This is a genomic window from Comamonas sp. lk (assembly GCF_900564145.1).
GTDB lineage: Bacteria > Pseudomonadota > Gammaproteobacteria > Burkholderiales > Burkholderiaceae_C > Comamonas.
This window is the reverse complement of sequence record NZ_UOOB01000002.1, coordinates 166,696-222,730: the sequence shown is the minus strand read 5'-3', so window position 1 is coordinate 222,730 and position 56,035 is coordinate 166,696. Positions and strand designations below refer to the sequence as shown.

Annotated in this window: 53 protein-coding genes and 1 tRNA gene (2 of these 54 running past the window's edge); 21 read left to right on the top strand and 33 right to left on the bottom strand. The window is 61.0% G+C overall.

The features are described 5' to 3' along the window. The 5 genes from EAO39_RS19850 to EAO39_RS19830 form a co-directional block, all read left to right on the top strand. Positions 1-413 carry the 3' portion of a response regulator gene (locus EAO39_RS19850; protein WP_120971426.1) on the top strand. 247 nt of this gene lie to the left of the window's left edge, so the window shows 413 of its 660 coding nt (coding positions 248-660); its start codon lies beyond the left edge, outside the window; its stop codon occupies positions 411-413. Next, complete coding sequence (locus EAO39_RS19845) at positions 410-1,795, top strand: ATP-binding protein (RefSeq protein ID WP_240467140.1); 1,386 nt, start codon at positions 410-412, stop codon at positions 1,793-1,795. The genes EAO39_RS19850 and EAO39_RS19845 overlap by 4 nt, the downstream gene beginning before the upstream one ends. A 177-nt stretch (positions 1,796-1,972) precedes the next feature. Continuing rightward, positions 1,973-2,986 (top strand): sensor domain-containing diguanylate cyclase, encoded by a 1,014-nt coding sequence (locus EAO39_RS19840; protein ID WP_120971425.1) that lies wholly within the window; start codon positions 1,973-1,975, stop codon positions 2,984-2,986. Positions 2,987-3,296: 310 nt separating this feature from the next. Continuing rightward, the gene (locus tag EAO39_RS19835) at positions 3,297-4,904 is read left to right on the top strand and encodes an EAL domain-containing protein (protein WP_120971424.1); all 1,608 of its coding nucleotides are present in this window, start codon (positions 3,297-3,299) and stop codon (positions 4,902-4,904) included. 220 nt (positions 4,905-5,124) lie between these two features. Continuing rightward, positions 5,125-6,594: a sensor domain-containing diguanylate cyclase gene (locus tag EAO39_RS19830; RefSeq protein ID WP_120971882.1), complete on the top strand. Its 1,470-nt coding sequence runs from the start codon at positions 5,125-5,127 to the stop codon at positions 6,592-6,594. Positions 6,595-6,817: 223 nt separating this feature from the next. Here the strand turns inward: EAO39_RS19830 and EAO39_RS19825 are convergent, their stop codons facing one another. The 11 genes from EAO39_RS19825 to EAO39_RS19775 all read right to left on the bottom strand — a co-directional run bounded on the left by EAO39_RS19825 (position 6,818) and on the right by EAO39_RS19775 (position 17,679). Next, the gene (locus EAO39_RS19825; RefSeq protein ID WP_120971423.1) at positions 6,818-7,570 is read right to left on the bottom strand and encodes an SDR family oxidoreductase; all 753 of its coding nucleotides are present in this window, start codon (positions 7,568-7,570) and stop codon (positions 6,818-6,820) included. 15 nt (positions 7,571-7,585) lie between these two features. After that, the gene (locus tag EAO39_RS19820; RefSeq protein WP_240467139.1) at positions 7,586-8,989 is read right to left on the bottom strand and encodes an aldehyde dehydrogenase family protein; all 1,404 of its coding nucleotides are present in this window, start codon (positions 8,987-8,989) and stop codon (positions 7,586-7,588) included. A 137-nt stretch (positions 8,990-9,126) separates the two neighbouring features. Further along, complete coding sequence (locus tag EAO39_RS19815; RefSeq protein WP_120971421.1) at positions 9,127-10,218, bottom strand: 2OG-Fe(II) oxygenase family protein; 1,092 nt, start codon at positions 10,216-10,218, stop codon at positions 9,127-9,129. Between the two features lie 80 nt (positions 10,219-10,298). Beyond that, positions 10,299-11,552, bottom strand: coding sequence for an ABC transporter substrate-binding protein (locus EAO39_RS19810; protein ID WP_120971420.1), 1,254 nt, complete (start codon positions 11,550-11,552; stop codon positions 10,299-10,301). Between the two features lie 36 nt (positions 11,553-11,588). Continuing rightward, on the bottom strand, positions 11,589-11,894 hold the full coding sequence (locus EAO39_RS19805) for a hypothetical protein (protein ID WP_120971419.1): 306 nt from the start codon (positions 11,892-11,894) through the stop codon (positions 11,589-11,591). After that, positions 11,895-12,860 carry a tripartite tricarboxylate transporter substrate binding protein gene (locus EAO39_RS19800; protein ID WP_120971418.1) on the bottom strand — a complete coding sequence of 322 codons (966 nt, stop codon included), beginning with the start codon at positions 12,858-12,860 and terminating at the stop codon, positions 11,895-11,897. Then, entirely contained in the window at positions 12,854-13,792 is a 939-nt protein-coding gene (locus tag EAO39_RS19795) for a GTP-binding protein (protein WP_240467138.1), read from the bottom strand. Before EAO39_RS19795 ends, EAO39_RS19800 begins: the two co-directional genes overlap by 7 nt. Continuing rightward, positions 13,786-14,916 (bottom strand): CoA transferase, encoded by a 1,131-nt coding sequence (locus EAO39_RS19790; protein WP_120971417.1) that lies wholly within the window; start codon positions 14,914-14,916, stop codon positions 13,786-13,788. Before EAO39_RS19790 ends, EAO39_RS19795 begins: the two co-directional genes overlap by 7 nt. Beyond that, on the bottom strand, positions 14,913-15,329 hold the full coding sequence (locus EAO39_RS19785; protein ID WP_205589444.1) for a cobalamin B12-binding domain-containing protein: 417 nt from the start codon (positions 15,327-15,329) through the stop codon (positions 14,913-14,915). Before EAO39_RS19785 ends, EAO39_RS19790 begins: the two co-directional genes overlap by 4 nt. Continuing rightward, positions 15,326-16,948 carry a methylmalonyl-CoA mutase family protein gene (locus EAO39_RS19780; protein WP_120971415.1) on the bottom strand — a complete coding sequence of 541 codons (1,623 nt, stop codon included), beginning with the start codon at positions 16,946-16,948 and terminating at the stop codon, positions 15,326-15,328. The genes EAO39_RS19785 and EAO39_RS19780 overlap by 4 nt, the downstream gene beginning before the upstream one ends. Next, a complete protein-coding gene (locus EAO39_RS19775; RefSeq protein ID WP_240467171.1) occupies positions 16,945-17,679 on the bottom strand; it encodes an enoyl-CoA hydratase/isomerase family protein in 735 nt (244 codons plus the stop codon). Before EAO39_RS19775 ends, EAO39_RS19780 begins: the two co-directional genes overlap by 4 nt. On the opposite strand from EAO39_RS19775, the gene EAO39_RS22775 reads away from it, so the two are divergent. Both EAO39_RS22775 and EAO39_RS19770 read left to right on the top strand, forming a co-directional pair. After that, positions 17,626-17,835, top strand: coding sequence for a hypothetical protein (locus tag EAO39_RS22775; RefSeq protein ID WP_162989655.1), 210 nt, complete (start codon positions 17,626-17,628; stop codon positions 17,833-17,835). The two genes, EAO39_RS19775 and EAO39_RS22775, sit on opposite strands and share 54 nt — an antisense overlap. Further along, on the top strand, positions 17,828-18,658 hold the full coding sequence (locus EAO39_RS19770) for an IclR family transcriptional regulator (protein ID WP_240467137.1): 831 nt from the start codon (positions 17,828-17,830) through the stop codon (positions 18,656-18,658). Before EAO39_RS22775 ends, EAO39_RS19770 begins: the two co-directional genes overlap by 8 nt. 744 nt (positions 18,659-19,402) lie before the next feature. Here the strand turns inward: EAO39_RS19770 and EAO39_RS19760 are convergent. The 7 genes from EAO39_RS19760 to EAO39_RS19730 all read right to left on the bottom strand — a co-directional run bounded on the left by EAO39_RS19760 (position 19,403) and on the right by EAO39_RS19730 (position 28,812). Continuing rightward, positions 19,403-19,477 (bottom strand) — tRNA-Arg (locus tag EAO39_RS19760). A 155-nt stretch (positions 19,478-19,632) separates the two neighbouring features. Further along, entirely contained in the window at positions 19,633-23,964 is a 4,332-nt protein-coding gene (locus EAO39_RS19755) for a translocation/assembly module TamB domain-containing protein (RefSeq protein ID WP_120971412.1), read from the bottom strand. 2 nt (positions 23,965-23,966) lie between these two features. Further along, positions 23,967-25,754 (bottom strand): BamA/TamA family outer membrane protein, encoded by a 1,788-nt coding sequence (locus EAO39_RS19750; RefSeq protein ID WP_240467170.1) that lies wholly within the window; start codon positions 25,752-25,754, stop codon positions 23,967-23,969. Between the two features lie 124 nt (positions 25,755-25,878). After that, complete coding sequence (locus EAO39_RS19745; protein ID WP_120971411.1) at positions 25,879-27,063, bottom strand: VWA domain-containing protein; 1,185 nt, start codon at positions 27,061-27,063, stop codon at positions 25,879-25,881. Positions 27,064-27,081: 18 nt separating this feature from the next. Continuing rightward, positions 27,082-27,684: a GNAT family protein gene (locus tag EAO39_RS19740; RefSeq protein WP_120971410.1), complete on the bottom strand. Its 603-nt coding sequence runs from the start codon at positions 27,682-27,684 to the stop codon at positions 27,082-27,084. An 11-nt stretch (positions 27,685-27,695) separates the two neighbouring features. Beyond that, a complete protein-coding gene (locus EAO39_RS19735) occupies positions 27,696-27,929 on the bottom strand; it encodes a hypothetical protein (RefSeq protein WP_120971409.1) in 234 nt (77 codons plus the stop codon). A 28-nt stretch (positions 27,930-27,957) separates the two neighbouring features. Continuing rightward, positions 27,958-28,812 carry a MoxR family ATPase gene (locus tag EAO39_RS19730; RefSeq protein ID WP_120971408.1) on the bottom strand — a complete coding sequence of 285 codons (855 nt, stop codon included), beginning with the start codon at positions 28,810-28,812 and terminating at the stop codon, positions 27,958-27,960. 117 nt (positions 28,813-28,929) lie between these two features. Here EAO39_RS19730 and EAO39_RS19725 point away from each other — a divergent pair, with 117 nt between their 5' ends. Next, positions 28,930-29,592 (top strand): c-type cytochrome, encoded by a 663-nt coding sequence (locus EAO39_RS19725; RefSeq protein ID WP_120971407.1) that lies wholly within the window; start codon positions 28,930-28,932, stop codon positions 29,590-29,592. Between the two features lie 179 nt (positions 29,593-29,771). Here the strand turns inward: EAO39_RS19725 and EAO39_RS19715 are convergent, their stop codons facing one another. Beyond that, complete coding sequence (locus EAO39_RS19715) at positions 29,772-30,224, bottom strand: DUF1841 family protein (protein ID WP_120971878.1); 453 nt, start codon at positions 30,222-30,224, stop codon at positions 29,772-29,774. A gap of 16 nt (positions 30,225-30,240) precedes the next feature. Then, positions 30,241-32,118 carry a glutathione-regulated potassium-efflux system protein KefC gene (kefC, locus tag EAO39_RS19710; RefSeq protein WP_120971405.1) on the bottom strand — a complete coding sequence of 626 codons (1,878 nt, stop codon included), beginning with the start codon at positions 32,116-32,118 and terminating at the stop codon, positions 30,241-30,243. 220 nt (positions 32,119-32,338) lie between these two features. Here kefC and EAO39_RS19705 point away from each other — a divergent pair, with 220 nt between their 5' ends. Then, positions 32,339-32,968 (top strand): LysE family transporter, encoded by a 630-nt coding sequence (locus EAO39_RS19705; protein WP_120971404.1) that lies wholly within the window; start codon positions 32,339-32,341, stop codon positions 32,966-32,968. On the opposite strand, the gene EAO39_RS23090 is transcribed toward EAO39_RS19705, so the two are convergent. Then, positions 32,962-33,084 (bottom strand): hypothetical protein, encoded by a 123-nt coding sequence (locus tag EAO39_RS23090; RefSeq protein WP_276209336.1) that lies wholly within the window; start codon positions 33,082-33,084, stop codon positions 32,962-32,964. The genes EAO39_RS19705 and EAO39_RS23090 overlap by 7 nt on opposite strands. Positions 33,085-33,106: 22 nt before the next feature. On the opposite strand from EAO39_RS23090, the gene EAO39_RS19700 reads away from it, so the two are divergent. Then, positions 33,107-33,571 carry a MaoC family dehydratase gene (locus EAO39_RS19700; RefSeq protein ID WP_120971877.1) on the top strand — a complete coding sequence of 155 codons (465 nt, stop codon included), beginning with the start codon at positions 33,107-33,109 and terminating at the stop codon, positions 33,569-33,571. Positions 33,572-33,687: 116 nt separating this feature from the next. Here EAO39_RS19700 and EAO39_RS19695 read toward each other — a convergent pair whose 3' ends face one another. From EAO39_RS19695 to EAO39_RS19685, 3 genes are all read right to left on the bottom strand, one after another. After that, a complete protein-coding gene (locus EAO39_RS19695; protein ID WP_120971403.1) occupies positions 33,688-33,999 on the bottom strand; it encodes a DUF4148 domain-containing protein in 312 nt (103 codons plus the stop codon). A 152-nt stretch (positions 34,000-34,151) separates the two neighbouring features. After that, the gene (gene trmL / locus EAO39_RS19690) at positions 34,152-34,646 is read right to left on the bottom strand and encodes a tRNA (uridine(34)/cytosine(34)/5-carboxymethylaminomethyluridine(34)-2'-O)-methyltransferase TrmL (protein WP_120971402.1); all 495 of its coding nucleotides are present in this window, start codon (positions 34,644-34,646) and stop codon (positions 34,152-34,154) included. Between the two features lie 106 nt (positions 34,647-34,752). Continuing rightward, positions 34,753-35,493: a ComF family protein gene (locus EAO39_RS19685; RefSeq protein ID WP_240467136.1), complete on the bottom strand. Its 741-nt coding sequence runs from the start codon at positions 35,491-35,493 to the stop codon at positions 34,753-34,755. Positions 35,494-35,575: 82 nt separating this feature from the next. Between EAO39_RS19685 and EAO39_RS19680 the strand changes: the two genes are divergently transcribed. The 7 genes from EAO39_RS19680 to EAO39_RS19655 all read left to right on the top strand — a co-directional run bounded on the left by EAO39_RS19680 (position 35,576) and on the right by EAO39_RS19655 (position 41,954). Next, a complete protein-coding gene (locus EAO39_RS19680) occupies positions 35,576-36,484 on the top strand; it encodes a methyltransferase domain-containing protein (RefSeq protein ID WP_120971400.1) in 909 nt (302 codons plus the stop codon). Between the two features lie 591 nt (positions 36,485-37,075). Continuing rightward, on the top strand, positions 37,076-38,335 hold the full coding sequence (gene coxB, locus EAO39_RS19675; RefSeq protein WP_240467135.1) for a cytochrome c oxidase subunit II: 1,260 nt from the start codon (positions 37,076-37,078) through the stop codon (positions 38,333-38,335). A 35-nt stretch (positions 38,336-38,370) separates the two neighbouring features. After that, a complete protein-coding gene (ctaD, locus tag EAO39_RS19670; RefSeq protein ID WP_120971399.1) occupies positions 38,371-40,014 on the top strand; it encodes a cytochrome c oxidase subunit I in 1,644 nt (547 codons plus the stop codon). 17 nt (positions 40,015-40,031) lie between these two features. Next, positions 40,032-40,142, top strand: a complete 111-nt coding sequence (locus EAO39_RS23050; protein ID WP_240467134.1) for a cytochrome oxidase small assembly protein — start codon at positions 40,032-40,034, stop codon at positions 40,140-40,142. 33 nt (positions 40,143-40,175) lie between these two features. Then, complete coding sequence (locus EAO39_RS19665; protein WP_120971398.1) at positions 40,176-40,808, top strand: cytochrome c oxidase assembly protein; 633 nt, start codon at positions 40,176-40,178, stop codon at positions 40,806-40,808. Beyond that, on the top strand, positions 40,805-41,005 hold the full coding sequence (locus EAO39_RS19660) for a DUF2970 domain-containing protein (RefSeq protein WP_120971397.1): 201 nt from the start codon (positions 40,805-40,807) through the stop codon (positions 41,003-41,005). Before EAO39_RS19665 ends, EAO39_RS19660 begins: the two co-directional genes overlap by 4 nt. A gap of 67 nt (positions 41,006-41,072) precedes the next feature. After that, positions 41,073-41,954 (top strand): cytochrome c oxidase subunit 3, encoded by an 882-nt coding sequence (locus EAO39_RS19655; RefSeq protein ID WP_120971396.1) that lies wholly within the window; start codon positions 41,073-41,075, stop codon positions 41,952-41,954. Positions 41,955-42,062: 108 nt separating this feature from the next. Here EAO39_RS19655 and EAO39_RS19650 read toward each other — a convergent pair whose 3' ends face one another. Continuing rightward, positions 42,063-42,305 (bottom strand): twin transmembrane helix small protein, encoded by a 243-nt coding sequence (locus EAO39_RS19650; protein ID WP_120971395.1) that lies wholly within the window; start codon positions 42,303-42,305, stop codon positions 42,063-42,065. A 15-nt stretch (positions 42,306-42,320) separates the two neighbouring features. Here EAO39_RS19650 and EAO39_RS19645 point away from each other — a divergent pair, with 15 nt between their 5' ends. The 4 genes from EAO39_RS19645 (at position 42,321) to EAO39_RS19630 (ending at position 45,538) form a co-directional block, all read left to right on the top strand. Then, positions 42,321-43,205, top strand: coding sequence for an SURF1 family protein (locus EAO39_RS19645; protein WP_205589443.1), 885 nt, complete (start codon positions 42,321-42,323; stop codon positions 43,203-43,205). Between the two features lie 37 nt (positions 43,206-43,242). Beyond that, on the top strand, positions 43,243-43,893 hold the full coding sequence (locus EAO39_RS19640) for a hypothetical protein (protein WP_120971876.1): 651 nt from the start codon (positions 43,243-43,245) through the stop codon (positions 43,891-43,893). A 100-nt stretch (positions 43,894-43,993) separates the two neighbouring features. Beyond that, complete coding sequence (cyoE, locus tag EAO39_RS19635) at positions 43,994-44,926, top strand: heme o synthase (protein ID WP_120971394.1); 933 nt, start codon at positions 43,994-43,996, stop codon at positions 44,924-44,926. Positions 44,927-44,932: 6 nt separating this feature from the next. Next, the gene (locus tag EAO39_RS19630) at positions 44,933-45,538 is read left to right on the top strand and encodes an SCO family protein (protein ID WP_120971393.1); all 606 of its coding nucleotides are present in this window, start codon (positions 44,933-44,935) and stop codon (positions 45,536-45,538) included. Between the two features lie 8 nt (positions 45,539-45,546). On the opposite strand, the gene EAO39_RS19625 is transcribed toward EAO39_RS19630, so the two are convergent. The 8 genes from EAO39_RS19625 to EAO39_RS19590 all read right to left on the bottom strand — a co-directional run. Then, a complete protein-coding gene (locus EAO39_RS19625; RefSeq protein WP_120971392.1) occupies positions 45,547-46,494 on the bottom strand; it encodes a hypothetical protein in 948 nt (315 codons plus the stop codon). A gap of 12 nt (positions 46,495-46,506) precedes the next feature. Beyond that, on the bottom strand, positions 46,507-48,441 hold the full coding sequence (locus EAO39_RS19620; RefSeq protein WP_120971391.1) for a beta-ketoacyl-ACP synthase III: 1,935 nt from the start codon (positions 48,439-48,441) through the stop codon (positions 46,507-46,509). A 17-nt stretch (positions 48,442-48,458) separates the two neighbouring features. Beyond that, positions 48,459-49,391 carry a fatty acid desaturase gene (locus EAO39_RS19615; RefSeq protein ID WP_120971390.1) on the bottom strand — a complete coding sequence of 311 codons (933 nt, stop codon included), beginning with the start codon at positions 49,389-49,391 and terminating at the stop codon, positions 48,459-48,461. Next, entirely contained in the window at positions 49,392-50,135 is a 744-nt protein-coding gene (locus tag EAO39_RS19610) for a sterol desaturase family protein (protein WP_120971389.1), read from the bottom strand. It lies immediately after the preceding gene. A gap of 170 nt (positions 50,136-50,305) precedes the next feature. Continuing rightward, a complete protein-coding gene (locus EAO39_RS19605) occupies positions 50,306-51,292 on the bottom strand; it encodes a tripartite tricarboxylate transporter substrate binding protein (RefSeq protein WP_120971388.1) in 987 nt (328 codons plus the stop codon). Between the two features lie 146 nt (positions 51,293-51,438). Further along, entirely contained in the window at positions 51,439-52,383 is a 945-nt protein-coding gene (gene rpoH / locus EAO39_RS19600; protein ID WP_120971387.1) for an RNA polymerase sigma factor RpoH, read from the bottom strand. Positions 52,384-52,690: 307 nt separating this feature from the next. Beyond that, positions 52,691-55,177: a TonB-dependent receptor gene (locus EAO39_RS19595; RefSeq protein WP_240467133.1), complete on the bottom strand. Its 2,487-nt coding sequence runs from the start codon at positions 55,175-55,177 to the stop codon at positions 52,691-52,693. Positions 55,178-55,280: 103 nt separating this feature from the next. Further along, positions 55,281-56,035 carry the 3' portion of a FecR domain-containing protein gene (locus tag EAO39_RS19590; protein ID WP_120971386.1) on the bottom strand. 259 nt of this gene lie beyond the right edge of the window, so only the last 755 of its 1,014 coding nucleotides appear in the window; the start codon falls outside the window, past its right edge; the stop codon is at positions 55,281-55,283.

The following is a 56,035-nucleotide window of genomic DNA, read 5'->3' as shown; positions in this document are numbered from 1 at the left end:
CTGTCAAGGACAGAGTGGCCGGGCTGGATGCCGGGGCCGACGATTACATCATCAAGCCCTATGACATGGACGAGCTGCTGGCCCGCATCCGCGCCTTGACGCGCCGCGCGGTCGGGCGCATGGAGGCGGTGTATGAGCATGCGGGCGTCATGCTCAACCCCCGCACGCGCGAGGCCACGGTGCAAGGCCAGCCGGTGCTGCTGTCAGGGCGTGAATGGGCGGTGCTTGAGGCCTTGCTGCAGCGCCCGGGCAGCACGCTGTCGCGCCAGCAACTGGAGGACAAGCTTTATGGCTGGGGAGATGAAGTCAGCAGCAATGCCATCGAGGTCTACATCCACGGGCTGCGCAAAAAGCTGGGGGCCGCTCTGGTGCTCAATGTGCGTGGCGTGGGCTATATGGTTCCCAAGCCATGACTGAGCATTGCTCCAACAAGGGCCCCATGTCCTGGCGGCGCTGGCTTCCAGGTTCTCTGGGCGCATGGCTGCTGCTGTTCATAGGTGCAGCCATTGTGTTCACCACCGTGCTGCAAGGCATTTTTGCCTACCGCAATGCCCTGGTGCAGACCGATTCCCTGTTTGACTACCAGATGCAGCAAACCGCATTTGCGCTGCGCGCAGGCCTGCCTGTGGATGCGCAGGGCAGAACGCAGGGCACGCCTCTGGAAGACGAGAACAAGGACTTCATCGTCCAGGTCTGGACCAACGAAGGTCTGCGCATTTTTGAATCCGCCCTGGGGGCTGCTCTGCCGCAAATGGCGGTGCTGGGCTTTGCCGACGTGCCGGCTCAGGGAACGACTTACCGCGTGTTTTCGCTGCAAACCCGCTCCCAGGTGATTCAGATTGCCCAGGACATGCGCGTGCGCCAGACGCTGGCGCGCGATGCGGCGCTGCAAAGCCTGTGGCCCGTGGCCTTGCTTGCCCCCTTGCTGGCGCTGGTCGTGTGGTGGGTGATCCGCAAATCGCTGGCCCCTGTGCAGCGCGTGCGAGCCGAGCTGGCCGGGCGCCAGCCGCAGGCCCTGGCCCCCGTGGCTGTGCAGGGCTTGCCCGATGAAATTCAGCCCCTGGTGCTGGAGTTCAATCACCTGTTGCAGCGTGTGAGCCAGGCTTTTGAGGCCCAGCAGCATTTTGTGGCCGATGCCGCGCATGAGCTGCGCTCGCCGTTGGCCGCCTTGCAGCTGCAATTACAGGCGCTGCGTCGTGCCACCAGCGAGGCCGAACGCGAGGCCGCGCAAGTCCAGCTGGCCGCCGGTATCGAACGGGCCAAGCGCCTGGTGGAGCAATTGCTGGCTCTGGCCCGGCAGGAAGCCGCACCAGCGGCCACTGCAGCTGTGGTGGATTTGCGCCAGCTGGCGGAGCAGGCCTTGGCCGATTGCGCAGCGGCCGCACAGGCTGCCGGATTGGACATGGGCTTGAGCGAAGACCCGCAGTTGCAGGCTGCGTTCTTCATACCCGGTGATGCGCAGGCCCTGGCCATGCTGATGCGCAATTTGCTGGATAACGCCCTCAAATACGTGCCCGCAGGCGGTCGTGTGGATGTGGGCTGGCGCCAGGATGGGCGAGGGCGGGCCTTGGTGGTGGAGGATTCTGGCCCTGGCATTGCCCCTGAAGAGCGAGAGCGCGTGGTGCAGCGTTTTGTACGCGGTGAGGGTGCGGGCGGCAAAGCCGGCGGCAGCGGGTTGGGCCTGTCCATTGTTCAGACCATTGCCGAGAGGGCAGGTGCGCAACTGGTGCTGGACCAATCACCGGCTCTGGGCGGCTTGCGGGTACAGATCATCTGGCCCGCGCTTGCCGCTTAGGTGCTGGCGGGGTAAATCAAATTCACGCTGCAGGCCTTGGCTTGCCATCCGGAAACGATGGCAAGAGTGTTTGAGTCATGGCGCATGAAACCTGAACTGAGCTTGACAGGTTTGTGATTAGAAGAGAATTGAGCTATTCAATTGATCTGTATTGACGCGGCGTTGGAGTAATAAAAAATGCAATCCATGGTGCATAGGCTTTCCCAGTCGGTGAGTTCGGCCCAGTCCCTGAGCGGTATGACCCGCCCCTTGCTGGAGATACTGGTGGAGCTGACGGATCTGGAGTCCGCCTATCTCACCACCGTCGACGAGGTGCGCGGTGTGCAGAACGTGATCTATTCGCTCAACACCGGCGAACTCAATCTGCCTGAAGGACTGGAAGTGCCCTGGGGAGACACCTTGTGCAAGCGTGCGCTGGATGAGGGGCGCATGTACACCGGCAATGTGGCCGAGTGCTGGGGGGATTCGGGTGCGGCGCGCGAGCTGGGTATTCAGACCTATGTCAGCACGCCCGTGCGTTTTGCCAGCGGCTCGCTTTACGGCACCTTGTGTGCGGCCAGCCGCCGCTCGGCCCAGTTGCCGCAAGATGCGGAAAGCGCTTTGCGCCTGTTCGCCAAGATCATTGCCGGTTTTGCCGAGCGCGAGCAACTGGTGCAATCGCTGCAACAGGCCAACCGGGAGCTGTCGTCACTGGTGCTGCTGGACGCCCTGACCGGACTGCCCAATCGCCGCTGTCTGACCGAAGAACTCCATCGTGTCATCAGCCACTGCCGCCGCAGCCGCGAATGGGTGCTGGTGGGTTTTCTGGATCTGGATCGTTTCAAGCAGATCAACGACCAGCATGGCCATGAGGCTGGAGATGCCTTGCTGTGTTCACTGGGCGAGCAGTTGGCAGCTGCGGTGCGCAGCAGCGACATGCTGGCCCGCTTTGGCGGCGATGAGTTTGTCATCGTGGGCTCGGGCCCGCAGCTCGGCGACGATGGTGACGCCATTGCCACGGACTTGCAGCAGCGCCTGGCGGCGGCTTCGACCATCACGGTCTTGCTGTCCGGCGGGCGCAAGCTGGTCTACGAAGGTGCCAGCGTGGCCGTGATCAGCCTCTCGCCCGATGAAACCGATGTGGACGATGCCTTGCAGAAGGCCGATGCCGCCATGTACCGCGTCAAGGCTGCTCGCCAGAAACTGCATTGACGCCTTGCTGCTTTATCCACCAAGGCCGCAGTATGAGAATTTTGCGGCCTTGTGCCTTTCAGTTATGAAAGTGTTGCTATTGTTTTTGAAGTTTGTGCGCACTTCTTTGAAAATCCAGGCCTATGTGAAATATTGACAACGGGCCGCATCCAGTTGTTGAGCAAGAAATCTCGCTGGCAAGATAACGGGAGAGAGAAAAGTTCTCGCCAACTCGTTAATTAACAAAAGCAGATCCCAGTGATACAAGAGCGGAAGCAGGTCGTCCTGCAATGTAGAAAATCATGCCGTCTGCGCGCGCAAGGAGATTCGCATGCTCAAGCGTCGAACCCAAATAGTGGCCATGACTTGCGTTGGCGCATGGCTGGCCTTTTCCCTTCCGGTCGTAGCGTCGCTTTACCTGGCTTGGGAGCAAGGCCATAAAGAGGCCAATGCTTTTCTGGCTCAGACCACTAGCCGTGTTTTGCAGCGTTCGGCCGCTCTTCGCTTTCAGGCCAATGCGGCGGTTGATCAACTGCTTGCTCAAGATGATGAAGTGGCTTGCTCGGCGGCCGACCTGATGCGCATGGATGCCGTGGCGGCGACAGAGAGCTATCTGCAGGCCGTCGGCAGAATTCGTGACAACGTGCTGGAGTGCTCGACACTGGGCGCTCGTGAAGCGCTAGATATCGGCCTGCCTGACAGAAGCTACTCTGAACCGGGAACACCGCGCCATTGGGATAACGTCAAATTGCTTCCGGAGCCTGCCCCCCGGTTTTCTGTTGATGCGCGTGCAGGCTATGCCGTCATCTACCTGCCTGATATCGTGACCGACGTCTTGGTGCCTTCGGGGGTGGTTTTCGGTCAGTTTGCGTTGATGACCCGAAAGCTCATGCGCTTCATGGGCAAGGTGGATCCTGAATGGATACATAAATTTGAGAAGGACGAGACATTTTTCAAAGACGATCAAGGGAATTTGGTGAGCATCAAGCCCTCGGATCTCGGCTCAACGGCCGCATTTGCGGCCATGCCGCCTGATCTTGTGAAGTCCTATGTCTACGGGGCTGTTGTACGCACTATTCCGGAGGGCGTGATCATCGGTGCTCTGCTGGCTCTGGTCGTGCTGTTGCGCGCGCGATATCAACTCTCCTTTAAAGCGCGTCTGCGCGAGGCTTTGCGGCGCAAGGAGTTTCATATGGTCTATCAGCCTGTGATGGATTTGCGCACCAATCGCTGCGTGGGCGCCGAGGCCTTGATCCGCTGGAGCCCTCCGGATGAGCCGCCTGTGAGTCCAGCGGTTTTTATTCCCGAAGCCGAAAGCCATGGCTTGATCAAGCAGGTCACGGCTCAGGTCATGGAAATGGTCGCGCGCGATTCCGTGGCGCTGATCACGGCCTATCCAGATACCCATATTGCTATCAATTTTTCAGCCGAAGATCTGCACTCGCCGCAGATGGAAGGTCAGCTGACGACTCTGCTGCAGCATGCAGGTGCGCAATCGCACAACATTTTGATAGAAGCGACGGAGCGTGGCCTGATGCAGCCAGACAAAGCCAAGGGAAGGCTGGTTTCCGTGCGCGCACAGGGCTTTAAAGTCGCCATCGACGACTTTGGCACCGGCAGCTCCAGCCTTTCGTACTTGGCCACTTATGACCTGGACTTGCTGAAGATCGACAAGATGTTCGTAGACTCCTTTGAGCAGAACTCTTCGACCTCCAAGGTAGCTTTGCACATCATTGAGATTGCGCGGACCTTGGCGCTTGAGATGATTGCCGAAGGTGTGGAAACCGAGCGCCAGCGCGATACCCTGCGCGCCGCCGGCGTTCAATATGCCCAGGGCTGGCTTTTTGCAAGGCCCATGCCCATGGGAGATCTCATGGGCTTCATGCGCGCCAGCAACGATATCGCTGCGGTAGCCCCGGTAGCTCCGGAAACCATCTGATTGCGGCCTCGCCTCCGGTGGGCAAGTCTAGGCACTTGCCTTCGGAGTTTTGGGCTTCGATATCTTCATATTTCAATGAGTGGGACGCTTGTGGGGGTGTTGCCTTGCTCTTACGCCGGACTATGCATTAGCAGCTTGCTGGGCCTTAGACCCTGCGCTCTCGCAAGGCTGAGCCTGCATTTGGCGACAGCGGTAATAATTGCGAGTGGAGGTGTTGTTTGTGACAAATTCACTCGCGGACGGTCTGGACTTTGAGGATATGTTCAACCTTGCCCCTGTATCACTCTGGATGGAGGATTACAGCGGGCTCAAGCAATTGTTCGATCAGTGGCGAGCGCAGGGGGTCGAAGATCTGCTCGCTTTCTTGAAGGAAGATCCGGAACGGCTGCGGCGCTGCAGCCAATCCTACAAGGTGCTGCAGGTCAACCAGTACACCCTGGATCTCTTCAAAGCCGCAGACCAGGAGAGTTTGAAAAGTCGTCTGCATGAGGTCTTTCGCGGCGACATGCTCGAGAGCATCGTGAACGAGTTGCTGGCGCTTTGGCAGGGGCAACTGAGTTTCGAGACCCGCTCGGTCAACTATGACCTGGATGGCCGCAGGCTGGATGTTCAGGTGCGCGCCCGTGTGCTGCCAGGTTATGAGGACAGCTGGAGCCGGGTGCTGGTTTCGCTGGAGGATGTGACTGCCGAAGTGCAGGGCACGGCGCAGTTGCAGCAGAGCGAACAATATGCCCGAGACCTGTTCGAGTACTCACCGGTATCGCTGTGGGTAGAAGACTTCAGTGTGGTCAAGCGACTGATGGACGAAGTGCGTGCACGCGGCATCACTGATTTCCGAACCTTTCTCAAGGTTCATCCGGAGTTCGTGACGCGCTGCATGCAGGAGATCCAGGTGATCGACGTCAATCGTCAGACGCTGAAAATGTTCGGGGCAGAGAACAAGGCGCAATTGCTGCGCAGCCTGTCCCGCATCTTTCGGGGAGAAATGTATGACTCGTTTGCCGAGCAACTGATCGACCTCTGGGATGGCAAGCTGGTGCAGCAACGGGAAGTCGTGAACTACGGACTGGCAGGCGATGTGCTTCACATTCACCTGGAGTTTTCCATCATGACCAGTCATGCGGAAAACTGGGGCCTGGTGCTGCTGTCCCTGGTGGACATCACCGCACGTAAAAAAGCGGAAGCCTATCTGGAGTATCTGGGTAAGCATGATGTGCTGACCCAGCTGCGCAATCGCGCCTTCTATACCGAAGAGTTGAATCGACTGTCCCGCAAAGGCCCGTGGCCCTTGTCCTTGATCGCCATAGACATGAACGGCCTCAAGACCGTCAATGACGAACGCGGGCATGCGGCGGGCGATGCCATGCTGCGACGCATGGGCGAGGTGCTTGCGAAAGCGGTGGATGCTCCGGCCTGTGTTTGCCGTATTGGCGGAGATGAGTTCATGGTGTTGCTGCCCGGCACGGATGAGCGGGGAGCCATCGCCTTGCAGGAGCGCATCCTGTCATTGCTGGAGTTGAACAATCAGTTCTATCCCGGGCACACCATTCATGTGTCCATGGGGCATGCCTGTGGTCATGAGGGCTCGCTCGTAGAGGCGATTGTGCAGCGGGCGGATCAAGCTATGTACGCCGAGAAAGCCCGCGCTTACCAGAGCAAGGAGCGCAATCGCCGTTCGAGCACAGAGTGAACTGCGAAAGGGAAAAAGGCAGCAAAGCTTGGCGCTTCGCAGCCTTTATTTCCTGCGTCGATTACTTTGTGCTGGCTGGGGTGGCTCTGCTGCGCAATCTGCAGCAGATTTGATGGCAAGACCATACGCAAGTGCGACTACAGCACGGCGGCCTTGGCACAGAGGCATCTGGTTAAATTGGCTCGACCGATGTCTACGCCAAAATGCCCAGTCCCTGAAGAAATTAAATGGATCTGCCTCCGTCAACCGGCAGCTCAATACCCGTGAGGAATGCAGATTGCGGGCTTGCCAGATACAGCGCCGCATTTGCAACATCCATGGGGTCGCACATGCGCCCCATAGGGATGGTGGAGACAAAACGTGAGCGGTTTTCTTCGCTGTCGGCCACACCCATGAAGTCCTGCAGCAAGCCTGTTGGCGACATGACGGGTGCAATCAGATTCACGCGAATGCCCAAAGGGGCGAGCTCCACGGCCATCGACTTGGTCATTACTTTGACCGCTCCCTTGGAGCTGTTGTACCAAGTCAGTCCCGGGCGAGGGCGGATGCTGCCGACCGAACCGATGTTGATGATCACGCCGTCTTTGCGCTTTTGCATCAGCGGTACCACGGCGCGGGTCATGTGGTAGATGGATTTCACATTGACGTTGAAGACGCGGTCGAACGTGGCTTCGTCCACTTCCAGCATGGGCTGGTTGCGGTGTGTGGTGCCGGCGTTGTTGACCACCACATCCGGCGTACCGAAGTGGCTTACACACTGCTCCACCATGGCCTGTACCTGCTCGCCTTTGCTCACATCGCAAGCCACAGCTAAGGCGTTGGCGCCCAGCTCTTTGGCCACAAGCTGCGCCGCTTCCAGGCGCAGATCGGCCAGTATCACCTTGGCCCCGGCTTGTACAAAGGCTTTGGCGGTTGCGGCACCGAAGCCGCTGCCTGCGCCCGTGACGATGGCCACTTTATTGGTCAATGCACTCATGTTGTTGTCTCCGGATCATTCGTAATGTTGAACAATGGTCTTGGTGGTACTCATCTCCTCGAGTGCCATCAGGCCTTTTTCCCTGCCGTATCCGCTTTTCTTCACGCCGCCAAATGGCAGCTCCACCCCACCGCCAGCGCCATAGCAGTTGATGAACACCTGCCCGCTGGCAATGCGCTGGGCCATGCGCGACTGGCGGCTGCCGTTCTCGGTCCAGATGCCGGCGACGAGACCAAACTCTGTGGCGTTCGCCAGGCGCACGGCATCTTCCTCGTCGGTGAATGGCATCACGGCCAGCACCGGGCCGAAAATTTCCTGGCAAGCCAGACGGCTGTTGCGGGGCACCGCACCGAACAAGACCGGGGGGACAAAGAAGCCATCATTCGACAGACCATCTGCCAGGCGACCCTGGGCCAGCAGCGGAATGCCTTGCTGCACAGCTTCGTCGATAAAGGCCTGCACGCGCATTTGCTGCTTGGCGCTGATCAGCGGGCCGCAGTCCAGATCCATTTCCGGTGTGCCCACACGCATAGCGGAAAAGTGTTCGGCCACGGTCTTGACGAACGCGTCATACACTCCTTGCTGCACCAGCAGGCGGCTGCCAGCCGAGCAGGTCTGTCCGGCGTTTTGCACGATAGCGCGCACGATGGCCGGAACAGCTTTGGCCAGATTCGCATCATCAAAAACGATTTGAGGTGACTTTCCTCCCAGCTCCAGCACGCAAGGCACGTGGTGGCGGGCCGTGGCTTGCTGTACCAGCACGCCGGCTTCAGGCGAACCGGTGAAGGTCACAAAATTGACGCCTGGGTGTGCGGTGAGCGCGGCGCCGGCCTCAGCACCGTAGCCGGTGACGATGTTCAGTGCTCCGGCAGGAAGCCCCGCTTCCATGGCCAGCTCCGCCAGTTTGAGTGCAGTAAGGCAGGCGTCCTCTGAGGGCTTTACCACCGCAGCATTGCCCATGGCCAGCGCGGGAGCCAGTGTGCGTCCCATCATCTGCGCCGGATAGTTCCAGGGAATGATGTGGCCGGTCACGCCATGCGGCACGCGTACCACGCTCACGTTATAGCCATTCAGATAAGGGATGGTCTGGCCATGCACCTTGTCGGCCGCGCCCCCGTAAAACTCAAAGTAGCGTGCCACGGCCGCCGCATCGGCTCGGGCTACGGCCATGGGCTTGCCGGTATCGCGGGCCTCCAGTTGTGCCAGCTCCTCGCCATTGGCCACGATGATCTGTGCCAGACGCTGCAAAATGCGCCCACGCTCGGTGGCGGTGGTGCGCCCCCAGGCACCCTCCATGGCTGCTTGTGCAGCCGCGACTGCACGGTTCACGTCTTCGGCTCGGCCGCGTGCAATGGTGGCAAACGGACGCGCCGTACAAGGATCGACCACATTGATGGTTCCGCCTTCCAGCGCGTCCACCCAATTTCCGTTGATGAGTAGCTGCCTCTTCACATTGGCCCCTGGTAATTTGAAAAACGGCTGTCCCGTCCTTGCCCGCAACGCACAGTACCTGCGAAGCTGGTACGCCCGGTCGGGCAAAGACGGCGGCCAGGTGATTAGCCTTGCGCCATTGCGCGCTCGGGCTCCACTTCCTTCATGAAGTTGGTGTCGTTGTAGTGGTAGAGGTCGTCCAGATAAGGGACAAAGAAGTCGTAGAACGTGCGTGAATCGTACTTTGCCTTCTCACCGGGCTGCACACACTCGGCAATGGGAGCCACGCTGGCGTTGTCATCGGGGTAGAAGAAGAAAGTCATGGCATAGCGCTTGTGCGGCGGGTTGATGACGCGGTGCGGCGTAGCGATGAAATGGTCGTTCGATAAGCGGTTGAGCACTTGGCCGGTGTTGACTATCAGTGCGTCCTTCACGTACTTCACGCTCAGCCATTCTTTGTTTGGCGTCATCACCTGCAGGCCTGGAACGGGTGTCATGGGCAGCAGCGTCAGAAAGCTGCCGTCCGAGTGAGGTGCCAGCGCAAACTGTCCTTCTTCCATCTTTTCTTCGGGATGGTAGTAGGCACAACGCTGGTAGTACTCGGGGGTCTGGAACATGCTGTCGAAGTAATCGGCACGAAGATTCAGTGCACGGGCATATATCGGCAGAAGTTCCTTGCCCAGTCTTTCCATCGAGGTCTGGTATTGGTAGAGCGTGCTTTTGAATGTTGGCAGGCTGTCGGGCCACTGATTCAGACCGCGGTGGCGCACATTGGCCTTGACCTTTGGGTCATTGGCATCGCGTTCGCGCATGAACAACCAGGCAGAGTTGGTGTCCTTCTTCGTGTTGAGCGCGATCTTTTCCTTGATGGCAGTCGACTGCAGGATCGAAGACTTCGGCGGCAGGTAGCCCTGATGGTGATAGCCCACTCGGTGTTTGATTTTTTCATCGCCCGATATTTCAAACAGCTGAGCTGTCTGGTGGAACGATTCATCAATCAGCGTCTGGGGAATGCCGTGGTTGATGATGGCGAAAAAGCCCAGATTCTCCTGAATGTGGCGCACATCGGCGCCCAACTGTTCCAGCGCACCAGGCACGCCTGCCAGATAAGGGCCGACGTCCAGAATGGGAAGCTCCTTGGCTTCCACGATGGCTTTGCGCACGGCTTCGGAAGGAGCCGTTGTGTTCTTCAAAAAATTAGGGGTAGTGGTTGTCATCGCTATGTCTCCTGATCTTAGTAATTGCTTGGAAAGGGATGCACTGACTTGTGGGGTGTAGGGAATGGCTTTGCTTTGGCTTACCCTCCCACCCAGCTTTTGCATTTGGACTCCGCTTTGGAGGCAAACGCCTGACCGCCCGGAATGACTTGCAGCTCCTTGTAATAGTCCCAAGGCTTCTTGGATTCGGCCGGGCTCTTGACTGCCATCAACCGCAAGTCGTGGACCATTCGGCCATCCTCACGGATGAAACCATCCGCCGTGTACATATCGTCGATTTTTTGTTTTTTTAGCTGTGCCATCACTTGCTCGGATTGATCGGTTCCGGCCGCTTTGACCGCAAGCAGATACTGCAATGCGGCGGAGTAGCTGGCAGCCTGCATGCTGGTGGGCATCTTCTTCATCTTGCCCTGAAAGCGCTGAGACCAAGCCCGCGTTTTGTCATTGCTATCCCAGTACCAGGCTTCGGTCAGGTTGATACCCTGGGTGAGCTTCAGACCGAGCGAGTGCACATCGGTCAGAAACAGCATCAAGCCGGCAATCTTCATGGACTGGGACACGCCAAACTCATGGGCTGCCTTGATGGCGTTGATGGTGTCGCCGCCGCCATTGGCCAGGCCCAGCACCTGGGCGCCCGAGGCTTTGGCCTGCAGCAGGAAGGACGAAAAATCCGAGGCCGAGAGTGGATGGCGCACGCTGCCCATGACTTTGCCGCCATTGGCTTTGACGACCTGGGCAGTCTGGCGCTCCAGAGAATCACCAAAGGCGTAGTCCACCGTAAGAAAGTACCAGCTCTTGCCGCCTTGCTTGCTCATGGCCGAAGCTGTGCCGCGCGCCAGAGCCACGGTGTCGTACAGATAGTGAATGATGTAGGGAGAGCATTCTTCGTTGGTCAGCTGCGCGGCCACGCCGCCAGTGACCATCACGATTTTTTTCTTCTCCGTCGCGACTTTGGCAATCGCCAGGCTGGTGCCCGAGCTGGGGCCGCTGATGATCATATCCACGCCCTGGGTGTCAAACCATTCGCGAGCCCGGGTGGCGGCGGCATCGGCTTTGGCCGAATGGTTGGAGGCAATCACTTCTATTTTTTTGCCAATGACCGTACCGCCGGCATCCGCCACGGCCAATTTCACGGCCTCGGTTATTCCCGGCCCACCCATGTCGGAATACAGTCCAGACATGTCCGCCAGAACCCCAATGCGGATGACGTCATCCGAGACCTTTGTCTGCGCCGTTGCTGCAGATCCCCACGCAGACAGAATCAGGGCAAGGCCTGTCAGGCAGCCGGGGCTGAAAGACTCACGACGGGCAAAACGCTTTTTGGGTGTCGGCATCAAACTCTCCTTGTTGAAAAGTCAAACTGCAAGCATCTACAGCGCTTGCCTACTTGCGCACTGGCCTCGCATGGCGTACAGCAGCTGCAGCTCCCGCGGACTGGCCGATGCCTTGGCGACGGTCAGGCAGTGATCCCACGACACTGCGTCAATATCCGCACTCAGCTGCACCGCATTCAGCAGCCGGATCAGAGCCAGCTGCTTGTGCCTGTGCTGAACGCTGTGGTGCAGCAGGGAAAGTGCGGCTGTCCTGGCCGCATTCACCTCAGCCGGAGATGCCTGCTTTGCGGTGCCGGCGTGGATGGCTTTTTTGGACAGACGAATGTGCGTGCGCGTCATCATTCAGTCCAGTCGCGCGCCAGAAGTGCGAACCACCTTGCCCCAGCGCAGGGCATCGGCGCGCAGCTGTTGTCCGAACTCATCGGGTGACGTCGGAAAAGGTTCCGCGCCTTGTGCTTCGAAACTGGCGCTCACCTCGCGGCTGCGCAGCAGATCGTTCACATCGGTGTTGATTTTCAGGATGACTTCGCGCGGCACACGACCGGGTGCCATCAGACCGAACCAGGGGGCGACGTCAAAATCGGGGAGGCCTGCCTCTGCCACCGTAGGGATCTGTGCAAAGGCTTTGGCACGGCGGGCGCTGGTTACCGCAATCGGACGCAGATTGCCGCTTTTGAGCTGCCCGGCCACGGATGGCAGACTGGTGAAGACCACATCGATCTGGCCGGCCAGCAGGTCTTGCAGCGCCTGCGCCGCCCCGCGGTAAGGAACATGCTCCAGCTTGACCTTGGCACCGGCACTGAACATCTCGCCCAGCAAGTGGTTGACCGAGCCGTTGCCGGCGGAACCATAGGTCACGCGCCCATTTTTGGCTGTTCCCACCAACTCCGCCACCGTGTGAAATGGTGCATTGCTGCGTCCCACAATCACGAACGGCAAAGTAGCCAGTGTGGCCACGGGAGCGAAATCTGCCACTGGGTCAAAAGGCAGATTGCGGTACAGCGCACCATTGATGGCCTGGGTGCCCACATAGGTCATTAGCAGCACATGACCGTCGGCGGTGGAGGCGACCACCGCCCCCATGCCGATATTGCCGCCCGCGCCGGGGCGGTTATCCACGATGACGGGCTGCCCCCATTTTTCGCTCAGCTTTTGCGCCATGATCCGCGCCAGCGCATCGGAAGCGCCCCCGGGAGTCTGCGGCACGATGATCCGTACAGGCTTGTCTGGAAAAGCGTGAGCGACCGGAGTCGACAATCCCAGTTGCGCACAGGCAGCAGTGAGCAGCAAAAGCATGTTTTTCAGCATGGCGAAGCTTTCTGCATGTCTGCCGCGAACGTTGTTTGCACGGCATCGAGGATGTTCGCCAGCTGTTGCGCAGCAGGCGCTGAGAAAAATTCGGTGTTCTGGCATGCAATGGCATCGCCCAGCCGCCGCTCCAGGTTTCGCTTCAGCCGGTAGCGAGCCCTTTGGGCGTGCAAGGTCTGCTGGTGCCCGCTGGTGCCGGCCAGCCAAGCCTGGTGCTGCTCTACCGCCTGGGCCAGCGCGGTAATGGATTCCGGCTGTGCCGAGGATGTCAACAAAATGGGCGCTACCCACGCATCCGGCGCACGGCGGCTGACGGCAGCGATGCGCCGGATATCGGCCACCATGCGCTGGGCGCCAGGCAAGTCGGCCTTGTTGACCACAAAGATATCGGCCATTTCCATGATTCCGGCCTTCATGGCCTGAACCACGTCACCGCTGTCCGGCAACAGCACCAGCACCAGGGTGTCCACCTGGGCGCGTACCGCGTATTCCGCCTGGCCCACACCAACGGTCTCCAGCAGTACCTCATCGAAGCCATAGGCATCCATCAGGTCGAGCATTTCCGGCAGGTTGTCGGCCAGCCCATCTGTGGTTTTGCGCGAGCCAAGGGAGCGGATGTACAGCTCGTGACTGCCAGCGATGTCGTCCATGCGGATGCGGTCGCCCAGGATCGCCCCTCCGCTGTGCGGGCTGCTGGGGTCCACGGCCAGTACACCCAGGCGGTCCCGGGTTCTCAGCCTCAGCATGGCCAGCAGTCCCACCAGCGTGCTCTTGCCGGCACCCGGGGCACCGGTCACTCCGATGCGCTGCGCCAGCTTTTCGGGCTGCGACTGCGGCGAGAGTAGGGCGGCGCCTGAGACGTCGGCATTGGCCAGCTTGGTCAGAGCGCGGCCCAGAGATGAGCGATCCAGGGCCGGGGTGTTCATCAGCATGTCACGTCCTTTCCCAGCAGTTCTGCAGCGTGCTCATTGAGCAGCGGCGGCAAGCGGTAGGAAGGAGTGAAGTTGTCGAAGCGGATGGGGCTGGCTACCGCGCTGAGCGGCAGGCTGCCATCGCCCAGAGGCACCACCAGTTCGCGCGAGCGGGCGATGTCGCCCTTGAGCGCCGTATTGAGCGTACCCACTTCGGCCACAACCACGCCCAACGGTGCCAGGCGCCGTACCCATTCCGATGCCGGGGCCTGCTGCAGCACCTGTGCAATGGCGGGAACGACTTCCGCACGGTGCATGCGCCGTGCCGCCATGGTGGCAAAGTGCGGGTGATCTACCCATTGGGGCAGGTCGAGTTCGAGGCAGAAAATTTCCCAGAACTTGTCGTGCGTGATGAACAGCGTCAGCCAGCCATCGGCGGTGGCAAAAATCTGGGCAGGAACCACGTAAGGGTGCGATGAGTCGGCCAGCCGTTCGATCGTCTCGCCGGCGTTGAGTGCTGCGCCTGCCAGGTAATTGAGCTGCGAGAGCATCACGTCGTACATCGCGACGTCGACTTGGCCACCCTGTCCTTGCACGATCTTGGCCAGCAGTCCTACTGCGGCAACCAGACCGGCCGAATTGTCTACGGCGGAGTAACCGGCCTTGGTGGGCGGGGCTGAAGGATCGCCGGTGAGGGCCATCACTCCGGTCAGCGCCTGGATGACGTAGTCGTATGCCGGATTGTCGGAGTACGGGCCATTCAGACCGTAGCCGGTGAGCGCCACGCAGACCAGGCGCTCGTTAACGTCTCGCAGGCTTTCATAGGTCAGCCCCAATTTGCGTATGGCCGAGGGCCGCAGATTGGTGACCAGGGCATGGGAGGTACTGGCCAGATCGGCCAGTACCTCCTGTCCCTTCGGGCTGGCCAGATCCAGTACCACGCTTTTCTTGCTGCGGTTGAGGCTGGCAAAGTAGGCGTTGTGCGGCCCGACAAAATGCGGGCTCACCGAGCGGGCGATGTCGCCCTCAGGCGTTTCGATCTTGATGACCTCCGCACCCATATCCGCCAGCATGAGCCCGCAGTAAGGGCCAGCCAGCATGTGGCCGACTTCGATGATGCGGATTCCAGCCAGTGGCGCCGTCATGACAGGCTTTCGGCCAGAGATGCCACCACGATGTCCAGCGGCATATCGGCGGTGAATACGGCACTGACACCCAGCTGGTGCAGCGAGGCGTGATCTTCGGCGGGTATGGTGCCGCCGACAAACACCTTCACGTCGTGCGCGTTCATCTCGTGCAACTGGGCAATCACGTCGGCCACCAGCTCTTTGTGGCTGCCCGAGAGAATGCTTAAGCCCACGGCATCCACCCCTTCGTCAATGGCGACCTGGGCGATCTGTGCCGGGCTGCGGCGCAGGCCGGTGTAGATCACTTCGGCTCCGGCGTTGCGCAAGGTCAGCGCAATGATCTTGGCACCGATGTCGTGCCCGTCCAAGCCGGGTTTTCCGATCAGGATGCGTTTGGATGCCAATTTGGCAGTGCGTTGTTGCGTGCTCATAAGTTCACCGGCTCCTTGAATTCGCCCCATTGCGCCTTGAGACAATCCGTCATCTCTTCGACCGTGGCGTAAGCGTGGCAGCACTCGACCAGATAGGGCATGACGTTCTCGTCATCCTTGGCAGCCGCCGCGGAAAGTCGGGAGAGAGCGTGTTTGACGGCCGAGTTGTCGCGGGTGTCCATCACATGCTGGTATTTCTCCAGCGCCCGCTGTGCGACAGTGGGGTCGAGCGTGAATACCTCGCCAACCTTGATTTCCTCGTTCTCTTTCTTGAAGTGGTTCTGGCCCACCACCACGCTTTTTCCGGCGTCCGTGTCGAGCTTGCGCTCCAGTCCGCGCTCAGCCAGACGCATCTGCAGCCAGCCGTCTTCAATGGCTCGCACCACTCCGCCGTAAGCGTCGATCTCATCCATGATGCCGACGATCTGTTCTTCCATGCGGTCGGTGTGCTGCTCCAGGAAGTAGCTGCCGCCCAGAGGATCCACCGTGCGGCCAATGCCGCTTTCGTAGGCCAGAATCTGCTGCGTGCGTACCGCCAGCTCGGCCGAGGATTCGGTGGGAATCTGAAAGGCCTCATCGAAGGCACAGGTGAAAATGGACTGCGCTCCGCCAAAGACGGCAGCCATGGTTTCGACGGCCACGCGCACCACGTTGTTGTAGGGCTGAGGTGCTACCAGAGACGAGCCACCGCAAACCACGCCAAAGCGGAAGTGCTGGGCTTTGGGATCCTGAACGTCGTAGCGCTCTTTCATCAAGCGGGCCCAGAGACGGCGCCCGGCACGGAACTTCGCGATTTCGTCGAAGAAGTCCATGTGCACATAAAAGAAGAAGGACAGGCGCTTGGCGAACTTCTCGACATCGCCGCCGCGGCTGCGCAGCTCATCCACATAGGCCAGGCCGTTGGCCAGGGTGTAGGCCATTTCTTCGGCCGCAGTGGCTCCTGCATCCCGCACATGGGCCCCGGCAATGCTGATCGGATTGAAGCGTGGCGAGACCTCGTTGGAATACAGAATGCTGTCGGCAATCAGCCGCATGGACGGGCGCACCGGAAAAATCCAGGTGCCGCGCGCCACGTACTCTTTCAAAATGTCGTTCTGTATCGTGCCGGTGAGCTTGCTGCGCGGTACGCCCTGCTTGTCGGCCACGGCCAGGTACATGGCATAAATGATGGCCGCCGTGCCGTTGATGGTGAACGAGGTGGAAATCTTGGAAAGGTCCAGATCCTTGAACAGAATCTCGGCCTCGCTGAGGTTGGACAGCGAGACGCCTACCTTGCCGATTTCCGGTCGCGCCATGGGGTGCGTGGGATCCAGGCCGCACTGCGTGGGCAGGTCCAGCGCCACCGATAGGCCGGTCTGTCCTTTTTCCAGCAAGAACTTGTAGCGCTCATTGGATTCTTCGGCGGTGCCGAAGCCCGAGTACTGGCGTATGGTCCACAGTCTGCCCTGGTAGCCGTCGGGAAAAATACCGCGGGTGAAAGGGTACTCGCCGGGCTGGCCTATGCGCTCGGCATCCACCGCTGAGGCATCCACACAGGTCGGCACATCAATGCCGCTAGGGGACGTGGGGTACAGCTGAGGGGGGGCACCCTCAAACCGTAGGATGTCGTCTCGTTTCATTGGTTGCCTTTCGCAAGAAATCGGTCCGATGCACTCCAGTGGTCGTCGTGCAGCCAGGTACGCATGACCTGCTGACGCTCCACGTCGCGCCGCTGTTCGTAGTTCTTGCCGTTGCGCCAGGCACTGGTCTGGGCCTTGATGGCGCGCAGCACGTGGACCGGGCAGGCCAGCATGGGAGCCAGAAACGTTTGAATGTCCTGGCCATCCGGGCCGTCGCTGATGAGCTGGTCGGACAGGCCCCAGTCGAGGGCCTGTTGCACGCCCACCATTTCGCAGCGCGCCATCAGCCGCATGGCGCGGGCGCTACCGATGAGCTGGCACAGATCAGGGCCGCCGCCCCAGGCGCTGCTGATGGCCAGACGTGCCTGGATAAAACCGATGCGGGCGTGTGCTGCCTGCAAGCGCAGATCACAAGCCAGTGCCAGTTCGGCTCCGCCGCCGATGGCGTCTCCGTTCAAGTAAGCCAGCACGGGTACGGGGCACTGGCGAATGGCATCGAGTGCACCGCGTGAATGATCGGCCATGGCTTGGGTTGCGGCTTCGTCACGAACATCCGAAAGCTCTAGCAGATCGCCGCCGGCGGCAAAAAATCGTTCACCGGCGCCACGAATCAGCACCAGGCGAGTGTTGGGTAGTGCGCTCTCCTGCACCACCGCCTGAGCCAAGGAGGTGAGCACATGGCCCGCCAGCGCATTGTGTTTGTGGGGCCTGTCAATCGTGATCCATACCACGCCGTTCTCTTCTCGCCCGATGCTGATGTCCTGAATGGCCTGCACTTTGGTATTGCCTCCGTGAAATGTTGTGCAGCCATCGTAGGAAGCCTGTTTTTCGAAAACAAGGATGAAAGTTCAGCATTTGGAACAAATTGGGAAATGCCGCATGATTGATCTCATTGCTGCGCAATTTGTTCAGCTGGCTGAATTTCCGTTCTCGCTTGCCACCATGAAAAGGGAAGACATGACAGCAACCACCGTCACCTCGCTCGATCGCATGATCGATATCTATGAAGTCTTTCAAAGCGGGCAGACGCCGCTGTCCCTGACGGAGCTGGCGGAGGCGGCCAACATTCCCAAGAGCACTTGCCACGCCATCGTCAGCACGTTGATTGCGCGTGGCTACCTCTACACGCTCAGCCGACCTCGGGCGCTATACCCGACGCGGCGCATGTTGGATGTGATGCGAGACATCTGTGCCAAAGATCCGTTGGTGGAACGTGCTACGCCGGTGCTGGAGCGCCTGCGCGACGCCACGCGCGAGACCATCATTCTGGGCAAGCGTCAGGCGGACTCGGTGATCTATCTGCAGGTGGTGGAAGGGCTGCATTCCATTCGCTACTCGGCCAAGCCGGGGGAATTCAAGCCTCTGCATTCCAGCTCCATCGGCAAAGCGCTGTTGGGCAGCCTCAAGGAGGCCGAGCTGCGCACCTGGCTGAAAGAGCGCAGGCTCCAGGCCATCACCACCGCAACCAAGGTAGAGCATGAGGTGCTGGCGCAGGACGTGCTGGACAGCCGCAAGCAGGGCTACTTCGTCACGCGTGGGGAAAACGTGAGCGATGTCTGGGCAATAGCAGCCTTTATCAACGTCCACAACGAACCCCTTGCCGTGGCGGTGGCCGGTCCACAGCATCGTCTGGAGAACAATATCGCTGAAATGGCGCAACTGCTGGTCGCCAGTTGCAGCTTCCTGTCGCGACAGCTTGTGCATGACTGAGCAAGTGCTGCAGCCAAACCTTTTCAGTCACTCCATCGGGCGAACCATGGCCTTGTAAAAGCCGGGCAGGTCACAGCCAACCGCAGCCACCTCCCATGCATGCGCGTAGGTCAAGGCAATGGATACGCCACTGCAGCATGGCCAACAGAGATACCTCTCTTTCCTTGACCGGACGCGTCAATTTACTGGGCTGACCACCGTTCAAAGAAGCATTTCCAGTGGAGGTAAGACTTTTCGGGTGAAGTACATGGGGTATGGTGAGGAACATAGACCACAAAAGGAATCGCTCAGTGCCAAAACCAAACTACCAATTCGAAAAACGACAGCGTGAGCTAGAGAAGAAAAAAAAGAAGGCCGAGAAGGTTCAGCGCAAGGCTGTAGCTTCCGAGGACGCTCCACAAAATATTGCGCCCGAGGTGCGGACGGAAAACAAGTAGCCAAGGGCGAATGGGTGTGCGGCTGTGTTTTTTGAGAACCTCAGGTACTGCGCTTCGGGCCCATACCTAGCCAGTCAAACAAGCACAGTGCTAGGGTACGTGCCCGGGAAATGGGGGCACTTCCTCAGAGGGCCGCTGGAGGTGCAAATGAAATGTGCCCCAATTTCTAAAAATGTGCCCCCAAATGTGCCCCCAGATAGGCGTGGATGCCATTGGACACTGATGGACTTCAGTGGAAAGAAAAAAGCCGTTTACAGAGGGAAAATAAAAAAGTCCGGAAGCCTTTGGAGACTACCGGACTAGAAAATGGTCCCCCCGACAGGAATCGAACCTGTATCTGTCGCTTAGGAGGCGACCGTTCTATCCATTGAACTACGGGGAGAAGCAGCGATTCTAACTGCGTTGGCTCGCTCCTCCGGCCTGGATGGCCGGGATCGGCCGTCCAGCGGCAGCCTCAGGGGCTGCGCGCCGGTGTGGTGCACCCATTTCGATAGCGACTGGCGCTTGTTGATCAAGGGCTAAAGGCATGTTTGATGCTTAATCCTTGCGCACGGTATAGACCAGATCGAGTGCGCTGGTCATGCCGGTCTGGGCGCGCAGCGTGACGCTGCGTGACAGGTCGTAGAAGATGTAGATGATGCCCATGGCCCCGGACAGGCTTTGCTCATAGGTCACGTATAGCTTGTCCGACAGGCGTTTGCCCAAGGTCAGGGCCGCGCCAGAGGCGTCGTTGTCGCCGCCGCCCTTGAAACCCACCTCGTCCAGCCCCAGGCTGCTCGCAATCTTGCCGCTGCTGCTGTTGCCGCCGGCCAGCAAGGCCATGGCCGCCTGCTGCAGCAGGGCGCTGCTGGCGCCGCCGCTGGCTGGGTCGCGGCCCATCACCACCCAGGACAGCTTTTCGGCATCGGGCAGGACAGGGTCCGAGTACAGCAGCACGCGCGGTGCGCTGGCCGTGCCCAGCACCTGCACACCGGCCTTGACGGCGATGTTGGGGCGCAGGGCCAGAATATCCAGCGAGGGGTTGTTGTAAGGACCGTTGAAACGGATCAGGCCGGTTTCCACATCCAGCGACTGGCCCCAGGCACGGTAACGGCCTTGCTCGGTGCTGATCTCGCCTGTCACGCTGGGCGGGCCGCCCACATAGCTGGCACCTTTGATTTCCAGCTGGCCGCGCAGCCGCGTGGTGATGCCAAAGCCTTGCAGGGCAAAGTCGCGGCCCAGATCCAGTTTGACGAGGATGTCCGGCACCTTGCGCGGTGTGGCGCGGGCCTGTTCCTTGCGTGCGGCGCGCTCCTGATTTTTGCGCTCTTCCTCTTCGGCCTTGCGCGATGCGGCAGAGTGCACCACCACGTCCTTGTCCAGAGACGGCGCGGATTCCTCGGGCAGGATGATGGAGGCTCGGTCCACGCCCAGATCGCCACGCAGCACAAACTGGCCTTGCTCCAGCCTGGCTTGCAGCTTGCCGGAGATGCTGACCTGGCGGTCGGCACGCACCAGCACTTGCAGCTTTTTGGCTTCGGCCTGCAGGTTCATGGACAGGCCGGGCTCGCCGCCGGCGCTGCCGGGTGCCGTCCATTGCGCAAAGCCGGAGCCGATCAGCTCGCCGCCGTCTACGGGCGCACTGGTCAGATTGCCGCTATAGCCCAGAATGCGCGCATTGCTGCCCTTGCCGCCCTTGAGGCGCAGCTCGGTGATATCCAGTCGCGTGCCCTGCAGTTTGGCGCGCAGCACGCCGTCCTGCAGATCGATGCCGTCGAGGATGGAGACAATGCTCAGACCGTCGGCGCTGATATTGCCGGCCCACTTCGGGTCTTGCAGATTGCCGCTGATGACGGCATCTGCGGCCAAGGCGCCCTTGATGCGCCAGCCCGGCGGAGCAAACAGGGTCCAGATGCCGATATCGGGCATTTTGGCGTGGACCTGGCCCGAGAGTGGGGCGTTGTCGGGCAGGGTCCAGCCGCCGTCGGTATAAGCGAGCTGGGTGCGCAGCTCGCCCGTGGCGCTGCCTGCACGCTCGCTATCCCACAGCAGCTTGGCTGTCACATTGCTGCCCTGGGCCTGAACGGTCAGGCGCGCATCCTTGATGCGAGCCCGCATGCCCGCGCCCTTGATGGTGCGGGTGCGCGTGCTGCCGGCCTTGGTGGCCGTGGGTCCGGTGGTCTGCACCACGGTCGTGCCCGAGCTCTCTTCCACAGCCAGGCGCAGATCGCCGGCGGCGCGCTCCACCACCAGTTCGGCCTTGAGTGCCTTGCCCAAAGTGTCCACATCCCAGCGACCGTTGAAGCTCAGATCGCCCGATAGGCCGGCCGACTCCAGCGGTGGATCGTCGTCGCCCATGCTGAACGCATCGACCCAGGCCAGCGGAATGCCTTGCGCACGGCCGGTGCTGGTCAGCCCCCACTGGCCGTTGCCAGCCTTGGTGGCCTTGCTGTCGTTCCAGCTGAGCAGCACCGGGGCCGGCGGCTCGCTGCCGGTGCGGCGTATGCCCAGATCGGGCGGTGTCAGCTGCAATCGGCCGGCGCTGATTTGATAGGCCGTGCTCAGCACGGTGTTGCCGCTGGTGCGCTGGGTGATCTGCACCGGCGCGCCCGGCATGAGTTGTGCTACCCAGGGGCCGGGCTTGCCGTTGCCGGGTTTGAGCTGGGCTTGCAGCTTTTCCAGGCTGGCTTGCCAGTCCAGAGGCGCTGCGGCCTTGGCGTTGGACAGGCCGGCTTGCAACGCGGTATCGAGCTGCACACTCTGGCCCGCCTGCTGGGCCTGGGCAGTCAAGGCGATCCTGGCGTTTTCGGGGCTGCCGTTGATGCCCAGTTGCAGCGCGGAAATGACGATGGCTTGCTCGGCCGGCGTGCTGGCCGCCAGATAGCGGATTTTTTCGCCCTGCACATTGGCCTTGATCTGCAATCCGCTGGCGGGCAGCTGCGCACCCTGGCCGGCCTGGATGCGTTGCAGCAAATTGCCCCAGCCGCCGTTCCACTCCAGCTCGGCGCCGGCAGTACCGTCTAGCTGCGCGCCGCCCAGCGGGTCTTGCACGCCGGGCAGTTTGCGCAGCCATTGGGTCAGCTGGGTCAGCGAGCTCAGCTTCAGCGTGGTTTGTCCCTTGCCATCCTTGGGGCCCATCTGGCCCGCCAGTTGCAGATCGGCACCGGGCACGCTGGCCTTGAGCTGGGCCTTGGCCTGCTGGCTTTCGGTGTTGAACTCCACATTTTTGGCATCGAGCTTGGCCTGCAGCGCCTCCAGCTGCAGCGTCTCCAGCTGCAGCAGCGGCGCTTGCCACTGGCCCTTGCCGGCCAGGGTCTGAATGCGCAGTGCCTTGCCCTGGGGCTTGCCTGCGGCATGCAGATCAATGGCAAAGGCCACGGCGGGCGCAGGCTCGGGCTGCTGGCGATCTTGCGGGTTGACGGGCAAGTCTGGCGTCAGCGTCTCGGCCTGAACCGAGCCTTGCAGCGGCGCCGCCTCCAGCGTGCTCAGAATGTCAGTGGGGTTGAGTTGCTCGACCAGCAGCTTGCCGTTGAACATCTGACCTGCTGGCACATAGCGGCCCGTGAGCTTGATCTGCCCCTTGCCGATATCCATCTGGCCTTCGTCGACCAGCCACTGGCCGCCGTCAAAGTTGATGCGGGCCTGCAGCTGCTTGATCGGCAGGCGCTGCTTGTCCCAGGGGCCGGGCAGGGCATTGCTGAACTGTGCGGACAGTGCCCAGGTCGTTTGACTGTGCTCGCTGGGCTGCGGCTGCTGGCCTGCGGTGGTGGCGGAGTCTGCAGTCAGCACCGGGCCGGGGCCGGCGTTCAGCTCGCCGGACAGCGCCGTGCGCGGGCCTTGGGGCCAGAAAGCTGCCACATCCAGATTCTTGAGCAAGGCCTGGGCCGACAGCAGCGGCTGCTCTTTCCAGGGCATGACGCTGGCCTTGATATCGGCCAGCATGGGCTGGGTTTCGGCAGCTTGCTCTGTTTTCTCTAGCTGCTTGCGCTTGTTTTCGTTTGACTTTGCAGTGGTTTTGCTATCAGAGGCTTTATCTTCAAGCGCTGCTTGCTCCTGAATTTGGGCCTCTGCATGGGCACTCAGGCTCAGCTGGGCCGCTTCGGTTGCCAGCGTGCCTTCAATCTGTGCCTCGGCCAGCACCTCGATCAGGGCCGCAGGCAGGCCGCTTTGAGCTTGCAAGGGGTTGGGCGTTTGCAGCTGGCCTTGCAGCTGCGCCTTGAGCTGCATGGGAGCGGCACCTTGCATGCGTGCTTGCAATTGGTAGCTGCCATCGGCCACGCGCAGACTGCGCACCTGCAGCTCGTGATGGCTGCCGGTGTATTCATAACGGCCGCTGAGGTCTTGGACCACGACCTCGGGCGGGCCGCTCCAGACAATGCGATCGACCTTGAAAGGCAGCTCGATCTTGACGGGCAGGTGTAGCGATTGCAGTGGCTCGCTGGGCTTTTTCTCGGGGTCTGGCGTGCTGGAAATCTGCAGCTCCGCCACATGCACTTCGCCCAGCTTGAGGGCGCGCGAGAAGATCAGCGGGCGCAGCTGCCAGCCGATCTTGGCGTCCTTGACCTCGACCTTCATGGTCGGGCTTTGCCATTGCAGCCAGCCGATGCGGCCGCCGTTCTTGACGCTGCCCGTCACTTCCTTGGCAGACAGGCTCTGGCCTTCGGGCAGCCAGCGTGCCACGCGTTGCAGGGTCTGGGCCAGAGAGTCGTCGCGGCCTATCCACCAGAGCAGACTGCCCAGGGCCACGGCTGCGACCAGGATCAGCGTCAGCGTCAGCCAGCCCAGTGCGCGCAGCCAGCGGCGGCGCTTGCGCGGCGCTGCTGGCGCAGCGCCGGGGTTGTGATTGGCCGCGGGCGTCTGGCCCGGGCTGTTGGTTGGGGTATCCGCCATGTTTAGAACGTGAAGCCCAGGCGCAGGTGCAGGCGTAGCTGCTTTTCCTGTGCGCCCCAGGCGATATCTGCTTGTATGGGGCCTACGGGGCTTTTCCAGCGAATGCCGGTACCCACGCCGACGCGCATGTACATGTGGTCGAACTCATCGCCCACCGTACCCGCATCGACGAACAGCGTGTGTTCGAAGTCCTGCGTATTGCCCTTGATGGTGACGGGGCGCTGCCACTCGACGCTGCCCGTAGCCAGGTAGCGGCCCGCGATGACGCGGTTGTTGTCGGTGCGCGCGCCAATGGACTGATAGCCGTAGCCGCGCACGGTGTTGTCGCCGCCGGTCAGAAACATCAGCGTGGTGGGTATGTCCACATCTTTTCTGGCCAACACGGCACCGGCCGATGCCCTGAGCTGCAAGCGGCTGCGGCGCCGGGTTTCCTCGTCGCGCTCGCCCATGGGGATCAGGCTCATCCAGCGGCCGGTGATGCGGCCAAACGGTGTTTTCTGCGGGGTCAGCGTGGTGCCGGCACCGGCCTCCCAGGCCAGACCGAAGCCCGAGCTGGGTAGCAGATTGTTGTCGAAGTAGCGTGCCGTCCAGCCGTAGTTGGCCATCAGCGACGAGGCGCCGGGCGGCGCGCCGTCGCCCTGGGTCTTGGCGTAGTCGTATTGCAGATAGTAGTTGCGCTCGATGCGGTTGTCGGCCTTGGAGCGGCCCATGCGCAGCATGGCACTGTTGGTGTTGAAGTCGCCGGCCGGCGAGCGCTCCAGCTTGCCGCCTGCAAACCAGCGCCACAAGTCCTCGCCCGGCAGGCCAGTGACCTGGGTGGAGATCAGCGGGTTCTTCTTGTCCAGCTGCAACTTGCTCACGGCACGCCAGTCCAGTCCCGGCACCTTGTTGTAGATGTGATCGATGGACAGGCGCGGGCCGGTGTCGGTGCTGGCACCCACACCGAACACCCATTTCTGCAGCTTGGCCTCGCGCACCTTGGCAATCACCGGCGAGGTGACCTGGGCGCCTTGGGCGTCGCGGGCCGCCTGGTTTTTCTCTTCGCTGGCCGTTTGCTGCGGGGCATCGGCCAGGGTCAGAAACACCGATTCGTAATAGCCGCTGCTGACCAGGCGCTGCTGTGCATCGAGCATGGCCTGCTGGTCGTATTCCTGGCCTTCAGGCAGGCGGGCAATGCGTGCCGTGCCCACGGGGTCGTAGCGCTCGGCGCCCTCAATTTGCAGCGGGCCGAAGCGGTAGGCCGGGCCGGGCGCATAGGCCACGCTGACATTGGCTTGGTGGGTGTCGGCGTCGATATCGGCCAGGCTGGAGTCGATGCGGGCCAGCGGGTAGCGGCGCTTTTGCAGCTCTCTCAAGCCGCCGCTCTTGGCTCTGCTCCAGGCCGACTGCGAGAACTGTTCGCCGGGTTGCAGCGGCCAGGTCTCCTGAATCTGCAGCCGTTGCGACAGGCCCAGCTCATCGTCGGCATTGACACCGGTAAAGCGCACATCGGATTTTTCAATCAGCGCGGGCGGGCCGGGATCTACTTTCACCACCACCTTGCTAGGCGCATCGTCATCGGGCGTGTCGCTAAGCTCCACGGTCACCGTGGGGCTGAAGTAGCCCAGCGTGCCGATCAGCTCGCGCACATTGGCGTCGGTCGCTCCCAGCAGACGCGTGAGTTCGCGTCGCTGCAGATCGGGTTGATAGCGATAGCGTTTGAGCTCCAGATGCTTTTCCAGCAGCTCGCGAATTTCCTTGGGGGCATCCACTTCCAGCGTGAACGCGGGGTCGCCGGTCGCGACCGCAATGGCCGGATCGGCATCTTTGTCTTTGGGTGAGAGAAGGCTGCAGCCGCCAAGCAGCAAAGCGGCTCCCAAAAGAAGAGTCGGCTTCAAGGCCGGCACTTTCAGAGGCAATTTTTTGGGCATCCTCCTATTTTGACAGCATGCGCATGGCGTCTTCCAAGCCCTTGAGTGACAAAGGGTACATGCGCTGGCTCATCAGCTGCTCGATGATGGAGATGCTCTGGCGGTATTGCCAGACGCCCTGAGGCTCGGGGTTGATCCAGGCAAACTTGGGAAAAGCATGGGTCAGGCGCTGCAGCCACTCGGCTCCAGGCTCCTCGTTCATGTATTCCACCGAGCCCCCGGGTTGCAGGATTTCATAGGGGCTCATGGTCGCGTCACCGACAAAGATCAGCTTGTAGTCCTTGTTGTATTTGCGAATGATGTCCCAGGTCGAAAACTTCTCGGCAAAGCGGCGGCGGTTGTTCTTCCACATGAAGTCGTAGACGCAGTTGTGGAAGTAATAGAACTCCAGGTGCTTCAGCTCGCTCTTCACCGCAGAGAACAGCTCCTCCACACGCTGGATATGCTCGTCCATGGTGCCGCCCACGTCCATGAGCAGCAGCACTTTCACGTTGTTGTGCCGCTCCGGAATCATCTTGATATCCAGATAGCCGGCATTGGCTGCCGTGGCGCGAATGGTGTCGGGCAGATCCAGCTCCAGCTCGTTGCCGTCGCGTGCAAACTTGCGCAGGCGGCGCAGCGCCACTTTGATATTGCGTGTGCCCAGCTCCTGTGAATCATCGTAGTCGCGGTAGGCGCGCTGCTCCCAGACTTTCACGGCGCTCTTGTTGCGGCCGGGTCCGCCTATGCGTATGCCTGCCGGGTTGTAGCCGCCGTGGCCGAAGGGGCTGGTGCCGCCTGTTCCAATCCATTTGTTGCCGCCTTCGTGGCGCTCTTTTTGCTCTTCCAGTCGTTTCTTGAGCGTCTCCATGAGCTCGTCCCAGCCCATGGCCTCGAGCTTGGCTTTTTCCTCGGGGCTGAGCTCGCGCTCCAGCAACTGCTTGAGCCAGTCCTGCGGAATCTCTTTGGTGAGGTCGGCCAGCATTTCCACGCCTTTGAAATAGGCGGCAAAAGCGCGGTCGTATTTGTCGAAATGCTTTTCGTCCTTGACCAAAATCGTGCGGCCCAGATGATAGAAATCATCCAGGCTCCAGTTCTCGCCCTTGGGCCCGACGATGCCGGCATCCAGCGCCTGCAGCAGCATCAAAAATTCCTTGACCGAAACCGGCAGCTTGGCCGCGCGCAAGGTGTAGAAGAAATCAATCAGCATCAAATATGCCTCCAGCGCTTATTTGGCGGTCGCATGCTGCTCCAAAAGATAGAGCAACTGCGCACGGGCTTCCGGCCATTCGCCGCTGCGCATGCTGTACATCACCGTGTCGCGTATCGTGCCGTCGCGGCGCAGTGCATGGCCGCGGATGACGCCGTCTTTTTTCGCTCCCAGGCGCTCGATGGCGCGCTGGCTGGCAAAGTTGAAATTGTCCGTGCGCCAGCCCACCACATGGCAGGCCAGCGTGCCAAAGGCATGGGCCAGCAACAGCAGCTTGGCCGAGGTGTTGACATGGGAGCGCTGCACGCTGGCGGCATACCAGGTGTAGCCGATTTCCACGCGGCGAATGGCGGGAACGATGTCGTGATAGCTGGTGGTGCCCAGCACCTTGCCGCTGGCATCGTCGAGCACGGCAAAGGCAAAGCGGTGGCCTTGCTCGCGGCCCAGCAAGGCGGTTTCAATGTAGCTGCGGGTTTCCTGCGGCTCGGGCACGGAGGTGACGCGAATCTTCCACAGTTCGCCATCGGCCGCTGCGGCGGCAAGCCCGGCTTCATGCTCCAGGCCCAACGGCTCCAGTCGCACGCCGCGGTCGCGCAGGGTGACAGGTTCGATAAATGCCATGATCCACGTCCTCAGTTCTTGCCCGTCTGCACACGCATGCGGGCTCGCCCCAATCTGGCCAGCTTCAGGCCCAGGCCGGCGCACAGGCCCACCAGGGCAATAGCCGCAATGGTGCCCGCACCATAACCGGGGGCAAACAGCTCCAGACCCAGCACATGGGCCAGGCCCCAGCCGGTCAGGGCGCCGCCCACAAAACCCAGCGCGTCGGTACAGCCTTCCAGCAGCAGTTGCTGTGCAGTGCTCATCGCGGTCTCCTTCGGTCGCAAGTACGGCCTATCGGTTGCGCTGGTTCATGAACACCAGCTTTTCAAACAGGCTCATGTCCTGTTCGTTCTTGAGCAAGGCACCCACCAGCGGCGGCACGGTCACCTTGCCGTCTTCGGCCTTGAGCGATTCCGGTGGAATCTCCTCGGCCACCAGCAGCTTGAGCCAGTCGATCAGCTCAGATGTAGAAGGCTTTTTCTTCAGCCCCGGGAGATTGCGCACGTCATAGAAGACCTTCATGGCGGCGCTCAGCAATTCGCCCTGCAGCTTGGGGAAGTGCACGGCCACGATCTGGCGCATGGTCTCCTGATCGGGGAACTTGATGTAGTGGAAAAAGCAGCGGCGCAGAAAAGCGTCGGGCAGCTCTTTTTCGTTGTTGGAGGTGATGAAGACCAGGGGCCGGTGCTTGGCGCGAATCATCTGACGCGTCTCGTAGCAGTAGAACTCCATGCGGTCGATTTCGCGCAGCAAATCGTTGGGGAATTCGATGTCGGCCTTGTCGATCTCATCGATCAGCAGGGCCACGGGCTCATTGGCCGTGAAGGCCTGCCACAGCACGCCTTTGACGATGTAGTTGTTGATGTCCTTGACGCGTTCGCTGCCTTCCACATCGGCCAGCTGGCTGTCGCGCAGACGGCTTACGGCGTCATATTCATACAGGCCTTGCTGCGCCTTGGTGGTGGACTTGATATGCCACTGCAGCAGCGGCATCTTCAGCGCGGAGGCCACTTCTTCGGCCAGCATGGTCTTGCCCGTGCCGGGCTCGCCCTTGACTAGCAGCGGGCGCTGCAGCGTGGCAGCGGCATTGACGGCCAGCATCAGGTCTTGCGTGGCAACGTATTGGTCGGAACCTTGGAACTTCATGGGTGGTCTATCAGCGTAAGTAGGGATAAGCGTGTCAAATTCTCGCTGCCATAATCATTTTCACTGCAGCAAGGCATTGAGCACCCGTCTGAACTCTTGAAGGATTGTGCGCGCAAAATGAGAAAAACTTGGACCACGGTATTGGCAGCAGCTGTCGCATCAGTGACCAGTCTGGCACAGGCCCAGGCCGTCAGCGGCGATGCAAAAGCAGGGCAGGGCAAGATTGCCATGTGTATCGGCTGCCACGGCATTCCAGGCTATCAAGCCAGTTTCCCTGAAGTTTACAAAGTTCCCATGATTGGCGGCCAGAATGCCGCTTACATCGTCTCTGCATTGCAGGCCTATAAAAAAGGCGAGCGCAAGCACCCCACCATGCGCGGCATTGCCGATTCGCTGAGCGACCAGGACATGGCCGACGTGGCAGCGCTTTATGCCAGCCATGGCAAAGCCAAGGACGCCAAGCCCAGGGAAGCCAGCGCAGCAGTTGCCCCGCTGCTGCAAAAAGGCGCTTGTTTCTCCTGCCATGGCGAAGCGTTTTCCAAGCCCATCGATCCTTCCTACCCCAAGGTGGCGGGCCAGTATTCGGATTACGTTTTCCGTGCCCTACAGTCATACAAGACCGAAGGCAATCCCCATATAGGCCGTAGCAACGGCGTGATGGCTGGTATCGCCAAGCAGTTCAACAACAACGAGCTGCAGCTGCTGGCCAAATACATAGGTAGTCTGGACAGCGAGATGCAGGTCGTGGCCCAGCCGCACTTCAAGCTGGGGCAAAAGTAATTTGCATCACCCAAAACACAAAGCCCGCAGATGCGGGCTTTGTGTTTTCGGAAAGGTGGTTGGAATAATGCCTAGTCGTCAAACTCGCGAGGCCTGGGCCAGAGACACAGAGCAAGGGCCGTCCCTCAGCGAGTGTGTCGTCCCCCTCCCGAAGAGAGAGGGGGAGGGCGCGTAGCGCCTCAGGGGGAGCTTTTGAAGCTCCCGTCGCTGGTTGCCAGCCGCTGCACGCCTGCCACATAGGCCTCGCCATCGGGCGGGCGGCCCGAGCGCTGGCTTTCCCAGAGCATCTGGCCTAGGCATTCCATGGTTGCATGGTGGGCGTCGTGCAGATCGCGCTTTTTGGTCAGCAATTCCACGGCCTGGCGAATGCCGCGTGGAGAGTCCACGCTGCATTGCTCGCTGATGGACAGGTGCATGGATAGGTGCAGGAACGGGTTGGTGCGTTCGGGCGCGGCGTCATAGTTGCGCACCAGAGCGGCCTCCACATCGGACAGCTCTGCAAAATACTCGGGGTGCTCATCAATCCACAGACTGGCCAGCGTCTCGATGGCCTCCATGGGGGCGCCGCTGATCATCTTGGCGCGCACTCCGCAAAAAAATCGCCGTACATCGGCTTGACTGGGGTTGAACATGATGGCGCGCAGCGTATCACGCCTCATCCCGGCCGGCTGGCCTGTGGTTTTGGCTGTCCGGCTGCTCGTCCTGCAGCAGCGCGGTGCGCTCCTTGGCCATCTGTTCCACCAGTTGCTGGCGCCCCTGTTTGGCCACGGCAATCAGCTGATTCTGGTTCTGATCCTTGTAATGCGGGTACATGCGCTCGGCCAGGTCCAGATTGTGTTCACGAAAGCGCTCGGCCATGCGTTTGGCATCGGCAGGACTTTCGCCAACCAGTTCCAGCACGGACTGGGCCGACGCCAGGCTGGACTCGAACACCTCGCGCTGTATGTGCGCTATGTCCAAGTCGCGCAGGCGAAACCAGTGGTCCAGATCGCGCGCTCTGGCCACGATTTCCAGATTGGGAAAATGCTTGCGCGCCTGGCTGGCAATCTTGACGGACTGATCGGGGGCGTCCACGGCAATCACCAGCACGCGGGCCTGGGCCGCACCGGCAATGCGCAGCAGATCGACCCGTGTGGCATCGCCATAGAAGACGCGGTAGCCATAGGTCTGAGCGGCCTCCAGCATTTCCACGCTGTGGTCCAGGATGGTGGGGCGTATGCCCTGGGCCAGCAGCACGCGGGCCACGATTTGCCCGTAGCGGCCAAAGCCGGCCACGATGATGGGGGCTTCCTGGGGCTCCGAGATTTCCCTGGCCTTGTCCTGCGGGTCCTGGGCGTCCTTGATGGCCGCAAAGCGGCGCAGCAGCAGCTTGTCCAGCAGCACCAGCAGCAAAGGACCCAGCAGCATGGACAGCGCCACGGCGGCCACCAGCATGGAGGAGACATTGTGCTGGAACACTTTGTACTGGGCCGCAGTCTGGAAGACTACAAAAGCAAATTCGCCGCCCTGGGCCAGCATCAGTGTGAAGACCGGGCGCTCGCGCCAGGGAATGTTCATGACCTTGGCCAGGCCAAAGATCATCAGCGCCTTCAGGCTCAAAAATCCCAGCACCATGGCTGCCATGACCAGCGGCGATTGGAGAATCACGCCGAAATCGATGCTCATGCCCACGGCCATGAAGAACAGGCCCAGCAGCAAGCCTTTGAATGGCTCGATATTGGTTTTCAACTCGCTGCGGTACTCGCTGTCGGCCAGCAGCACGCCGGCCAGAAAAGCGCCCAGTGCCATGGACAGGCCGACCTGCACCATCAGCATGGCAATGCCCACCACCAGCAGCAGCGAGGTGGCGGTGAAGATCTCGGGCGTCTTGCTGCGGGCAATCCAGCGCAGCACCGGTTGCAGCAGCAGTCGTCCGCCGATGATGACGGCGCCAATCGTGCCCACGGTTTTGAAAATGGTCAGCCAGACATGGCTTTCGCCATGGGCGGCGGCTGCTGCCTTGTAGGCGCCCAGAATCGGGATCAGCGCCAGGATGGGAATGGCGGCCACGTCCTGGAACAGCAGGATGGAGAACGCGGCCTGACCGCTGGGCGTGCGCATCAGATTGCGTTCGGACATGACTTGCAGGCAGATGGCGGTGGACGACAGTGCCAGCCCCATGCCGGCGATCAGGCTGACCCGCCATGAAAAGCCAAAGGCCCAGGCTGCCAAAAACAAAATGCCGGTGCAGACCGCCATCTGTGCCATGCCCCAGCCAAAAATCGGTCGGCGCAACTCCCACAGCCGCTTGGGCTGCAGTTCAAGGCCGATGACAAACAGCATGAGCACCACGCCGAATTCGGCAAAGTGCAGTATGTCCTCCACATTGCGCACCAGCCCCAGACCCCAGGGGCCCATGGCAATGCCTGCGCCCAGATAGCCGATGATGGCCCCCAGGCCCAGAGCGCGGGCAAGGGGCACGGCCAGAACGGCCGCAGCAAGATAGGTAAAGCCGTAAGTCAGCCAGATGGGAGCGCTGTGTTCCATATGTGGGTCGTGTTTAATTGGTGTTAACCCGTATTGCTAGAACATTGTGGCACTCAGAAACCGTTGCCAGTTAAAGGCCGGCAGCAAATTTGCAGCCAATCGTTGTGAACGGCATGCAAGGGCTGTCCCGCCTGGGGCTGTCTCGCCAGGGTCTGCAGGCAAAGAGCACAACTTTTAAGATACTGCTCTTGGTTTACGGTTTTGGCGTTTGGGGTTTCTCATGGATTGGCATACTTGGCTGGCGTTTTTTGTGGCTTCCTGGATCATCGCGGTGTCGCCGGGCTCGGGGGCGGTGCTGTCCATGAGCCATGGGCTCTCATATGGCGTGCGCAAGACCAGTGCCACCATCCTGGGGCTGCAACTGGGTTTGCTGCTCATCTTGTTGATAGCGGGGGCCGGAGTGGGCTCGCTGTTGATGGCCTCGGAGATTGCTTTCAACGTGGTCAAGATCGTGGGCGCTGCCTATCTGATCTATCTGGGCATCAGCCAGTGGCGGGCCGGCGGCTCGGCGCTGGCCACGCAGGAGAGCATGCCGCAGATCAGCTTTCAAAAGCGGGTGCTCACCGGCTTTCTGACCAATGCCACCAATCCCAAGGGCATCATCTTCATGGTGGCCGTGCTGCCCCAGTTCATGAGCAGCAACCGCCCTCTGGCTCCGCAGCTGGCGATTCTGGCGGTGACCATGCTGGCTGTGGATACCGTGGTCATGCACAGCTATGCCGCCGGAGCCAGCGCCTTGCGCAGCCTGATGCGCAGTGCCCGCGCCATGCGCAACCAAAATCGCGTCTTCGGCAGCCTGCTGGTGGCGGTGGGTACAGGGCTGTTCTTTGTTCAGCGCGCAAATCAGTAAGCTTCAACATTAAAAGTCATAGCTTCCAGCCATTGCCAGATAAGGGCTGAAGCCTTGTTTTTCTTGATTTTTAGTGGTTTGCCATGACTTGTCGCATGGCTGACAAAGCCTGACATGGGCGCCCTCTACATTGGGTGCATGAAAACCTTCCACTCCTACTCCGAAGTGCTGGCCTGCATTGGCCAGGAAGTTGCGGTCAGCGACTGGGTCACCATCACCCAGGCACAGATCCAGATGTTTGCAGATGCCACGGGCGACCAGCAATGGATTCACACTGACCCGGAGCGGGCCGCCCAAGGCCCGTTTGGCGCGCCGATCGCCCATGGTTTTCTGACTCTGTCGCTGCTGCCCCAGTTCTTTGAATCCACGTTTTCCATCGAGGGCTCGAAGATGGGCGTGAACTATGGCCTCAACCGTGTGCGTTTTGTGGCTCCCGTGCCCGTCAACAGCCGCTTGCGCGCCCGCATGAACTTGCAGCATGCCGAGCGTGTGGAGCCCGACGGCATTCAGATGACCTGGTTGGTCACGGTGGAGCGCGAAGGCAGCGACAAACCGGTGTGCGTGGCTGAATCGCTGGCGCGCAGCTTTGGTGCCGCAGCCTGAGATCTGCCGCATGGCTCTGAAATGAAAAAGCCCCCAGGGTTTCCTTGGGGCTTTGCTGTCTGTGGGTCTGAGCCCTGGCGCTTGCCTAGCGCTTTCCTGGCACAGGCCTTGGTTTTTCATTCGCCGTAGCTATCCAGCAAACCGGCCTTGCCGGCGGCTACTGTTTCCTGGCGTACTTGTTCGCGGCTGAGGGTGGAAGGCTGCTGTGTCTGAGCGGACAAGGGCAGGTAGGAGGCGTCTCCGGACAGCAGCTGACCTTGTGCCAGAGCATCCATGGTCTGGGCCTTTACCTGGGCACGGGTCAGAGTGGATTGGCTTTCGGCCTTGGGTGGGTAATGGCCGCTGGTGAAGTCAAATCCTGCAGCCTGTGCGGCGGCGGCAGACATGGCAAGGGTGGCAACGATTGCGAGGCGGTTGGCGTATTTCATGATGTGTCCTTTGGTACATCGGGCTTGCAGTCCTGACGGAAATCGTCGGTTGGCCGGAAGTCCATGACTCGTACTTTAGGACGATGTAATCCAAAGAAAAATCCCCTGGAGCGAAACTTAATGTCTCGAAATCAGTGCTAATCGGAGGGAACTTATGGCGCAGGCACCGGCTCGGCCAGTGCCGCACCTTCAAAGCCCAGCTGACGCCAGGCTTCAAATACCGTGACCGCCACGGCGTTGGACAGGTTCAGGCTGCGCTGAGACGCCAGCATGGGCAGGCGCAGGCGCTGTTCGTTGGGGAACTGGGCGCGCACCTCGGCGGGCAGGCCCTTGCTTTCCGAGCCAAACACCAGCCAGTCGCCGGCCTTGAAGGCGATGGCGTGTGCCGGGCTGCTGCTATGGGTGGTCATGGCAAACATGCGGCTGCGGTCGGGCTGGCTGGTCTGCAGAAAAGCATCCCAGCTGGCGTGGCGCTGTACCGAGGCGTACTCGTGATAGTCCAGCCCGGCACGGCGCATATGCCGGTCTTCCATGGAAAAGCCCAAGGGCTCGATCAAATGCAGGCTGCAGCCTGTATTGGCCGCCAGGCGGATGACGTTGCCCGTATTGGGTGGGATTTCCGGGGCCACAAGAACGATATGAAACATGGGGCGCTATTGTGCAGTTGGCTGGCCTTGGCTGTGCTGACATGCCGCAGTTCCAGACTTGCCGGTCGGGTTGAGCAGGAACAGGCGCAGATCGGGAGCAAGACCATCACGGTGTTCTGGCGATGACCAGGGCCGACACCGAGGCGGCTCCGGCCTGGAGCAGGCTGCCTGCCAGGGCGTTCAGCGTGGCGCCGGTGGTCATCACGTCGTCAAACAGCAGCAGGTGCTGGCTTTTGATCGCCTCGGCATGCGCAGGTGCGACCTGAAAAACGCCGCGCAGCTGGCGCAAGCGCTGATGACGGCTCAGCACGTGCTGCGGCATATCGGTGTGCTGGCGCTGCACGGCGTGAGAGCGAATTTCCAGTGAGAAGGATAACTGGCGACTCAGCGCGCGCGCCAGCAGCAAGGTATGGTCAAAGCCGCGCTCGCGCAGGCGTCTGGCGGAAGAGGGTACGGGTATCAGTGCATCGCAGCTCTGCAGCAGCGGTTGTGCAGGTGCATGTTCGGGCAACAAGCGGCCCAGGCTGCGGGCCAGCCCGATATCGGCCCTGAATTTGAAGTCGCCAATCAGCTGCTGCCATGGATAGGCATAGTCCACGGCCGCCACACAGGCGGCCAGCGCTGGCGGCTGCCGGAGGCAGGCCCCGCAAAGCGGAGTCGGTGCTGGCAGGTGCAGAGCGCAACGCAGACAGCGGTGGCTGGCCTGGGTCCAGCGCGCAAGGCAGTCGGCGCATAGGCGCTCGGCTGGCCAGCGTCTGCACACGGCGCACTGGCTGGGCAAAGCCTGCAAGGCCGCATCCCAGGGCTGGCGCAGGCGCGAAAGCCATGTCGCATGAAGGTTGGGCATGGAATCAATATACTCGCGCCGCATTGTTTCCCTTTATGGCAGCGGCCTTGCGCCTTCTGTCAATCTGTCTGCACGCACCGTCATGTCCCATCAGCTGCCTCCCACCATTGACCCTGTAGCCGCCCGTCGCTGGCACGAGGCCGCACCGGCGCAGGCACCCTGGCTGCATGAGGAGGTGGCCAGCCGCATGCAGCAGCGTCTGGAATGGATCGTCAAGCCGCCCGAGCACTGGTGCCATTGGGAGCCCGTGCGCGGCGGCATACAGGCCCACGATCTGCTACGTGAACGCTATCCACAGGCCGAATGCACGGTGTATGAGCCTGTGGCGGCACGCCAGCTGCTGGCGCAGGAAAAGCTGGGCAGCCGCTGGTGGCAGATGGCGCGCTGGAAGGGCGCTGGCGTGCAGGTGGCACAACCTGCGGACGCCAGCATGGACATGCTCTGGGCCAATATGCTGCTGCACACCGCAGGCGATCCGCAGACGCTGATCGAACAATGGCACAAGCTGCTCAAGATCGACGGCTATGTGATGTTCTCCTGCCTGGGGCCGGATACGGTGCGCCAGCTGCATCGTCTCTATGCCGATCTGGGCCTGGGCCCGGCAGGTCACAGCTTCACGGACATGCATGACTGGGGTGACATGCTGGTGCATTCCGGCTTCAGCGAGCCGGTGATGGACATGGAGCACATCACCCTCACTTTTGCCACGCCGCAGCGGCTGCTGCAGGAGCTGCGCGAGTTGGGGCGTAATCTGCACCCGGCCCGTTTTGCCGGCTTGCGAGGCCGCCAGTGGCTGGCGCGTCTTGAAGCCGCAATGGCCGAGAAGTGGCGTGACAAGCAGGCCGACGGTCAATTGTCTTTGACCTTCGAAATCGTCTACGGTCACGCTTACAAACCCCAGCCCAAGGTGAGGCTGGAGGCCAATAGCTCGGTGTCCTTGCAGGACATGCGTGCCATGCTGCACCAGTCGCGCAACACGGGTTTGCGATAGCCCAATTGTCGTTTTCCGGTCATTGAGAAAACACAAAGCTGCCTACAATTTCCCCAGTTCTTGAATCGATAGCAGCGTCGCTTTCCGGCTTCTCTCCGGCTGGAAAGACAAAACAAAGGCTGGCCCGAGGGCTGCCAGGGGAGATGTAGGGTGTTTCGCTTTGCCAAGGGGACTGGCCAGCGGGTTCAACGGCTGTCAGTTCTCTCGATGGATCATCACCGAAAGCCGGATGTAGGCCGTGTTGCTGCATCTGCGCTGGCTGCTTCGGCCCCGTGGCTGATGCGGCGTTCTTCTCGTCCCTTTTCTTGTTTTGGGCTGCTTTGTCAGTTCGGCTTGCGCATGGATTTTTCATGCCGCAGGCCTGCCTTTTTTGTAGTTCGCAAAAAGCCGTGCGACAGCGCTTTCGGGCGCGCCGCTGGCATGAGTTCCTGGTGCTCGTATTAGTGAATGCGCGCAGACATTGCTATCAAACTTTGATGCATGCTGCGGTGTAGTTTGCAAGAGAGTGTGAGTTTCACGGCGCGCGGTCCGCAGGGGCTGCAGCGGGTGTGAGCTAGCGGATAACCCGAGGCTTAGAGGTAAGTGAAAACGATGAAAAACATTTCCACCAAGCTGGTTCCCTGGAGTTTGACCTTGGCGGCATGGGGTAGTTCTTTGGCGCATGCTGCGCAGGATTTGCCGGGAGGGCCTGCGGTCAACCAGCTCAATCTGCACCCGCCCGTCACCCGCATTGCGGTGGAGCAGCACAATCTGCACTGGATGATGCTCATCATCTGCACGCTGATCTTTGTCGGCGTGTTTGCGGTGATGTTCTATTCCATCTGGAAGCACCGCAAATCCAAGGGCGCCAAGGCCGCGAACTTTCATGAGTCGGTAAAGGTGGAGCTGGCCTGGACCATCGTCCCCTTCATCATCGTCATCATCATGGCCCTGCCTGCCACCAAGGTGCTGGTGGCGCAAAAGGACACGACCAATGCCGACCTGACCATCAAGGCGACCGGCTATCAGTGGAAGTGGGGCTATGACTACCTCAATGGCGAAGGCGAGGGCCTGAGCTTCGTCTCCACGCTGGACAGCGGCCACCGCGCCATGTCCGACAGCGGCAATGTCTCTGCCGCCCCCAATGACTATCTGCTCAAGGTCGACAAGCCGCTGGTCGTGCCCATGGGCAAGAAGATCCGCATCATCACCACCGCCAACGATGTGATTCACTCCTTCATGGTGCCGGCCTTCGGCATCAAGCAGGACGCGATTCCTGGCTTTGTGCGCGACACCTGGTTCAAGGCCGAGAAAGCCGGCGACTACTACGGACAGTGTGCCGAGCTGTGCGGCAAGGAACACGCTTACATGCCTATCCATGTGAAGGTGCTGTCTGCCGCTGACTACACCGCCTGGGTGGCTGACGAGCAAAAAAAGCTGGCTGCCAAACAGGATGATCCCAACAAGGTCTGGGTGCTGGCCGATCTGGTGGCCCGTGGCGAAAAAGTCTATGCCGCCAACTGCGCAGCCTGTCACCAGGCTAATGGCAAGGGCGCAGGTCCCATCAAGGCTCTGGACGGCAGTCCGGTCGTGCTGGGCGCAACGGCCGACATGATGCATGCGGTGCTGGAAGGCCGTGCCAACGGTGCCATGCCTGCCTGGAAGCAGCTCAGCGACACCGATCTGGCGGCCGTGGTGACTTTTGCCAAGAACCACTGGAGCAACCACACCGGCCAGCTGGTGCAACCCGCGCAATTCGTGATGGCGCGTAGCGGCAAGTTTCCCGAAGGCGGTGGCAGTGCTGCGGCGCCAGCTGCAGCCCCTGATCAGCCTGCTGCGGCAGCCACGCCTGCAGCCGCCGCTGCACAGTAAGCCACAGGTACTGAAGACCGATTGGAGAAAAGAATATGAGCGCCGTAGTACCTCCCGCCCACGCAGCTGCGGATCATGGTCATGACCATGCGCACGATGATCACCACCACGCCATGCCCACGGGTTGGCGTCGCTGGCTGTTCGCCACCAATCACAAGGACATCGGCACGATGTACCTGCTGTTTGCGTTCGCCATGCTGATGGTGGGGGGCATTCTGGCCATGCTGATCCGTGCCGAGCTGTTCGAGCCCGGCCTGCAGATCGTCAACCCCGAGCTGTTCAACCAGCTCACCACCATGCACGGTCTGATCATGGTGTTCGGCGCCATCATGCCGGCCTTTGTGGGCTTTGCGAACTGGATGCTGCCGCTGCAGATCGGCGCTTCCGACATGGCCTTTGCCCGCATGAACAACTTCAGCTTCTGGTTGCTGATTCCGGCCGGCGCCATGCTGGTGGGTTCGTTCTTCATGCCCGGTGGTGCTCCTGCCGCAGGCTGGACGCTGTATGCGCCGCTGACGCTGCAGATGGGCCCGTCCATGGACACCAGCATCTTTGCCATGCACATCATGGGCGCCTCCTCCATCATGGGGGCGATCAACATCATCGTCACCATTCTGAACATGCGCGCACCCGGCATGACGCTGATGAAGATGCCCATGTTTGCTTGGACCTGGCTGATCACCGCCTATCTGCTGATTGCCGTGATGCCGGTGCTGGCCGGCGCCATCACCATGACGCTGACCGACCGCCATTTCGGCACCAGCTTCTTCAACCCCGCTGGTGGTGGCGATCCTGTGATGTACCAACACATCTTCTGGTTCTTCGGTCACCCCGAGGTCTACATCATGATCTTGCCGGCCTTCGGCATCGTCAGCCAGATAGTGCCCGCCTTCAGCCGCAAGCGTCTGTTCGGCTACACCTCCATGGTCTATGCCGTGGCAGCGATTGCCATCCTGTCCTTCATCGTGTGGGCGCACCACATGTTCACCACCGGCATGCCGGTCACGGGTCAGCTGTTCTTCATGTACGCGACCATGCTGATCTCCGTGCCAACGGCGGTGAAGGTGTTCAACTGGACGGCCACCATGTGGCGCGGCTCCATGAGTTTTGAAACCCCCATGCTGTTTGCCGTGGGCTTCATCTTCGTGTTCACCATGGGCGGCTTTACCGGCCTGATTTTGTCCATGGCGCCCATCGACATCCAGCTGCAGGACACCTATTACGTGGTGGCCCACTTCCACTATGTGTTGGTGGCGGGATCGCTGTTCTCCATGTTCGCCGCTTATTACTACTGGGCGCCTAAATGGACGGGCGTGATGTATTCCGAAACCCGCGGCCGCATCCATTTCTGGGGCTCGTTGATCTTCTTCAACGTCACCTTCTTTCCCATGCACTTCCTGGGTCTGGCCGGCATGCCGCGTCGCTATGCCGACTATCCCATGCAGTTTGCAGACTTCAACATGGTGGCCTCCATCGGCGGCTTCGGCTTCGGTCTGATGCAGGTGTACTTCTTCGTGTTCGTGGTGATTCCCGCCATGCGCGGCAAGGGCGAGAAAGCGCCACAAAAGCCCTGGGAAGCGGCAGAAGGCCTGGAGTGGGAAGTACCGTCGCCTGCACCTTTCCACACGTTTGAAACCCCGCCCAAGCTTGACGAAACCGCCACCCGCGTGATCGGTTAAAGGCACAAGGAGCTCATATGCAAACCGCACAGCAGCGCAAGGCCAATGTTCGGCTGGGGCTGATTCTGGCGTCTACGGCGCTGGTCTTTCTGCTCGGCTTCATGGTCAAGATGGCCTGGATATCCTGACCCGACCGGGGTCTGCCAACACGGGAGAATGCGGTGAGCATCGCCAAGGAAAATGCAAAGATGGTGGGCAAGCTGGCAGCGGTGGCGCTGGGCATGTTTGCGTTCGGCTATGTGCTGATTCCCATCTACAAGCATATCTGCGAGCTGACCGGCATCAATATTCTGTCGCTCTCCGAGCGCCAGGTGCCCGGTGGCGGCTCGGCCGGGCGCGATGTGAAAGTGCCAGCCAATACGCAGATAGACACCAGCCGCACCATCACCGTGGAGTTCGATGCCAACGCGCGCGGCCCCTGGGATTTCAAGCCGGCCATGCGCTCCATCAAGGTGCACCCCGGCGAGCTGGCCACCGTCATGTACGAGTTTCAGAACGTGCAGGACAAGCGCATGGCAGCCCAGGCCATTCCCAGCTATGCGCCACGCCAGGCCACGGCTTATTTCAACAAGCTCGAGTGCTTTTGCTTTTCCCAGTACACGCTGGACCCTGGCGAAAAACGCGAGTGGCCGGTGGCATTTGTGATCGATCCGCGCATCTCCAAGGATGTGAAGACCATCACCCTGTCCTATACGTTCTTTGAAGTCGGCGGCAAGACGCCTGCTGCGCCGCCAACGGGCACGGCTGCGGTGCAACTGCCAGTTTCATCAGCTGTTGCGAGGCCTGCCTCATGAGCGAAGAGCAGCCGCCAAAGCAAAGTTTTTTTCGCTCCATCGTGGCCGTGGGCTGGGCCATGCTGGGAGTGCGCAAGGGCAAGGAATATGAGCGCGATTTCGCCAGCATCACCCCGCTGCATGTGATCGGCGTCGGGCTGGTGGCGATCTTTATCTTGGTGTTAGCGTTGATATGGATAGTGAATATGGTCGTTTAGCCTTGGCTGAACGGGTGTGAGTGGACGGTAGTTAAGAACAACGATCAACAGTGTCAGGAGCAGAGTGATGAGTGCAACCCCGCAGGGCGCAACCCCTTACTACTATGTGCCAGCAGCGTCCAGTCACCCCGTCATGGCGGCGATCGGCCTGTTCTTTGTGATTCTGGGCGCTGGCAACTGGATCAACGGACATGAATGGGGCATGTACTCCCTGTTCGTGGGCCTGGTCTGGTGGCTGGCCGTGCTGTTTGTCTGGTTTCGCGAGGCAGCACGCGAGAGTGAGGCCGGTCTGTTCAGCCGCAGAATCGATCTGTCCTACCGCTGGAGCATGAGCTGGTTCATCTTCTCGGAGGTGATGTTCTTTGGCGCCTTCTTCACCGCCCTGTGGTGGGCCCGTGTGCACTCCGTGCCGGCATTGGGCAGCTTGGCCAATGAAATTCTGTGGCCCAACTTCCAGGCCGTATGGCCCAGCGTCAGCCCCGGGGCCACGGCCTCGCCGGCCGACATTGTCGAGCCGTTCAAGACCGTGGGCCCGTTCTGGCTGCCCACCATCAACACGGCGCTGCTGATGAGCTCGGGCGTGACGCTGACGATTGCCCACCACGCGCTGCAGGCCAACCACCGCGCGCGCTGCATTGCCTTCATGTGGATGACGGTGGTGTTGGGCTTCATCTTCCTGTGCGTGCAGGGCTATGAGTACCACCACCTGTACACCGAGTACAACCTCAAGCTCAACTCCGGCGTGTTCGGCTCCACCTTCTACATGCTGACCGGCTTTCACGGCTTTCACGTGCTGGTGGGCATGCTGATGCTGTTCTTCATCACCATCCGCCTGATGAAGGGCGACTTCACCGACAAGCACCATTTCGGCTTCGAAGGTGCGGCCTGGTACTGGCACTTTGTGGACGTGGTCTGGGTCTTCCTCTACATCCTGGTGTACTGGATGTAGCGCTCCTTAATTCAAAGCGTCTTGCGCCTGTCATTCAAGGTTTTTGGCATGATTTGACGCCAGAAACAGGAATAGACAAGCGCAAGGCGCTTTCTTTTTGCTAGCGAGTCATTGACCCGGCTGCCAGCCCGTGGGCTGGATATAGCCCAGCTTGGCGGCCAGCAGAATGCAGACGAACAGCGTGATGGAAAGCGCCACGCGCCAGGCCAGGGCGCGGAACATTTTGCGACGGCGCAGGGCATCGTCGGCCTCGCTGTCACGGCTGTCATCACCTTTGCGCATCATGAAGAACAGGGCGCTTCCCAGGCTGGCCAAAATGGCCAGAAAAGCGAGAATGATGATGAATTTCATGAAGTGGATTATCTGGTGCGATCTTCCCGAATTCCAGACCTCTGGCGGTTTGTACTGATCACGGTGGCGGCCGTCGCAGCGGCGGCGTTGACGGCTGGCCTGGGGTTCTGGCAGCTGGACCGAGCAGCGCAAAAACAGGCGTTGACCGACTCCATTGCCAGGCAGCAGGCGCTGGCTCCCTGGCATGGCGCGCAGCTGGCGGCCCATGTGCCCGCCGCATCGCAGCCCATCGCGGCGCAGCAGATGCAAGAGCTGTTGCACAGGCCGGTGCAATTGCAGGGCCGCTGGCTGGCCCAGGAAACCATTTATCTGGACAACCGGCAGATGCAGGGCCGGCCGGGTTTTTTTGTGCTCACGCCGCTGCAGCTGAGCGCGCCCGATGATGCAGTGGTCGTCGTCGTGCAGCGGGGCTGGGTTCCGCGCAACTTCATGGATCGAACCTTGCTGCCGCCCGTACCAACGCCTGCAGGGCTGGTGATGATTGAGGGACGGCTGGAGGCTCCGCCCTCCAAGCTCATGGAGCTGGAAAACACGCGTTTGAGCGCAGGTGCGCAGAACGGGGCAGACCCTGATGGGCAAAAGTCGCGTATCCGACAAAATGCAGACATTCCGGCCTGGGCACAGCAAAGCGGCTTGCCGCTGCTGGGTCTGAGCATTCTGCAGACTGGCGCGGCCAGCGAAGGCGCGGCCGGCCAAGGTACGGCCGGCGATGGCTTGCTGCGCGACTGGCCGGTGATCAATGCCGGAGTGCAAAAGCACTACGGCTATGCATTTCAATGGTTCGGCTTGTGTCTCTTGATTGTGCTGCTCTATGTCTGGTTTCAACTCGTGCGACGCTTCTTCCTCCGCCGCCCTGCCGGCGATGCATGCTCAGGCGCAGCGTCCTGCAAGTCCGGCTGATTCCAGCACCGATGCACCGGACCATGGGCTGCTTGCCATGACCGTGCACAGCCTGCCCAGCCCCGAGCAAAGCAGCGCGCGCAGCGGCGGGCGCTGGAAGATGCTGGCCGTGCTGGCCGTGTGTGCTGCACCGGTGGTGGCCTCTTACTTCACTTACTACGTGCTGCGGCCCACGCAGCAGCGCAGCTTTGGCGAACTGATTGCCGAGCAGCCGGTGCTGCCCGAGGCGCAGGCGCAGACCCTGGATGGCCGCTCCGTGCCGCTGAGCCAGCTCAAAGGCCAGTGGCTGCTGGTCAGCACCGCCAGCGGCGACTGCGGCGAGCGCTGCGAGAGCCATCTCTATCTGCAACGCCAGCTGCGCGAGACCCTGGGCAAGGAAAAAGACCGGCTCGACTGGGTCTGGCTCATCAAGGACGAGCAGCCGGTGCCGGACCGGATTGAGCCGGGGCTGGCGCAGGCCACGGTGCTGCGCCTGCCCCAGGCTTCCATTGCGCAATGGCTGAAGCCTGCCGCGGGCCATGCGCTGGAAGATCACCTGTATGTGGTGGACCCGCAAGGCCATTGGATGATGCGCTTTCCTGCCGATCTGGATCAGGCCAATGCCGGCAAGGCCAAGCGCGATCTGGAGCGCTTGCTGCGCGCATCTTCCTCATGGGATGAGGCAGGCCGCCCGGAAGTCAAACCCTGAAATTTGAATGAAACAACGCTGCAGCGCTTATTGATAAAGCGCTAGATGCTATGAATTGGAGAGTTTCGTAGCGCAGCGCAATGCCATAGGGAGTCGCGGTATGCAAGCACAGACAGCGCCACAGGCATCGGCGCCTCAAACTCCGGCAGCGGCGACTGCCGCCACATCGGTCTGGGCCCAGTACTACGCCCTGACCAAGCCGCGCGTGGTGCAGCTGATCGTGTTCTGTGCCTTCATCGGCATGGTGCTGGCCGTGCCCGGCGTGCCTGGCTGGCAGAGCTGGCGGCAGATGCTGCTGGCCTGCATCGGTATCTGGCTGGTGGCGGCGGCCGCAGCGGCGTTCAACTGCCTGGTGGAACGCGGCATCGATGCGCGTATGAAGCGCACGGCCTGGCGCCCCACGGCGAGCGGCGAGCTGACGCAGCGGCAGGCGCTGGTGTTCTCGACGCTGCTGTGCGCCGCCGGGGCCGCCATTTTGCTGCTGGCGGTGAATGCCTTGACGCTGTGGCTGACGCTGGCCACCTTCGTGGGCTATGCCGTCATCTACACCCTGGTGCTCAAGCCGCTGACGCCGCAGAACATCGTGATCGGCGGCGCGTCCGGCGCCATGCCGCCGGTGCTGGGCTGGGCCGCCATGACGGGGCAGGTGGGGCACGAGGCGCTGCTGCTGTTTCTCATCATCTTTCTGTGGACGCCGCCGCACTTCTGGGCGCTGGCGCTGTACCGGGTGGAGGACTACCGGCGCGCGGGTCTGCCCATGCTGCCTGTCACCCACGGCAATGCTTTTACGCGGCTGCAGGTGTTTCTCTACACGGTGGTGCTGCTGGCAGCCACGCTGCTGCCCTATGTGGTGGGCATGAGCGGCCCGCTCTACCTCTTTGCCGCAGTGGTGCTGGGGTTGGGCTTTTGCGGTTATGGTTGGGCCTTGTTGCGCAACTATTCGGATGCGCTGGCGCGAAAGACTTTTCGCTTTTCCCTGATCCATCTGAGCCTGCTGTTTGCGGCCTTGCTGGTGGATCACTACCTAGTCTGAATCACCATGGACAAACGAGGCGCATTGCGTGCACTGGGCGCAGCAACACTGGCCGCCACGGCCGCTTTCACACTGACGGCCTGCAACAAGAACACCCCGCTCGCATTTCAGGGCGTGGATGTGACGGGGGCCGAATACGCCAAGGACATTCCCTTGACCGATGTGAACGGACAGCGCCGCAGCCTCAAGGATTTTTCAGGCAAGGTGATTGCCGTGTTCTTCGGTTATACGCAGTGCCCCGATGTCTGCCCCACCACCTTGCAGGAGCTGGTGGAAGTCAAACAGGCCCTGGGCGCCGATGCGAACCGGCTGCAGGCCATCTTTGTCACACTGGATCCGGAGCGGGATACGCCCGAGGTACTCAAGGCCTATCTGGCCAATTTTGACGACAGCTTTGTGGGCCTGCGCGGAACCCCCGAGGAGGTGGCCGCCGTGGTCAAGGACTTCAAGTTCTATTACAAGAAAGTACCGGGCAAGGTGGAGGGCAGCTACACGCTGGACCACTCAGCCGGCACCTATCTGTATGACACGCAAGGCCGTCTGCGCGTCTACGAGCGCTATGGCTCCGGCCCCCAGGTGCTGGTGCAGGACGTGAAGGCCTTGCTCCAGTAAGCAGCCTCTCAACGCGCCTGGGCTGCCGGGTCTGGCTGATCCGTCGCCGCATTGGAGGCTTGCTGCCGCCTGGCCAGCTCGCGCGCGGGAATGGGCAGCTCGCCGCTGGCCATGCGCATCAAGAGCGAGTGCAGCATCTCGGTGGACAGTCCGTGCAGCACCAGGCGGTAGGCCGCATACAGCGTGGAAAGCGGCACCATGGGGTGCTTGTTGTTGAGCAGCACCAGATGCTCGGGCGAGGCCAGAATCTTGGCGCAGTAAATGGCCACGGTCTCGTCCAGCTGCAGCGAGTTGCTGGCCCGCCAGAAATCGTTGTCGGTCAGCAGCAGCTGATAGACCGGGGTGTAGATTTCGATGGCGCTTTGCAGATCCAGCAGATTGAGCTTGCCGCGCGGCATATCTGCAAGCTGCAGATCCGGGTTGTGGATCATGGAAAAATCGGGCTCGGCCACGGGCACCAGTTCCTTGTTTTCCGCACGCAAAGCCTTGTTCAGGCGAATGACGAAATTGAACAAATTCAAGTCGTGGCGCAGGAACAGCTCGTCCTTCACATCGTCAATCTCTACCGGCGTGAGCGGCGAGGTGCTGACGGGCGTGGGTGCGTTGGCCGCCACGAACTGCAGCACCTGAGAGCCCAGGTGAAAGTGCCGCATGATGAGCCAGTTGGCCTCGGGCGAGACGAACTTGTTCATGCTGAAGGCCAGCAGCCGGTGCAGCAGCATGGAGTGCGACCAGCGCTTGGGTAAAAAGACCTTGAGCACCTGGATGACCATCATGGACAGCCGCGCCATGGGCCGGATCATGGGCAGAAAGAACTGGCGCGAGCCGCTGCTGCAGTCGCGCAGCCAGGCGGCCTTCACTTCGTCGGGCAAGGGCGTGCTCTGGTCCAGATAGAGGGCCAGCCAGGGGCTGGGGTCGCGCTCGTCCCAGTCGTGATCGGTGTATTCGTTTTTCATGCGCTCTCCCCCTTATTGTTCTGGCATGACATGCTGGAACTGCATGAGATACATGGCTGCCGTGTTGCGTGCGGTCTGCAAAATGGCTTGCTGGGCCGTGGCGGTGCTATCGAGTTCCAGGGCCATCTGCACGGCCATCAGCCAGCGGTCCAGATGGTGCTCGTCGTTCGCTCCGTGGTATTCGAGAAAGCGGAAGGCATCCGGAGGCAGGGGCAGGGCGGCGCGCAGCAGCGGCAGCAGGCTGGGCACAATGCGCTGGCCCGTGCCCTCGATGATGTAGATGGCACCCAGCAGACCGATGGGGTTGGGCGTGGCTGCCAGCCCGTGCAGATAGGCGTTCAGCGCCTCGCCGCCGGGGTTGCGGCGCAGTCGGGTGATATCGGTTTCGGTGCCGCCGGCTTTCAGATAGTCGCTGTGCAAAATCTTAAAGTCGTTCTGTTCCTCGCCCGCATGCAGATCAATCAAGGAGGCCAGAGCGGCGTAGTCGCCGGTCAGCGATGCTGCGCCTTCACGCATCCACAGACTGCCTTCGCGCACCTGGGGAATCCAGTGGCTCATCCAGCGCACATAGTCGGCGCTTTGCAGCTGGCGGCTGCGGATGCGATGCAACAAGGGCGTGCGCCAGACGCGGGAGCGATAGTCCTGCCAGATGCTGGCCAGCTCGGTCAGCAGCGGAGCAAGAGCGCTGGGCGCTGTGTCAGGGTCGTGGGGTGGCGCGATGCTGGACACATCGGGCAGGGCATCGTCGGCAAGCGCGTTCGATGGGGCTGGTTTTTGAGCAGAAAAGGCCTGTGGCGCTTTTTCTATCTGCGCATCATGCTCTACTTCCCATAGCATATAGCCGGCGGTGAAGCGGCCCGATTCGGGGATGAAGCACAGCACCGTATCCCCGGCCTTCAGGCGCGATCCTTCCTTCTGCAGAAACTCCGACAGCATGATGAAGATGGACGCCGCACCGGTGTTGCCGCGCCAGGCCAGATTGCTCCACCAGCGCTCACGCGGAATGGCCAGCTGGGCCTTGTTGAGCAAGTCATCGACGACGGGAATAAAGCGCTCGGACGAGTAATGGCAGAGAAAGTGATCGATGCCGCGTTCGGGCACCCAGCCTTTGTGGGCCAGGTCGGCATATTCATGAATGCAGACATCAAACAGGTGCGGCAGCAGACGAATGTCCTGGCGCAGAGAAAGCGCTCCGGCAGCTTCCGCATCGCTCCAGGCGGGAAAGTCCAGATGGCTTTTGCTGCGGTCTGCCGTCATGCCCAGCTGCATGCACACCGGATAGTCGCCTGCAAAGCTGCGCTGGTGGGTCCATTTGAGCTTCAGGCGCAGACCGTTGGCCTGGGGCAAGGCCTTGGGGCCGCCCAGCAGCACGGCGCCGGCGCCGTCCGAGAGCATCCAGCGCAGAAAGTGGGCATCGAAGTCCGTGTCATAGCCTTGAGCGGCAAAGCGCGAGCGCTTGAAAAGCCGCGAAGGCATTTCGCTGGCCACCGACAGGGCCAGGCGATGGGCACCGCTTTCCACCGCCATGGCCGCCGCTTGCATGGCACCCACGCTGGCCGCGCAGACGCCGTGCACGGACAGGGTCTCCATGGGCGGTGCAGCCATTTCGCCCTGAATCATGCTGGCAAAGCCAGGCATCAGGGCATCGCCGCCCGAGGAGCCGCTGGACAGATAGCCGATATCGGCCAGTGTCTTGCCCGCCAGCCTCAGGGTGTCATCAATGGCGCCGGCCGCCATCTGCGTGTTGCTGACCACGGTATGGCCTTCGCCGTCTATGGCGTAGTAGCGACTCTGAATGCCGTTTTCCGCCAGAATGCGGCGTTTGATGCGTTCGGAGATGCGGTTCAGCGGTGCAACGAACGCATCCATGCCGACGTTGTCCACCGGGGCGCCAGGCAAAAACATGCCGGCAGATTGAAGGTATACGTTCGAATAGGCAACTGGCATAGATTTTCAAACCATTGTTATTGAATAGCGTCTGCAGGCATTTGCGGCCGGGTTCTGGCTGCGGGCCAGATCAGACCCAGGACATACACGCGCCCCATATAGGGCAGCAGGCCGCCCTCGTTGAGTGCTGGCGTGACCCGCTGGCGGTAGGTTTCGGCATGTAGCCTTGTCAATTCCGACCAGTGGGCATGCGGGCACTCATGGTGCGCGGTATGCAGGCCAATATTAAAAAGCAGAGGGTTGACCAGCCCTTCGAAATTGCGGGCGTAGTTCAGTTCGATACCGGGGGTATTGCGTTGCGCTCTGCTCAGCGGCCGGCCGTCGGCATGGGCATGCTGCAGATAGTTGGTGGCCAGCAGCCAGTGCAGGCCGTGCAACTGGGGCACGATGACGAAGAACAGCGCTTTTTGCCAGTCCAGCCACAGCAAGCAGCCCCAGCTGCCCAGCCATAGCGCGTACTGGCCCATGCAATACCGAAACGCACCGGGTTGGCGCAGGCGAAGATGGTTCAGCCAGCGCATAAACAGCGGGTACAACACCCAGGCGGCCTGCAGCGGGTGAACCAGATAGCCCCAGAGGTGGTTGGTGTCGCCGCCAAAGGCTGGCCTGTAGGTGCGTGCAATGTCTTTGGGGCCGTGGCGGAAACGGTGGTGGTTGGCCACATGGGCCGGCCAGAACACAAACGTCGGGTGGCCTTGCAGCAAGGTAAGCCAGTAGTCGGTGAAGCGATTGCTCCAGCGCCCCCGCCACATGCGGGCATGGGTGTGGTTGTGGTGAATGACGCCTATGCCCAGCGTCAAAAACAGTTCGATGGCATACAGCATGAAGCTGAAGCCATGCGTCCACTGCCACCAGACGATGGCGGGCATGGCCGTCATATACGCCACAGACTGCCAGTCTCGCCAATGGCGCAGGCGCGGCAGCAGATGGCGATGGGGGGGCTTGCTCATTCAGTGGCTGGCGGACTGGGCAGTGCCGGTCTTGACCTGGGTGCCCATGAGCTGATCCATGAAGGGCAGGGCAAAGCCATAGTTGCCGGCCGGGCGTGCATGGTGCAGATGGTGACGGCGGCTGGCGGCCAGAGGATGGGTATCCGAGACCTTGGGGAAGAAATCGTAGTTGGAGTGGCCTATCAGGTTGAGGATCAGGCTCAGCACCGGCACGGAGGCCAGCGACCAGAAATAAAAGTCATGCACCAGCATGGGCAGCAGGATGATGTTGCCCAACATCAGCGCCTCGATCGGGTGAAAGCTGTAGGTGGACCAGGGCGTGGTCACCACGGAGCGGTGGTGGTCGCCGTGATAGCGCACCAGGCGTTTGGTGTGCAGCAGGCGGTGGTTGAGCCAGAAGTGCACATCGTTCCAGATCAGCAGAACCAGAATCTCCAGCGCAATACGGCCTGCGCTGGCCGTGGGTGTCAGATGGGCCCAGCCCAGCTGCAAAAAGCCCCAGGGCACGATCATGCCCAGGCCGAAAACCAGTATGGAATAAAAAGACTGGCGCCATTCGCGCTGCAGCTGATCGGGCTTGAGGGCACGGGTATCGAGTGACCGGCCTATGCCAAGACCGGCCAGCGTGCGCGTCAGCAGCGACATGGCCAGGCCGCCCAGCCCATAAATTCCGCCAAAAAAGACCAGACCCAAGGCCATGACCTGCCAGGCATTGAGTTGGGTGAACCAGGTACCAGCGTCCATGAAGGCTCCATAAACAGGGGCGCAGCCCGTACAAAGCAATGCGCCCGACGGCACTGCGAAAACGCATGCCGGTCGGGCGCATGATAGCGGACGCAGCTGTCTGACAGACAGTCGGGCCAGGCTGGGCTACTCAAACAGCAAGCTTGAGCAGGAGCTGCAAAGCAGCGTGATTACTGCGCAGAGATTTTCTGTTCGCGAATGATGGTGCCCAGCGCCTTCACATCCTGCTGGATGCGGTTTTGCAGGCCTTCGGGTGAGCTGCCAATCGCTTGCCAGCCCTGCATGGCCAGCTTCTGGCGCATTTCTGGCGTGCGCACAATCTCGCTCACGGCAGCGGCCAGCTTTTCCACATGGGCTTTGGGCATGGACTTGGGAGCGGCCACCGCATTCCAGATTTCCAGGTCAAAGTTGTTGATGCCCAGATCCTTCAAGCTGGGCAGGCCCGGCGCCAGCGGGCTGCGGGCGGCCGAGGTCACGCCAATGCCGTGCAGCTTGCCGGCCTGAATCTGGGCCATGGCCAGAGCGGGTGGCAGCATGGACAGCTGCAGGTCGCCGCCCTGAATGCCGTTGAACACCTGGGGGTAGCCGGTATACGGCACGTGCACGGGCTTGATGGCCGAGCGGCTCTTGAGCAGCTCCATGCCCAGATGGCCCACGGTGCCCACGCCGGGAGAGCCGTAGCTCCACTTGTCACCGGCCTTGACGGCGGCATCCATGAAGGCCTTGCCCTGCGGAGCCGAAGCCGGCGCGACCAGCACCAGCGGCGCCACGCCGATCAGGCTGACTGGCTGCAAATCCTTGACGGGGTCATAGCGCACGCTGGGATTGAGCAGCTTGGCAATCGTCATATTGCCGTTGATCATCACGCTGAAGGTGTAATCGTCGGCCTTGGCCACATATTCGGCGGCAATGTTGCCGCCTGCGCCCACGCGGTTTTCCACGATGATGGTTTGACCCAGCTTTTTCTCCAGCGGCTCGGCCAGGGCGCGGGCTGTCAGGTCGGGCGAGGAGCCTGCGGGAAAGCCCACGATTAGGCGCAGGGGCTTGTCTGGCCAGTTGTCTGCCGCCATGGCAGGTGCCATGACCGTGGCCGCCAGGGCTGCGGTGGCGCAAATCAGGCCGCGGCGGGACAGGTGCTTCAGAGTGCGAACAGGCATGGCAAGTCTCTTGGAAATTATGGTTGTGAAGGTGAGGGGTTGCGAGCAGTGTGCCAACGCCCAGTAGAAAACAAAAAACCCGGAAATTATCCGGGTTTGTGATTCAGCATTTCAGCCTTTTAAGTCGCTGAGGCGCAGTTTGGTGTTCAGGCAAACTCGGCCAGCGCTTTTTTCATCTTCTTCATGGCTGCCACTTCGATCTGGCGGATGCGCTCGGCACTGACGCCGTACTCGGCTGCCAGCTCGTGCAGAGTCATGCCGCCGGAGCCGTCGTCATTGACCTTGAGCCAGCGCTCTTCCACGATGCGGCGGCTGCGCTCATCGAGTGCGTCCAGAGCCATGGTGATGCCGTCGGTGGCCAGATGATCACGCTGACGCGACTCGATCATGGCCACAGGCTCATGATTGGCATCGGCCAAGTAGGCAATGGGACCAAAGGCCTGCTCGCCATCATCACTGGGCGAAGGATCCAGCAGCACATCGCCACCGGCCAGACGCGTTTCCATCTCGATGACTTCCTCGCGCTTGACGTTGAGCTTGGCAGCCATGGCGTCAATTTCGTGGGCGGTCAGGGTGTCGCGCATGACCCGGTCGTCATCGGCCATGACGGCGTCAGACTTCATGTCGTGCTTCATCGAGCGCAGATTGAAGAACAGCTTGCGCTGGGCCTTGGTCGTGGCGACCTTGACCATGCGCCAGTTCTTCAGAATGTATTCATGGATCTCGGCCTTGATCCAGTGCATGGCGTAGCTCACCAGGCGCACGCCCTGGTCAGGGTCGAAGCGCTTGACGGCTTTCATCAGGCCCACGTTGCCTTCCTGAATCAGGTCGCCATGGGGCAGACCGTAGCCCAGGTACTGGCGGGAGATCGATACGACCAGGCGCAGGTGGGACATGACCAGTCGCCCAGCGGCATCCAGATCGTTGTGTTCTTTGAGTTTGCGTGCGTAGTCCTGCTCTTCCTCAAGGGTGAGCATGGGCAAGCGATTGGCCGCAGAAATATAAGCATCCAGGTTGCCCAGCGGTGGTACCAGAGCCCAAGGGTTCGCGGGTGCCAAAGCAGTAGCAATGGAGCCGGAGGCAGATGTCATTGCAGGTTTCCTTTCTTCCATGATCTTCATATTAGCACTCCGTTAGAGGGAGTGCTAAAGGCAAAGTTCCCGCAGATTTCGTAGGGGGAGCCAAACCCCTTGAAGAAAATTCCCAGTCGCTGGGAGTTTTGTATCTCGCTCACTGAGTGCGGTATTCGTGATGCATCGATAAAGAACTCAAGCCCATGATTTTACTAAATAAATATAGATGTTCTGATTGTGGGTAAGTGGTGTGATGCCTGCTTGCTGGGCCATGCGTATCGGCGGGAGCCGGCGCGCATGGCAGGTGTTCTGGGCTCCGGACGGTTTAAAACTTGCCGCGCAGCGTCACCATCACATTGCGTGGCTCGCCAAAGTAGTTGGAGCCGTAGGCGGCCCACACGCGCTGGTAGTAGACCTTGTCGAACAGGTTGTTGACGGTCAGCGTCGCTTCCAGGTTCTTGTTGAAGCGGTAGCCGATTTGCAGTGCCGCCGTGGTGACGGGGCCTTGGGAGAATTTCACGTCACCGTTGAGGCGGTACATGCGGCTGGTGCTGCGCAGGCCACCACCCACGCTGAAGCCTTCCAGGGCACCTGACCCGAATTGGTAGCGCGTCCACAGATTGAAGTTGTGGCGCGGTGCAATGAAGGTGTAGAGCTGGGCCTTTTCGTCCGGCGTGCCTTCCAGCGTCTTGGTCTGGGTATAGGCATAGCCCACGGACAAATTCCAACCCGGCGCAATACGTCCGTTGGCTTCGGCTTCCACGCCCTGGCTGCGCATCTTGCCGGAGGCAACGGAGAACAGCGGATTGGCGGGATCCGTCATCGCGCGGTTGGTGTCTTCCATGCGGAAGATGGCGGCACGGGCGTTGACTTGCTTGTTCAGCCATTCGCCTTTGAGGCCGGCTTCGAACTGCTGGCCCACACGGGGGCGCAGCGTGTTGCCTGCGGCATCGTTGGCGGTCTGCGGCGCAAAAATGCGCGTGTAGCTGGCGTAAGCGGAAAGCTGTTCGTTCAGATCCAGCACCAGGCCGGCGTAGGGCGTGAACTTGCCGCTGATGCGGGTGTTGGTCTCCGAGAACTGATTGAAATAGGCGTTGCGGTTGACGGCATGGTTGTCCCACCAACTCATGCGGCCGCCTAGGCTGAGCAGCACGCCGCTGGCCGGACGCAGATTGGCGCGTCCATAGACTCCATATTGCTCCGTGCGGTTGTCATTGCCGTTGGAGAAGCTGTAGTTGGTCGGTTGAGGGACGTTGTTGTCCGGGTTGAAGATGTTGATGGGCGCATCGTTGCCGCCGCCGTACTGAAAGTTTTTGTGCACCTTGCGGTAGTCCGCTCCCACGGTCAGCTCGTTGTTGGCGGAGCCGAAGGCGCTGAAGGGGGTGGTGATGAAGCCATCAAGCCCATGCGTCTTCCAGTGGCTGCGGTAGGCCCAGCTGATGAGGCAGCTGTCGCCGGTGGCCGGATCGGCGGCGCAATCCGACCAACCAAACAGGCGCGAGGGCTCGTCCTGCTCGCGATAGGTGGCGCTGAGCTTGATCTGCCCGCCGTTGTCCAGGCGGTGTTGCAGTTCGGCGAAGTACTCGGTGTTGCGTTCGGTGATGTGGTTCCAGATCGGATCCAGATAGCTGGAGCGCGGAATGTCCAGCAGTCTGCCGTCGGGATAGGCAGGCAGACCGAATGCCGGGCGCCCCTTGTATTCCTGATAGCTCGCACCGGCCGTGAGCATGGTGGATGGCGTGAGGTCGGCCTCCACCACGCCGTAGACCAGGGGTTTTCTGGAGTACACATGATCCACGAAAGAGCCGTGATCCTGATAGGCCGTAACCAGACGGCCGCGGATGCGCCCGTCACGGCTCAGCGGTCCGGTCATGTCGGCTTCGGCGTAATAGCGGTTCCAGGAGCCGGCAGACAGCTGCGTGTTGAACTCTGCCTTGGCCTTGGGGCGCTTGCGCACCAGATTGATGGCACCTCCCGGGTCGCCAGCGCCCTGGAACAGCCCGGCCGGGCCGCGCAGCACTTCGATACGGTCGTAGATGGCCATACCGAAGCCGGTGGACAGGTCATTGCCGGTGCTGGCCGGCGTGTTCACGCCGTCGATCTGTACGGTATCCACGGCATAGCCGCGCAGATAGAAGTTGCCGTGATTGCCTCCCGTGCTGCCGGGCTCCACGGTCACGCCGGGCACGGTGCGCATGGCGTCATCCAGGCTCTGGATGTTCTGGTCTTCCAGCATCTGGCGTGTGACGACGGACACCGACTGCGGTATCTCGCGCAAACTTTGTGCGCTCTTGCCAATGGTGACGGTTTGCGCCGCGTACGAGCCCGAGTCTTCCGAGAAGGTCGAGGTTTCCGCAGGCGCGGTCACCAGCACTTCGGCCAGGCTGGGGGCGGCGGCACTTGCCGCAGGAAGAGAGATATTGCTTTTGCGCAGCACAAAGATGCCAGGGCTGGTCTGCACGGCTTCAAGTCCCGTGCCGCGCAGCAGCTGGGCGAAGCCGCTGAGCACCGCAAACTTTCCGTTCAGGCCCGGCGACTGGATCTCGCCTGTCAGCGTTGAATCAGCGGAGAGCGTCACGCCCGATTCACCGGCAAAACGAGACAAGGTCTGGCTTAGCGGCCCTTGGGGAATGCTGTATTCACGCTGAGCCGGTGCGCTGCTGGCGCCGGAGGCCGGCTGTGCCTGAACCGCGCCGGCACCGGCCGTACCCAGCAGCAAAATCAGCGCCGCCTGTAGGGCGCTGTGCCTGAAACCTGCGAGGGAGACTGAGGTTGTGAACGCATGTCTGGAGATACGCTGTGCCGGGGCCATGGAGAAAAGTCCTTTTGAAGAAACGCCGATGAATTGCTTGTCTTATGGGTATGACCGGCGACTCGTCAAAAAGGGACATGCAAGCGCAAAAGATACGAAAATTTCAGCGCGCAGCGATGGTGACCCAGTAGCGGGTGCGCTGCAGAATTCTCACGGGTAGCGATGCCGCCAGAGCCATCAAGGCTTCATCCGTATTGCGCAACTGAAAGGCACCGCTGACCGGAAAGGCCGCGACCGCAGGATCGCAGCGCACCATGCCGGGCCGGTAGCGCGAGAGTTCGGCGGCGAAGACGCTCAGCGGGGTTTTTTCTGCATACAGCACACCGTATGCCCAGCCGTCGGCGGCAAGGCTGGCGGGCTCGGGCAGGTCTATATGCTCAGCCGTCATGCGCGTCTGGCTTCCTGTATCGAGGCGCACGGCCATGCCGCCATTGGCAGGGATGAGCTCCACTGCACCTTGTTGCACGGCAATCAGCGAGCTTGGTGCTGCGCCCTTGGACCTTGGTTCCAAGCGCACGGTGTAGCGCGTTCCCAGGGCGCGAGCCGTGCCTTCGCTGGTCTGCACCAGAAAAGGACGCTGCGCGTGATCGGTTGCCGTCTGAATCCAGACGGCGCCTGAGCGCAGAATCAGGCGTCGCTCTGACGAGGAGAATGCCAGATCAACGGCGCTGCCGGTATCCAGCTGGATTTTGCTGCCGTCGGCAAGCGTGGTTTCGCGCCGCTCGCCGGTCGCAGTACGCATGTCGGCCGACCACTCGTTCCACGGCGCAAGGCGCCAGCTGGCATAGCCGATGGGTCCCGCCACAATGGCTGCGGCCAGCAGGCGCGTGGCCATGCGCCGCTGCGTGCGGCTGGACT

Bases quoted from the DNA above. Each gene is read 5' to 3' on its own strand.
- EAO39_RS19655 (WP_120971396.1), top strand. From the start codon at position 41,073: ATGAGTGCAACCCCGCAGGGCGCAACCCCTTACTACTATGTGCCAGCA.
- EAO39_RS19835 (WP_120971424.1), top strand. From the start codon at position 3,297: ATGCTCAAGCGTCGAACCCAAATAGTGGCCATGACTTGCGTTGGCGCA.
- EAO39_RS19770 (WP_240467137.1), top strand. From the start codon at position 17,828: ATGATTGATCTCATTGCTGCGCAATTTGTTCAGCTGGCTGAATTTCCG.
- EAO39_RS19705 (WP_120971404.1), top strand. From the start codon at position 32,339: ATGGATTGGCATACTTGGCTGGCGTTTTTTGTGGCTTCCTGGATCATC.
- EAO39_RS19700 (WP_120971877.1), top strand. From the start codon at position 33,107: ATGAAAACCTTCCACTCCTACTCCGAAGTGCTGGCCTGCATTGGCCAG.
- EAO39_RS19790 (WP_120971417.1), bottom strand. From the start codon at position 14,916: ATGACGGCGCCACTGGCTGGAATCCGCATCATCGAAGTCGGCCACATG.
- EAO39_RS19640 (WP_120971876.1), top strand. From the start codon at position 43,243: ATGACCGTGCACAGCCTGCCCAGCCCCGAGCAAAGCAGCGCGCGCAGC.
- EAO39_RS19725 (WP_120971407.1), top strand. From the start codon at position 28,930: ATGAGAAAAACTTGGACCACGGTATTGGCAGCAGCTGTCGCATCAGTG.
- EAO39_RS19825 (WP_120971423.1), bottom strand. From the start codon at position 7,570: ATGAGTGCATTGACCAATAAAGTGGCCATCGTCACGGGCGCAGGCAGC.
- ctaD (WP_120971399.1), top strand. From the start codon at position 38,371: ATGAGCGCCGTAGTACCTCCCGCCCACGCAGCTGCGGATCATGGTCAT.
- EAO39_RS19755 (WP_120971412.1), bottom strand. From the start codon at position 23,964: ATGGCGGATACCCCAACCAACAGCCCGGGCCAGACGCCCGCGGCCAAT.
- EAO39_RS19780 (WP_120971415.1), bottom strand. From the start codon at position 16,948: ATGAAACGAGACGACATCCTACGGTTTGAGGGTGCCCCCCCTCAGCTG.
- EAO39_RS19615 (WP_120971390.1), bottom strand. From the start codon at position 49,391: ATGAGCAAGCCCCCCCATCGCCATCTGCTGCCGCGCCTGCGCCATTGG.
- trmL (WP_120971402.1), bottom strand. From the start codon at position 34,646: ATGTTTCATATCGTTCTTGTGGCCCCGGAAATCCCACCCAATACGGGC.
- EAO39_RS19730 (WP_120971408.1), bottom strand. From the start codon at position 28,812: ATGAAGTTCCAAGGTTCCGACCAATACGTTGCCACGCAAGACCTGATG.
- EAO39_RS19785 (WP_205589444.1), bottom strand. From the start codon at position 15,329: ATGAGCACGCAACAACGCACTGCCAAATTGGCATCCAAACGCATCCTG.
- coxB (WP_240467135.1), top strand. From the start codon at position 37,076: ATGAAAAACATTTCCACCAAGCTGGTTCCCTGGAGTTTGACCTTGGCG.
- EAO39_RS19610 (WP_120971389.1), bottom strand. From the start codon at position 50,135: ATGGACGCTGGTACCTGGTTCACCCAACTCAATGCCTGGCAGGTCATG.
- kefC (WP_120971405.1), bottom strand. From the start codon at position 32,118: ATGGAACACAGCGCTCCCATCTGGCTGACTTACGGCTTTACCTATCTT.
- EAO39_RS19845 (WP_240467140.1), top strand. From the start codon at position 410: ATGACTGAGCATTGCTCCAACAAGGGCCCCATGTCCTGGCGGCGCTGG.
- EAO39_RS23050 (WP_240467134.1), top strand. From the start codon at position 40,032: ATGCAAACCGCACAGCAGCGCAAGGCCAATGTTCGGCTGGGGCTGATT.
- EAO39_RS19810 (WP_120971420.1), bottom strand. From the start codon at position 11,552: ATGCCGACACCCAAAAAGCGTTTTGCCCGTCGTGAGTCTTTCAGCCCC.
- EAO39_RS19685 (WP_240467136.1), bottom strand. From the start codon at position 35,493: ATGCCCAACCTTCATGCGACATGGCTTTCGCGCCTGCGCCAGCCCTGG.
- EAO39_RS19605 (WP_120971388.1), bottom strand. From the start codon at position 51,292: ATGCCTGTTCGCACTCTGAAGCACCTGTCCCGCCGCGGCCTGATTTGC.
- EAO39_RS19840 (WP_120971425.1), top strand. From the start codon at position 1,973: ATGCAATCCATGGTGCATAGGCTTTCCCAGTCGGTGAGTTCGGCCCAG.
- EAO39_RS22775 (WP_162989655.1), top strand. From the start codon at position 17,626: ATGGCCCGCCAGCGCATTGTGTTTGTGGGGCCTGTCAATCGTGATCCA.
- EAO39_RS19745 (WP_120971411.1), bottom strand. From the start codon at position 27,063: ATGCTGATTGATTTCTTCTACACCTTGCGCGCGGCCAAGCTGCCGGTT.
- EAO39_RS19795 (WP_240467138.1), bottom strand. From the start codon at position 13,792: ATGCTGATGAACACCCCGGCCCTGGATCGCTCATCTCTGGGCCGCGCT.
- rpoH (WP_120971387.1), bottom strand. From the start codon at position 52,383: ATGACATCTGCCTCCGGCTCCATTGCTACTGCTTTGGCACCCGCGAAC.
- EAO39_RS19660 (WP_120971397.1), top strand. From the start codon at position 40,805: ATGAGCGAAGAGCAGCCGCCAAAGCAAAGTTTTTTTCGCTCCATCGTG.
- EAO39_RS19625 (WP_120971392.1), bottom strand. From the start codon at position 46,494: ATGAAAAACGAATACACCGATCACGACTGGGACGAGCGCGACCCCAGC.
- EAO39_RS19715 (WP_120971878.1), bottom strand. From the start codon at position 30,224: ATGTTCAACCCCAGTCAAGCCGATGTACGGCGATTTTTTTGCGGAGTG.
- EAO39_RS23090 (WP_276209336.1), bottom strand. From the start codon at position 33,084: ATGTCAGGCTTTGTCAGCCATGCGACAAGTCATGGCAAACCACTAAAA.
- EAO39_RS19805 (WP_120971419.1), bottom strand. From the start codon at position 11,894: ATGATGACGCGCACGCACATTCGTCTGTCCAAAAAAGCCATCCACGCC.
- EAO39_RS19740 (WP_120971410.1), bottom strand. From the start codon at position 27,684: ATGGCATTTATCGAACCTGTCACCCTGCGCGACCGCGGCGTGCGACTG.
- EAO39_RS19630 (WP_120971393.1), top strand. From the start codon at position 44,933: ATGGACAAACGAGGCGCATTGCGTGCACTGGGCGCAGCAACACTGGCC.
- EAO39_RS19620 (WP_120971391.1), bottom strand. From the start codon at position 48,441: ATGCCAGTTGCCTATTCGAACGTATACCTTCAATCTGCCGGCATGTTT.
- EAO39_RS19735 (WP_120971409.1), bottom strand. From the start codon at position 27,929: ATGAGCACTGCACAGCAACTGCTGCTGGAAGGCTGTACCGACGCGCTG.
- cyoE (WP_120971394.1), top strand. From the start codon at position 43,994: ATGCAAGCACAGACAGCGCCACAGGCATCGGCGCCTCAAACTCCGGCA.
- EAO39_RS19800 (WP_120971418.1), bottom strand. From the start codon at position 12,860: ATGCTGAAAAACATGCTTTTGCTGCTCACTGCTGCCTGTGCGCAACTG.
- EAO39_RS19595 (WP_240467133.1), bottom strand. From the start codon at position 55,177: ATGGCCCCGGCACAGCGTATCTCCAGACATGCGTTCACAACCTCAGTC.
- EAO39_RS19680 (WP_120971400.1), top strand. From the start codon at position 35,576: ATGTCCCATCAGCTGCCTCCCACCATTGACCCTGTAGCCGCCCGTCGC.
- EAO39_RS19650 (WP_120971395.1), bottom strand. From the start codon at position 42,305: ATGAAATTCATCATCATTCTCGCTTTTCTGGCCATTTTGGCCAGCCTG.
- EAO39_RS19695 (WP_120971403.1), bottom strand. From the start codon at position 33,999: ATGAAATACGCCAACCGCCTCGCAATCGTTGCCACCCTTGCCATGTCT.
- EAO39_RS19815 (WP_120971421.1), bottom strand. From the start codon at position 10,218: ATGACAACCACTACCCCTAATTTTTTGAAGAACACAACGGCTCCTTCC.